This is a genomic window from Providencia sp. PROV119, from assembly GCF_028482435.1.
Lineage (GTDB): Bacteria > Pseudomonadota > Gammaproteobacteria > Enterobacterales > Enterobacteriaceae > Providencia > Providencia stuartii.
This window is the reverse complement of sequence record NZ_JAMPQL010000001.1, coordinates 115,344-173,014: the sequence shown is the minus strand read 5'-3', so window position 1 is coordinate 173,014 and position 57,671 is coordinate 115,344. Positions and strand designations below refer to the sequence as shown.

Annotated in this window: 55 protein-coding genes, 3 tRNA genes and 1 riboswitch (2 of these 59 cut by a window edge); of the genes, 16 read left to right on the top strand and 42 right to left on the bottom strand. The window is 43.0% G+C overall.

All coding sequences use genetic code 11. The annotated features are described in order from the left end of the window. Window positions 1–1,385: the 5' portion of an ATP-dependent DNA helicase DinG gene (dinG, locus tag PSF11_RS00820; RefSeq protein WP_014657781.1), read on the bottom strand. It extends 724 nt beyond the left edge of the window; only the first 1,385 of its 2,109 coding nucleotides appear in the window; it begins with the start codon at window positions 1,383–1,385; the stop codon falls past the left edge of the window. A 241-nt stretch (window positions 1,386–1,626) separates the two neighbouring features. Between dinG and PSF11_RS00815 the strand changes: the two genes are divergently transcribed. Together PSF11_RS00815 and sseA are read left to right on the top strand one after the other, a co-directional pair. Further along, window positions 1,627–1,788, top strand: coding sequence for a hypothetical protein (locus PSF11_RS00815; RefSeq protein ID WP_014657780.1), 162 nt, complete (start codon window positions 1,627–1,629; stop codon window positions 1,786–1,788). 27 nt (window positions 1,789–1,815) lie between these two features. After that, the gene (gene sseA / locus PSF11_RS00810) at window positions 1,816–2,655 is read left to right on the top strand and encodes a 3-mercaptopyruvate sulfurtransferase (protein WP_072502929.1); all 840 of its coding nucleotides are present in this window, start codon (window positions 1,816–1,818) and stop codon (window positions 2,653–2,655) included. Between the two features lie 137 nt (window positions 2,656–2,792). On the opposite strand, the gene PSF11_RS00805 is transcribed toward sseA, so the two are convergent. From PSF11_RS00805 to rhlE, 3 genes are all read right to left on the bottom strand, one after another. After that, window positions 2,793–3,041 carry a GlsB/YeaQ/YmgE family stress response membrane protein gene (locus tag PSF11_RS00805; RefSeq protein WP_014657779.1) on the bottom strand — a complete coding sequence of 83 codons (249 nt, stop codon included), beginning with the start codon at window positions 3,039–3,041 and terminating at the stop codon, window positions 2,793–2,795. Window positions 3,042–3,206: 165 nt separating this feature from the next. Next, window positions 3,207–4,169, bottom strand: coding sequence for a tRNA dihydrouridine(16) synthase DusC (gene dusC / locus PSF11_RS00800; RefSeq protein WP_072502928.1), 963 nt, complete (start codon window positions 4,167–4,169; stop codon window positions 3,207–3,209). Further along, window positions 4,169–5,506, bottom strand: coding sequence for an ATP-dependent RNA helicase RhlE (gene rhlE, locus PSF11_RS00795; RefSeq protein WP_036943538.1), 1,338 nt, complete (start codon window positions 5,504–5,506; stop codon window positions 4,169–4,171). Before rhlE ends, dusC begins: the two co-directional genes overlap by 1 nt. 291 nt (window positions 5,507–5,797) lie before the next feature. On the opposite strand from rhlE, the gene cecR reads away from it, so the two are divergent. The 5 genes from cecR (at window position 5,798) to PSF11_RS00770 (ending at window position 11,571) form a co-directional block, all read left to right on the top strand. Continuing rightward, window positions 5,798–6,484, top strand: a complete 687-nt coding sequence (gene cecR / locus PSF11_RS00790; protein WP_272682726.1) for a transcriptional regulator CecR — start codon at window positions 5,798–5,800, stop codon at window positions 6,482–6,484. A gap of 84 nt (window positions 6,485–6,568) precedes the next feature. After that, the gene (hlyD, locus tag PSF11_RS00785) at window positions 6,569–7,561 is read left to right on the top strand and encodes a secretion protein HlyD (RefSeq protein WP_014657775.1); all 993 of its coding nucleotides are present in this window, start codon (window positions 6,569–6,571) and stop codon (window positions 7,559–7,561) included. Window positions 7,562–7,573: 12 nt separating this feature from the next. After that, complete coding sequence (locus tag PSF11_RS00780; RefSeq protein WP_072502927.1) at window positions 7,574–9,316, top strand: ATP-binding cassette domain-containing protein; 1,743 nt, start codon at window positions 7,574–7,576, stop codon at window positions 9,314–9,316. Beyond that, the gene (locus PSF11_RS00775; RefSeq protein ID WP_004917851.1) at window positions 9,313–10,452 is read left to right on the top strand and encodes an ABC transporter permease; all 1,140 of its coding nucleotides are present in this window, start codon (window positions 9,313–9,315) and stop codon (window positions 10,450–10,452) included. Before PSF11_RS00780 ends, PSF11_RS00775 begins: the two co-directional genes overlap by 4 nt. 12 nt (window positions 10,453–10,464) lie before the next feature. Further along, the gene (locus tag PSF11_RS00770) at window positions 10,465–11,571 is read left to right on the top strand and encodes an ABC transporter permease (RefSeq protein ID WP_072502926.1); all 1,107 of its coding nucleotides are present in this window, start codon (window positions 10,465–10,467) and stop codon (window positions 11,569–11,571) included. A 126-nt stretch (window positions 11,572–11,697) separates the two neighbouring features. Here the strand turns inward: PSF11_RS00770 and PSF11_RS00765 are convergent, their stop codons facing one another. From PSF11_RS00765 to moaA, 5 genes are all read right to left on the bottom strand, one after another. Continuing rightward, the gene (locus PSF11_RS00765; RefSeq protein ID WP_004917846.1) at window positions 11,698–12,405 is read right to left on the bottom strand and encodes a Bax inhibitor-1/YccA family protein; all 708 of its coding nucleotides are present in this window, start codon (window positions 12,403–12,405) and stop codon (window positions 11,698–11,700) included. Window positions 12,406–12,605: 200 nt separating this feature from the next. Next, window positions 12,606–13,058 carry a molybdopterin synthase catalytic subunit MoaE gene (gene moaE / locus PSF11_RS00760; RefSeq protein WP_004917845.1) on the bottom strand — a complete coding sequence of 151 codons (453 nt, stop codon included), beginning with the start codon at window positions 13,056–13,058 and terminating at the stop codon, window positions 12,606–12,608. A 1-nt stretch (window position 13,059) separates the two neighbouring features. Next, window positions 13,060–13,305, bottom strand: coding sequence for a molybdopterin synthase sulfur carrier subunit (moaD, locus tag PSF11_RS00755; protein WP_004917843.1), 246 nt, complete (start codon window positions 13,303–13,305; stop codon window positions 13,060–13,062). Beyond that, window positions 13,302–13,781, bottom strand: coding sequence for a cyclic pyranopterin monophosphate synthase MoaC (moaC, locus tag PSF11_RS00750; protein ID WP_004917841.1), 480 nt, complete (start codon window positions 13,779–13,781; stop codon window positions 13,302–13,304). Before moaC ends, moaD begins: the two co-directional genes overlap by 4 nt. 27 nt (window positions 13,782–13,808) lie before the next feature. Then, window positions 13,809–14,789, bottom strand: coding sequence for a GTP 3',8-cyclase MoaA (gene moaA, locus PSF11_RS00745; RefSeq protein WP_014657771.1), 981 nt, complete (start codon window positions 14,787–14,789; stop codon window positions 13,809–13,811). Continuing rightward, window positions 14,779–14,919, bottom strand: a riboswitch (molybdenum cofactor riboswitch). (Overlaps the previous gene by 11 nt.) A gap of 529 nt (window positions 14,920–15,448) precedes the next feature. On the opposite strand from moaA, the gene yvcK reads away from it, so the two are divergent. Beyond that, window positions 15,449–16,357, top strand: coding sequence for a uridine diphosphate-N-acetylglucosamine-binding protein YvcK (gene yvcK, locus PSF11_RS00740; RefSeq protein WP_272682725.1), 909 nt, complete (start codon window positions 15,449–15,451; stop codon window positions 16,355–16,357). Window positions 16,358–16,433: 76 nt separating this feature from the next. On the opposite strand, the gene uvrB is transcribed toward yvcK, so the two are convergent. After that, complete coding sequence (uvrB, locus tag PSF11_RS00735) at window positions 16,434–18,452, bottom strand: excinuclease ABC subunit UvrB (protein WP_004917833.1); 2,019 nt, start codon at window positions 18,450–18,452, stop codon at window positions 16,434–16,436. Between the two features lie 860 nt (window positions 18,453–19,312). Between uvrB and PSF11_RS21215 the strand changes: the two genes are divergently transcribed. Next, window positions 19,313–19,432: a contact-dependent growth inhibition system immunity protein gene (locus tag PSF11_RS21215; protein ID WP_115113655.1), complete on the top strand. Its 120-nt coding sequence runs from the start codon at window positions 19,313–19,315 to the stop codon at window positions 19,430–19,432. Between the two features lie 100 nt (window positions 19,433–19,532). On the opposite strand, the gene bioD is transcribed toward PSF11_RS21215, so the two are convergent. The 4 genes from bioD to bioB are packed head-to-tail and all read right to left on the bottom strand — an operon-like array spanning window position 19,533 to window position 23,148. Beyond that, a complete protein-coding gene (bioD, locus tag PSF11_RS00730; RefSeq protein WP_004917829.1) occupies window positions 19,533–20,207 on the bottom strand; it encodes a dethiobiotin synthase in 675 nt (224 codons plus the stop codon). Next, window positions 20,200–20,976: a malonyl-ACP O-methyltransferase BioC gene (gene bioC, locus PSF11_RS00725; RefSeq protein WP_072021678.1), complete on the bottom strand. Its 777-nt coding sequence runs from the start codon at window positions 20,974–20,976 to the stop codon at window positions 20,200–20,202. Before bioC ends, bioD begins: the two co-directional genes overlap by 8 nt. After that, window positions 20,957–22,111: an 8-amino-7-oxononanoate synthase gene (bioF, locus tag PSF11_RS00720; RefSeq protein ID WP_040132925.1), complete on the bottom strand. Its 1,155-nt coding sequence runs from the start codon at window positions 22,109–22,111 to the stop codon at window positions 20,957–20,959. The genes bioC and bioF overlap by 20 nt, the downstream gene beginning before the upstream one ends. Continuing rightward, complete coding sequence (bioB, locus tag PSF11_RS00715) at window positions 22,111–23,148, bottom strand: biotin synthase BioB (RefSeq protein ID WP_004917825.1); 1,038 nt, start codon at window positions 23,146–23,148, stop codon at window positions 22,111–22,113. Before bioB ends, bioF begins: the two co-directional genes overlap by 1 nt. Window positions 23,149–23,241: 93 nt before the next feature. Here bioB and bioA point away from each other — a divergent pair, with 93 nt between their 5' ends. Beyond that, on the top strand, window positions 23,242–24,513 hold the full coding sequence (gene bioA, locus PSF11_RS00710) for an adenosylmethionine--8-amino-7-oxononanoate transaminase (RefSeq protein ID WP_040132924.1): 1,272 nt from the start codon (window positions 23,242–23,244) through the stop codon (window positions 24,511–24,513). Between the two features lie 39 nt (window positions 24,514–24,552). Here bioA and pgl read toward each other — a convergent pair whose 3' ends face one another. Continuing rightward, a complete protein-coding gene (gene pgl / locus PSF11_RS00705) occupies window positions 24,553–25,539 on the bottom strand; it encodes a 6-phosphogluconolactonase (RefSeq protein WP_072502924.1) in 987 nt (328 codons plus the stop codon). Between the two features lie 335 nt (window positions 25,540–25,874). Here pgl and PSF11_RS00700 point away from each other — a divergent pair, with 335 nt between their 5' ends. Further along, entirely contained in the window at window positions 25,875–26,693 is an 819-nt protein-coding gene (locus PSF11_RS00700) for a pyridoxal phosphatase (protein WP_004917819.1), read from the top strand. Window positions 26,694–26,797: 104 nt separating this feature from the next. Here the strand turns inward: PSF11_RS00700 and modC are convergent, their stop codons facing one another. From modC to PSF11_RS00680, 4 genes are all read right to left on the bottom strand, one after another. Further along, a complete protein-coding gene (modC, locus tag PSF11_RS00695; protein ID WP_072502923.1) occupies window positions 26,798–27,871 on the bottom strand; it encodes a molybdenum ABC transporter ATP-binding protein ModC in 1,074 nt (357 codons plus the stop codon). A gap of 1 nt (window position 27,872) precedes the next feature. Continuing rightward, window positions 27,873–28,562 (bottom strand): molybdate ABC transporter permease subunit, encoded by a 690-nt coding sequence (gene modB, locus PSF11_RS00690; protein WP_004917815.1) that lies wholly within the window; start codon window positions 28,560–28,562, stop codon window positions 27,873–27,875. A gap of 18 nt (window positions 28,563–28,580) precedes the next feature. Next, window positions 28,581–29,351: a molybdate ABC transporter substrate-binding protein gene (modA, locus tag PSF11_RS00685; protein WP_072502922.1), complete on the bottom strand. Its 771-nt coding sequence runs from the start codon at window positions 29,349–29,351 to the stop codon at window positions 28,581–28,583. Window positions 29,352–29,587: 236 nt separating this feature from the next. Next, window positions 29,588–29,737 carry an AcrZ family multidrug efflux pump-associated protein gene (locus PSF11_RS00680; RefSeq protein WP_014657766.1) on the bottom strand — a complete coding sequence of 50 codons (150 nt, stop codon included), beginning with the start codon at window positions 29,735–29,737 and terminating at the stop codon, window positions 29,588–29,590. 246 nt (window positions 29,738–29,983) lie between these two features. Here PSF11_RS00680 and modE point away from each other — a divergent pair, with 246 nt between their 5' ends. The 4 genes from modE to gpmA all read left to right on the top strand — a co-directional run bounded on the left by modE (window position 29,984) and on the right by gpmA (window position 34,394). After that, window positions 29,984–30,775 carry a molybdenum-dependent transcriptional regulator gene (gene modE / locus PSF11_RS00675; protein WP_042116407.1) on the top strand — a complete coding sequence of 264 codons (792 nt, stop codon included), beginning with the start codon at window positions 29,984–29,986 and terminating at the stop codon, window positions 30,773–30,775. Between the two features lie 167 nt (window positions 30,776–30,942). Beyond that, window positions 30,943–32,427: a molybdate ABC transporter ATP-binding protein ModF gene (gene modF / locus PSF11_RS00670; RefSeq protein ID WP_004917805.1), complete on the top strand. Its 1,485-nt coding sequence runs from the start codon at window positions 30,943–30,945 to the stop codon at window positions 32,425–32,427. 212 nt (window positions 32,428–32,639) lie between these two features. Continuing rightward, entirely contained in the window at window positions 32,640–33,470 is an 831-nt protein-coding gene (locus PSF11_RS00665; protein ID WP_072502921.1) for a CPBP family intramembrane glutamic endopeptidase, read from the top strand. Between the two features lie 171 nt (window positions 33,471–33,641). Next, complete coding sequence (gene gpmA / locus PSF11_RS00660) at window positions 33,642–34,394, top strand: 2,3-diphosphoglycerate-dependent phosphoglycerate mutase (protein WP_004917803.1); 753 nt, start codon at window positions 33,642–33,644, stop codon at window positions 34,392–34,394. Window positions 34,395–34,477: 83 nt separating this feature from the next. Here the strand turns inward: gpmA and PSF11_RS00655 are convergent, their stop codons facing one another. The 4 genes from PSF11_RS00655 to nadA form a co-directional block, all read right to left on the bottom strand. Next, window positions 34,478–35,164 (bottom strand): outer membrane protein, encoded by a 687-nt coding sequence (locus PSF11_RS00655; protein WP_004917800.1) that lies wholly within the window; start codon window positions 35,162–35,164, stop codon window positions 34,478–34,480. Window positions 35,165–35,714: 550 nt separating this feature from the next. Further along, complete coding sequence (gene aroG, locus PSF11_RS00650) at window positions 35,715–36,770, bottom strand: 3-deoxy-7-phosphoheptulonate synthase AroG (protein ID WP_014657762.1); 1,056 nt, start codon at window positions 36,768–36,770, stop codon at window positions 35,715–35,717. Between the two features lie 367 nt (window positions 36,771–37,137). Beyond that, window positions 37,138–37,854 (bottom strand): nicotinamide riboside transporter PnuC, encoded by a 717-nt coding sequence (gene pnuC / locus PSF11_RS00645; protein WP_053110329.1) that lies wholly within the window; start codon window positions 37,852–37,854, stop codon window positions 37,138–37,140. 77 nt (window positions 37,855–37,931) lie between these two features. Continuing rightward, entirely contained in the window at window positions 37,932–38,972 is a 1,041-nt protein-coding gene (gene nadA, locus PSF11_RS00640; RefSeq protein ID WP_004917794.1) for a quinolinate synthase NadA, read from the bottom strand. A gap of 249 nt (window positions 38,973–39,221) precedes the next feature. Here nadA and PSF11_RS00635 point away from each other — a divergent pair, with 249 nt between their 5' ends. Next, window positions 39,222–40,097: an aminoglycoside 6-adenylyltransferase gene (locus tag PSF11_RS00635; RefSeq protein ID WP_072502920.1), complete on the top strand. Its 876-nt coding sequence runs from the start codon at window positions 39,222–39,224 to the stop codon at window positions 40,095–40,097. 79 nt (window positions 40,098–40,176) lie between these two features. Here PSF11_RS00635 and phoC read toward each other — a convergent pair whose 3' ends face one another. From phoC to sucA, 19 genes are all read right to left on the bottom strand, one after another. Then, window positions 40,177–40,923: an acid phosphatase PhoC gene (phoC, locus tag PSF11_RS00630; RefSeq protein ID WP_004917790.1), complete on the bottom strand. Its 747-nt coding sequence runs from the start codon at window positions 40,921–40,923 to the stop codon at window positions 40,177–40,179. A 465-nt stretch (window positions 40,924–41,388) separates the two neighbouring features. Continuing rightward, window positions 41,389–41,464, bottom strand: a tRNA-Lys gene (locus tag PSF11_RS00625). 32 nt (window positions 41,465–41,496) lie between these two features. Further along, window positions 41,497–41,572: transfer RNA gene (locus tag PSF11_RS00620), tRNA-Lys, on the bottom strand. A 158-nt stretch (window positions 41,573–41,730) separates the two neighbouring features. Continuing rightward, window positions 41,731–41,806, bottom strand: a tRNA-Lys gene (locus tag PSF11_RS00615). Window positions 41,807–41,960: 154 nt separating this feature from the next. Then, the gene (gene cpoB / locus PSF11_RS00610; protein ID WP_004917784.1) at window positions 41,961–42,728 is read right to left on the bottom strand and encodes a cell division protein CpoB; all 768 of its coding nucleotides are present in this window, start codon (window positions 42,726–42,728) and stop codon (window positions 41,961–41,963) included. Between the two features lie 22 nt (window positions 42,729–42,750). Continuing rightward, window positions 42,751–43,248, bottom strand: a complete 498-nt coding sequence (gene pal, locus PSF11_RS00605) for a peptidoglycan-associated lipoprotein Pal (protein ID WP_014657760.1) — start codon at window positions 43,246–43,248, stop codon at window positions 42,751–42,753. A gap of 42 nt (window positions 43,249–43,290) precedes the next feature. Further along, a complete protein-coding gene (tolB, locus tag PSF11_RS00600) occupies window positions 43,291–44,583 on the bottom strand; it encodes a Tol-Pal system beta propeller repeat protein TolB (protein WP_004917780.1) in 1,293 nt (430 codons plus the stop codon). Window positions 44,584–44,722: 139 nt separating this feature from the next. Then, window positions 44,723–45,871, bottom strand: a complete 1,149-nt coding sequence (gene tolA, locus PSF11_RS00595) for a cell envelope integrity protein TolA (protein ID WP_272682724.1) — start codon at window positions 45,869–45,871, stop codon at window positions 44,723–44,725. 36 nt (window positions 45,872–45,907) lie between these two features. Then, window positions 45,908–46,330, bottom strand: coding sequence for a colicin uptake protein TolR (gene tolR, locus PSF11_RS00590; protein WP_004917775.1), 423 nt, complete (start codon window positions 46,328–46,330; stop codon window positions 45,908–45,910). A gap of 17 nt (window positions 46,331–46,347) precedes the next feature. Then, window positions 46,348–47,031: a Tol-Pal system protein TolQ gene (gene tolQ, locus PSF11_RS00585; protein ID WP_004917773.1), complete on the bottom strand. Its 684-nt coding sequence runs from the start codon at window positions 47,029–47,031 to the stop codon at window positions 46,348–46,350. Continuing rightward, window positions 47,028–47,423 carry a tol-pal system-associated acyl-CoA thioesterase gene (gene ybgC / locus PSF11_RS00580; RefSeq protein WP_004917771.1) on the bottom strand — a complete coding sequence of 132 codons (396 nt, stop codon included), beginning with the start codon at window positions 47,421–47,423 and terminating at the stop codon, window positions 47,028–47,030. The genes tolQ and ybgC overlap by 4 nt, the downstream gene beginning before the upstream one ends. Before the next feature lie 133 nt (window positions 47,424–47,556). Further along, a complete protein-coding gene (ybgE, locus tag PSF11_RS00575; protein WP_004917770.1) occupies window positions 47,557–47,844 on the bottom strand; it encodes a cyd operon protein YbgE in 288 nt (95 codons plus the stop codon). 6 nt (window positions 47,845–47,850) lie between these two features. After that, entirely contained in the window at window positions 47,851–47,964 is a 114-nt protein-coding gene (cydX, locus tag PSF11_RS00570) for a cytochrome bd-I oxidase subunit CydX (protein ID WP_008912071.1), read from the bottom strand. 12 nt (window positions 47,965–47,976) lie between these two features. Continuing rightward, window positions 47,977–49,116 (bottom strand): cytochrome d ubiquinol oxidase subunit II, encoded by a 1,140-nt coding sequence (gene cydB / locus PSF11_RS00565; RefSeq protein WP_004917768.1) that lies wholly within the window; start codon window positions 49,114–49,116, stop codon window positions 47,977–47,979. 14 nt (window positions 49,117–49,130) lie between these two features. Then, entirely contained in the window at window positions 49,131–50,699 is a 1,569-nt protein-coding gene (gene cydA, locus PSF11_RS00560; RefSeq protein ID WP_004917765.1) for a cytochrome ubiquinol oxidase subunit I, read from the bottom strand. 925 nt (window positions 50,700–51,624) lie between these two features. Further along, window positions 51,625–52,497, bottom strand: coding sequence for a succinate--CoA ligase subunit alpha (gene sucD, locus PSF11_RS00555; RefSeq protein ID WP_004917763.1), 873 nt, complete (start codon window positions 52,495–52,497; stop codon window positions 51,625–51,627). Then, the gene (gene sucC / locus PSF11_RS00550; protein ID WP_004917759.1) at window positions 52,497–53,663 is read right to left on the bottom strand and encodes an ADP-forming succinate--CoA ligase subunit beta; all 1,167 of its coding nucleotides are present in this window, start codon (window positions 53,661–53,663) and stop codon (window positions 52,497–52,499) included. Before sucC ends, sucD begins: the two co-directional genes overlap by 1 nt. A gap of 134 nt (window positions 53,664–53,797) precedes the next feature. Then, complete coding sequence (odhB, locus tag PSF11_RS00545) at window positions 53,798–55,012, bottom strand: 2-oxoglutarate dehydrogenase complex dihydrolipoyllysine-residue succinyltransferase (protein ID WP_004917758.1); 1,215 nt, start codon at window positions 55,010–55,012, stop codon at window positions 53,798–53,800. 14 nt (window positions 55,013–55,026) lie between these two features. Next, window positions 55,027–57,671: the 3' portion of a 2-oxoglutarate dehydrogenase E1 component gene (gene sucA, locus PSF11_RS00540; RefSeq protein WP_004917756.1), read on the bottom strand. The gene runs 163 nt beyond the window's last position; only the last 2,645 of its 2,808 coding nucleotides appear in the window; the start codon falls outside the window, past its right edge; it ends in the stop codon at window positions 55,027–55,029.

The following is a 57,671-nucleotide window of genomic DNA, read 5'->3' as shown; positions in this document are numbered from 1 at the left end:
GTCGCTGATGTGATCACGATGTGTGGCACATTGCGCCATAATAGCTGCTGTAATTGCTCACTAACCCGTATCCCAGCACAGTGCAGAAATAAACGAGACTGGTTTTTCTCATAACGACGGCTAAGCCATTTCGAAATTGGCGCTCCTGATGTTTGGTCAATTGACGCTAACCGCCATAATTTCGCCATATTTTCAAAATATCCCATTGCTCGGCTAGTTAATAGAATAGAGCGATGTAAGCGAACAATATCCTGTTTAGCCGTTTGCTCGGTTAAATCATTGAGAATTGATTCCGCTAACCCTCTTAGCCCGTCGGTCAGTTTGAAAAGTTCTTGGCAACATAGCTGCATTGCCTCAGGCAACAGCCCCATCGGAAATAAGTACTCATTATCCTTTGAGGTTTCTGGTAATAATGCGTTGGTTAGTAGCGAAAAATCACGAAATGCTTCTCTTAACTTTTCCGCGTGCTGCTGTAACCGCTCTGGGTTCGCTAATTTTGGCGGCTTGGCTGGCCTAAACTGAGCGAGATATTGCCCCACATGATGAAGAAAATTATCCACCTGTGCTGTTAATTGAACGAGTGTGATCTCGCCTTCCACTTCCAACGCATCCCTTGCTACGTCAGGCACATGATGCCCCTCATCCAGTACTAAAAGGAGTTTTTTAGGATCTGGTAATACCGATTCACTTTCCATTGCCGCCATCACCAGCGCATGGTTTGCAACCACCACATCCGCATCTTCAATTTCCCGCCGAGCAATAAAAAAGGGACAACGCTGATAAAATTGGCAATTACGGCCTAAGCAGTTCATTTTGTCAGTGCTGACCTTACGCCATAAGCTATCGCTAAAAGCACGCTTATGGTGATCCCGTAAGCCATCCCATGCAAAACTATGAAAATCATTACGTAGCTGCTGGCAAATCGCTCTCTCTTCACTGTTTGCGATTTCGGTTTTATCTTCCACCAGCAACATTAAGTCAATTTGTTCGCCTTCTGCGGCACAGATTGCTTCCAGATTGCGTGGACACACATAGCGTGCTCGCCCAAAAGCCCCTGTATATTTAAGATCAGGAATAATTTTACTGAGTAAGGGCAGATCCTTACTGAATATTTGATCTTGTAATGCAACATTCGCAGTACTGACAACCAATGTTTTGCCTTCTTCTCGGCCAACAGCAATACCCGGTATCAAATAAGATAATGTTTTACCAACCCCTGTAGGAGCCTCAATAACCAAATGCCGCCCTTCTTCGTCCGCCAAATTTTTAGCAACTTCAGCAATCATTTGGCGCTGAGGCGCGCGGGATACGAACCCGTCAATGTGCTGTGATAACCCTTTGTACCATTGGGTTATATGTTCTTTCATTTTATTTGACAGGGACATAGGCTCACTGCTGTTCACATTAGAAGATATAGGATAACCAAGTAGGTCAATAACATCGAATTAAACAATATATGCTTACGAAGGCGCTCGCAAAAACTACTGTTTAAAAAACCATTATGCCATAAAATTGGGAACAGGTTGGCAAATTCCGGATCCATCCGCACAAAAAAGAGTATTTAACTTGTCTGCAACAAACATCGGGTTATACTTTGGGTTTATTTCTTCAATTCAGGCTATAAAAATGAAAAAGGTTGTTATCGCGCTTTGCGCACTCTGCGCATTCGGCTCCATCGGTGGAATTGTCTTAGCTGGCATGAATATTTATACACGCTCAACGACACCTATTGAGCAGAGTCAGGCACAGCAACCCTCAATTATACCTTCAGCGGGTCAGGTTCAATAATATTTACATTCAGGATGAAGATAATTTATGTATGACGCTTATTTTGTAACACCCGAATGGTTACATGACCATTTGTCTGACTCTAACCTTATCGTACTAGATGCTTCATCTCCGCCCCCAACAGCACCCTATGATTGCCGACAACGTTGGTTAGAAGAGCATATTCCAAGCGCACAGTTTTTTGATCAAGATAAGGTTGCTGATACTCGAACCCCCCTGCCTCATATGCTGCCTGATGCTGAAACTTTTAGCCGTGCGGTCGGTGAAATGGGAATTAACAATAACACTCAGGTTATTATTTACGCCCAGAATAATTTATTCTCAGCACCACGTGCGTGGTGGACATTCACCACAATGGGCCATAAAAATGTCAAAATTCTCGCGGGTGGCATTGAAGCATGGAAAGCACTCGGTTTCCAAACTGAATCCGGTGAGGTCACGCCGCCAGCCCCACAGCACTACACCGCTCAGCGCCACGGTGACAACGCATTAAATCAAACACAAATGCTTAACCTCGTAGAACAGGGAAAAGTACAAATTATTGATGCTCGTGCCGCGGCACGTTTCTTAGCGCAAGCACCTGAGCCTCGCCCAGGGCTACGTATGGGCCATATCCCCGGTAGTAAAAACATGCCTTGGGATCAATTAGTTGAAAATGGTGAATTTAAATCACCAGCCCAACTTAAAGCCCTATTTGCAGAGCAAAGTATTGATATTCATGCCCCTTCCGTCACAACGTGTGGCTCTGGTATGACGGCGGCTGTGGTGCTCATGGCTCTGACTCTATTAGGCAACACAAATGTTAAGCTATATGATGGCTCTTGGGCAGAATGGGGCCAAGACAATGGGTTACCTATAGAGTCTTAATTATTCATCTAATCAAAAGATTAATTGAACTAAAAATCGGATTAATACTTAATCAACATTAAATAGCATTCAAAAAAATAACCCTCTATTCACGGAGAGGGTTATTTCTTTCAAATCGAGATAAGTTTAGTCAATCGCTATTTGGCAAATATCCCAGCTAAAAATAGCACGACGATCGCACCGATAACCGCAACAACAAAACTACCGAAATTGAAGCCGTCTACTTTACCTTTACCGAAGAAGGTACTGATGTAGCCACCCACAACAGACCCAACAATTCCGAGTACAATAGTCATGATAAAACCAATATGGTAAGTGCCTGGCATAATCCATTTAGCCAATACCCCTGCAATCAGACCAAAAATGACCCAAGAAATGACTCCCATCATCGACCTCCAAACGAATTAATACGGTAAAAATAGATTTTAACCATGTTAGTTTGCCATCTTATGACATACGATTTAAGTCAATTTAGCATGATTAAAAAAGCCATTAGCCCTTTAAGTTAAGAACTAATACTCTATTTTAGCAAATCATAAACAACCGAATGATTAAAATTCCATCATTTTTGCTGGCTTTTTTACTTCAGATTCGATCACTTCGGCGATCTGGCGAGCACTCTTTAGCGCTCGGATCAGAGAAAATAGTCTGTCTGCTTGCTGATATTCTTTACGTAAATAGCCTAACCATTGCTTGATACGTGCGGCATGGTAATTCCCCGTATCTCCTTGTTTTTCAAGCTCTGTATATTTTAATAGCAAGCTGCCGACGTGCTCCCAAGCCATTTTGGGCTGATTGCTTTTTATGACATGACTTAAATTAGGCGTATGCAGAGCGCCCCGCCCAATCATAATCGCATCACATCCCGTTATTGCTAGGCAGTGCTGAGCACTTTCATAATCCCACACCTCACCATTGGCAATTACAGGGATGGATAAGCGGCGACGAATATCGCCAATAGCTTGCCAATTAATCTTTTCAGCTCGATAGCCATCTTCTTTGGTACGGCCATGCACCGTCAATTCCGTCGCTCCAGCCTGCTCCACGGCATCTGCGATTTCATGACAAAATTGGCTATTATCCCACCCTAACCTGACTTTAACAGAAACAGGTAATTCCTCTGGAACAGCCTCTCGCATCGCCTTTGCGGCACGATAAATAAGCTCTGGTTGCTTTAGTAAAGTTGCACCACCCCCATGGCCATTCACGGTTTTAGAGGGGCATCCACAATTCAGATCTACCCCCCATGAACCCAGCGAAACTGCCCTATAGGCGTTTTCAGCTAACCACTGAGGGTGCTGCCCCAATAACTGAACGCGTACTAACGTACCTGATGGTGTCCGACTGCCATGACGCAATTCCGGACATAACCGATAAAACGTTTTTGCCGGTAAAAAGGTATCGACAACTCGTACAAACTCAGTAATACAGAGATCGTAATCATTGACCTCACTGAGTAAGGAGCGCACAAGCGAGTCAAGTACCCCCTCCATCGGGGCAAGTAACACACGCATTAGCCTTCACCGCGTCCCTGACGCACTTTTTTTTGTGCGCTTTTCCATGGTGAGGCTGATGCCGATTTATCTTTTGAGCTATCAGCACCAGTACGTTCGCGGCGCGGCTTCACAGACGTATTATGGCGTTTATTTGCACTACGCCTTTCATTATTACGCTGCGGCGCTTTTTGGATAGGTTCAGGTTTAATGGAAGGATCAGGCTCATAACCTTCTATCGCCATAACAGGAACCGGTTTTTTTAGTAGCTTTTCAATATCTTTTAGCAGCTTTAACTCATCAACACATACCAGTGAAACAGCCATTCCTGTTGCGTCTGCTCGCCCTGTACGACCAATACGGTGAACATAATCTTCCGCTACATTAGGCAGTTCAAAGTTAACAACATACGGCAATTGTTCGATATCTAAACCACGTGCCGCAATATCTGTCGCCACCAGTACTCGAACATCACCTGATTTAAAATCTGCTAATGCACGTGTACGCGCGCCTTGGCTCTTATTACCATGAATTGCCGCCGCTTTTACGCCATCTTTATTTAGATGTTCAGCAAGGCGGTTCGCACCATGTTTTGTGCGTGTAAAAACAAGAACTTGCTGCCAGTTTTCACGGCCTATCATGTAAGATAACAGCTCTGCTTTACGTTTCTTATCGACATGATGGACAAACTGGGTGACTTGCTCAGAAGCCGAGTTACGAGGAGCGACTTCGATCGTCACAGGGTTATCCAGTAATTTATTCGCTAATTGTTTAATTTCATTAGAGAATGTAGCTGAAAACAGCAGGTTTTGACGTTTTTTAGGTAACTTACTGATCACACGGCGAATATCATGAATAAACCCCATATCAAGCATACGATCGGCTTCGTCCAAAACAAGGATCTCAACTTGAGATAAATTGACCGCATTTTGATGCTCTAGGTCGAGTAATCGCCCCGGCGTCGCAATCAAAATATCAACACCACCACGTAACTTCATCATTTGTGGGTTGATGCTGACACCACCAAACACGACAAATGAGCGGATCCTTAAATGACGGCTATATTCCTTAACATTCTCAGCGACTTGCGCAGCCAATTCACGTGTCGGCGTTAAGATCAATGCCCTAATCGGTTTGCGATCTTTTCCAATTCTAGGAGTCGAAATTAATTTTTGTAAAATGGGTAAGGTAAAACCCGCCGTTTTCCCTGTTCCTGTTTGAGCACTCGCTAAGAGGTCGTGACCATCAAGGACTGCTGGGATAGCTTGCTGTTGGATAGGCGTAGGGGCTTCGTAGCCTAACTCATTAATGGCGAGCAGAATTTCCTCGTTTAATGCGAGGTCTGAAAAACTAGTCAAATTAAATTACTCCGGACTTCACCACTCTGAATGATCAGAGGCAGTTCGAGGGGAAGGATTGTAGATGAAGAAAAGATGCAAACTGCCGTGCAATTGCGGGAAGTCTAACATTATTTGGCTCTAATAAGTATATTAATTTAGTTTAGAAAATAAATTAATACAAAATTACTCAAATATAGTATATATAACTATTACAAACTAGAATATGTCGTTTTCCGTCACTGAATTATGCAAAAAGCCGTGTAGAGCTTGTTAGGTTGATATTTAGTTTTGAATGTTTAAGGAAATTTCATGATTACAAACACACCGTCAACACATCGAGGAGAAAACGCCAGAGTGCAGTTGCTATGCTCAGCTGCAGATGTCTATGGTGAATTAGGTCTCGACGGAGCAACAACCCGCAAAATTGCTCAAGTTTCGGGGCAAAATATTACCGCCATTTCCTATTATTTTGGTTCGAAAGAGGGGCTGTATCTCGCTGTAGCCCAATTGATTGCGAACACAATAAAAGAAAACTTTAGCGAGACAACCGCGGAAATTGATACATATCTTCGTCAAACCAATCCCCCTCCTGATGAGGCCATCAAACTCTTGCAAAAAGCATTAGTCGGTTATAATTACTTTCAGCTAGAAAAAAAGAACCTGAGTTTTTCTCGAATACTCGCTAGAGAGCAACTCAACCCAACCGAAGCCTATACCATTATTCATGAGCAGGCTCTCGGACCTATTTACACCAAATTAAACCGTCTTATTGCCATTTATATAGGCTCCGATCCCAACAGCCTAACCACCTTAATCCAAACCCATGCCATCTTAGGGGAAACGCTCTCGTTTCGTATCGCAAGAGAGACGTTACTTCGGCAAACTGGCTGGAAACATATCAATGAAGAGGAATATAAAATCATTAACCAAGTACTGATAGAGCACACCAATATCTTGTTGGAAGGATTGCGTCATTGCAAAGAGGCACAAAAGTGATATCATTAATCCATAAAAAACGGTTATAGATTATCGAACTATCTATTTTTAGACATGTAATCTACACGAAGAATAAGGTTAATTATGAACAATAAACGTCGTTCAATCTTTTTAATTCTTATTGTCATAGTAATCGGTCTCGCTGCGGGTGGTTATTATTGGTATCAATCACAGCAAGATAAAACATTAATCTTATATGGTAATGTTGATGTACGAACCGTCAACCTTGGTTTTCGTGTTGGTGGGAAGCTCGCGTCTTTGAATGTTGATGAAGGCGCGCGCGTTACCCCCAGTCAAGCTTTAGGCCAGCTTGACCAAGCGCCTTATATCAACGCATTAAACAAAGCAAAGGGCGTTAGAGACAGTGCAAAAGCTCAGCTAGCTATGAAAGAAAAAGGCTATCGCACTCAAGAAATTGCACAAGTTGAAGCAGAGGTTGCCCAAAAACAAGCGGCATGGAAATACGCTGAAAGTTTTTACCAGCGCCAAAAAGGACTCGCAGCCTCCCATGTGATTTCTGCCAATGAGCTCGACAATGCAAAGACAAATCGAAATCAAGCACTTGCCGCATTAAAAGCCGCACAAGATAAACTAAACCAGTATCAAAGCGGTTTCCGTCAAGAAGAGATAGCGGCTGCACGAGGCGAATGGCTACAAGCTGAAGCGGCTGTTGCACAGGCAGAATTAGACTTAAAAGATACCGTATTAACAGCCCCCTCAGATGGAACCATCCTAACGCGAGCCATTGAGCCTGGCAGCATTGTCGGTGCTGGTAATACTGTATTTAGTGTCACTCTCACGACGCCTGTTTGGGTAAGGGCTTATGTCGATGAGCCTAATTTAGGGATGGCCGTTCCTGGTCGAGAAGTTTTGCTCTACACCGATAGCCGTCCAGATACCCCTTATCACGGTACCATTGGTTTTGTATCACCAACCGCTGAATTCACGCCAAAAAGCGTACAAACTCCGCAATTACGTACTGATCTTGTATATCGGCTACGCATCGTTGTCAGCGATCCTGATGAGGCACTACGCCAAGGCATGCCAGTTACCATCCGCTTTGCTGAAATTCAGTGATAAGAGTGCATGATGAGTAAGCACGATGACTGCATTCGTCTTCAAGGGGTTGAAAAAACATTTCAGGGTTTAGACTCCCCCGCAGTAGAGAGCTTAACGGCCGAGATCTATGGTGGCTCGGTAACGGGTTTAGTCGGCCCAGACGGTGCAGGCAAAACGACGTTAATGATAATGCTTGCCGGTTTATTAAAACCTGATTCAGGCACAATCAGTCTAATGGGATTAGATCCGATTAAAGACAGCGTACAAGTGCATGCTAATTTAGGATATATGCCACAAAAATTTGGCTTATATGAAGATCTGACCGTCCAAGAAAATCTTGATTTATATGCTGATTTACGTGGCGTCCTCGGTGAAGAGAGAGAGAAAAGTTATCGTCAGTTGCTCACCTTTACTGATTTAACAAATTTTACAGGTCGACTTGCCGGTAAATTATCCGGCGGTATGAAACAAAAGCTAGGGTTAGCTTGCACACTGATTGGCAGACCAAAGGTGCTACTTTTAGACGAGCCTGGGGTTGGGGTTGATCCCATCGCACGACGCGAATTATGGCGAATGGTACACACTTTAGCCGATGAGGGGATGCTGATCCTTTGGAGTACCTCCTATCTTGATGAGGCCCAACAGTGCAAAAATGTTTTGCTCCTTAACCAAGGCCAATTGCTTTTTTCAGGGAAACCTCAAGATCTGACCCAAACTATGGTTGGTCGCTCCTATTTATTAGATGTTCCGGCCGCCAATAAACGTACAATATTGCAAAATGCCCTCGTTCTTCCGGAAACCAGCGATGGCGTGATCCAAGGGCGTTATATCCGCTTAATATTAAAGCCTGATGCGTCTAAAACGTCGCTACTTCACCGTTTGCATATGCCTGATGGGAAGCTGATTGAGGCAGAGCCACGTTTTGAAGATGCTTTTATTGATCTCTTAGGTGGGGGGCCTTCCCATCGCTCAGAATTGGCGGCTATCATGCCGCAAATCCCTGCTAATCCAAGTGAAACCGTTATTGAAGCGCGTGATCTAACGAAAAAATTTGGTGATTTTGCCGCGACGGATAGCGTCAATTTTCAAGTAAAACGCGGTGAAATTTTTGGCTTACTCGGCCCCAATGGTGCGGGGAAGTCAACCACCTTTAAAATGATGTGTGGATTGATGAGACCAACCGAAGGTCACGCCTTAGTGTTAGGAATGGATTTAAAGACCAGCTCAGATAAAGCACGGCAACACCTCGGCTATATGGCGCAAAAATTCTCGCTCTATAGCAATTTAAAGGTTGGGCAGAATCTCAAATTCTTTTCTGGTGTTTATGGTCTGCATGGTAAGCATCAAACACATAAAATAGCTGAAATGGTTGAGGCCTTTAATTTTAAGCCAATTATTAATCAAATAACTGATTCACTCCCTCTTGGCTTTAAACAACGCCTTGCCCTTGCCTGCTCCCTTATGCATGAGCCAGATATTTTATTTCTTGATGAACCGACATCGGGGGTCGACCCTCTCACTCGACGTGAGTTTTGGCTACATATCAACGGCATGGTCGATAGAGGCGTAACCGTCATGGTGACAACTCACTTTATGGATGAAGCAGAGTATTGTGATCGCATAGGATTAGTGTATCACGGCAAGATCATTGCCGCAGGTACACCAGATGAACTAAAACAGCAAGTCGCTAGTGAAAGTCATCCAAATCCATCAATGGAAGATGCTTTTATTGGGTTGATACTTGATTATGATAAACAGCGGGAGGAACAATGACCGCCAACGCGTCTCATTTTTCTTGGCGTAGACTCCGTGCATTATGCATTAAAGAAAGCAAACAAATCGTACGCGATCCCAGTAGTGCATTGATTGCCGTTGTGATCCCCCTAATGCTGTTATTTATTTTTGGTTATGGGATCAATTTGGATTCCAGTCAATTACGTGTTGGCATCTTGATGGATCAACAAAGCCATGAAGCACGCCAACTCGTCGATACATTTACAGGCTCCCCTTTTATTGACGCTACGGTTAGCGATAATCGGCAACAATTAATTGCAAAAATGCAAGCGGGCAAAATTCGCGGCATTATCGTTATCCCCGTGAACTTCTCAGCCCAATTGCTACGTCCTGAAGGGCATGCCGCCATACAAGTGATTACCGACGGCAGTGAGCCTAATACTGCGAACTTTGTACAAGCCTACACCAAAGGGATCTGGTATACGTGGTTGATACAACAAGGTGAAAATCGAGGCTATCCCACAGATCCCCTCATTGAGTTAAATATGCGTTATTGGTTCAATGAAGCTGCAATTAGTCAGCATTTCATTATACCCGGTGCCATTAGTATCATAATGACGGTAGTTGGAGCTATTTTGACATCACTGGTTGTTGCTCGTGAATGGGAGCGCGGCACAATGGAAGCCCTTCTCTCGACACAGATTACACGCACCGAATTGCTTTTATCCAAATTATTACCCTATCAAGTCTTAGGCTCCTTTGTGATGATCTTGTGTATGATTGTCACGACATCACTATTAAATATACCTTATCGAGGCTCACTCTTAGTGCTGTTTTTGATCACTAGCCTCTATTTAGCGACCGCTCTCGGAATGGGGCTATTGATTTCCACCATCACTCGCAATCAATTTAATGCCGCAATGGTCGCATTAAATGCGGCATTTTTGCCAGCAATTATGCTATCAGGCTTTATTTTTGAAATCTCAAGCATGCCAATATTTGTCCAAATCGTGACTTATTTCATTCCGGCGCGCTATTTTGTCAGCAGCTTACAAACGCTATTTCTGGCAGGCGATATCTATATTGTTTTGTTCACCAATCTGCTGTTACTTATCGCCTCCGCTATTTTATTTATTGGCTTAACGGCATGGAAAACACGCCGTCGTCTTGATTGATAAGGATGAAATATGTTTTACCGCCTATATACCTTGATCATGAAAGAACTACAGACGTTATTGCAGGAAAAGCAAACGCGGATCATTTTGCTCATGCCTGTTATTTTCCAAATGATCTTGTTTCCTTTGGCTGCAACCCTTGAGGTTACCAACACCACGATCGCCATTTTCGATCAAGATGGCGGGAAGCACTCTATCGAATTAACTCAACGATTAGCAAAAGCGGAAGCCTTTTCTCAAGTACGATTACTCAAAAATGAGCACGAGATCCGAGAAACACTGGATAACCGAGAAAGCTTATTAGTCGTACGCTTCGGGCAAAATTTTAGCGCTGACATCGATAGCCAGCACACTGCGAAGATGATGTTATTACTTGATGGACGTAACTCTAACAGCGCGCAAATTGCCGCTAACTATATTGAACAAATCGTATTACAATATCAAAGCGAGCTAACGGCAGGCCGCCCTTTAGCCAATAATAGCGAGTTAGTGGTTCGTAACTGGTATAACCCTAATCTGGAATATAAATGGTTTATCGTGCCATCACTGGTGGCATTAATCACGACCATTGGCGTACTGATTGTCACTTCCCTGTCGATTGCCCGAGAGGCCGAACAGGGAACCCTTGACCAATTACTTGTATCGCCGCTCACGACTTGGCAAATTTTTATCGGTAAAGCCGTACCCGCATTGATTATTGCCACCGCGCAAGCGACTTTAGTCTTAGTCATTGGTATCTTCTGTTACCAAATCCCCTTTGCAGGCTCCCTCACGCTATTTTATGCAACTATGATGGTTTATGGCCTTTCACTAGTGGGTTTTGGATTATTAATATCGGCTTTGTGTTCAACCCAACAACAAGCATTTATCGGTGTATTTGTTTTTGTGATGCCCGCTATTTTGCTCTCAGGCTATATTTCTCCCGTTGAGAATATGCCCATTTGGTTGCAAGAAATTACCTTGATCAATCCAATCCGCCATTTCACTGAAATCACCAAACAGATTTACTTAAAAGATGCTGATTTTAGTGTTATTTGGCCGAGCCTATGGCCACTGCTCGTGATATCAGTCATTACCAGTACCTTTGCTTACTACCTCTTTCGGCAGAAAACAGCGTAGCAATTACCTATTAGTCACGACTATATTTTTTACTAAACAATAAAAAACCCTTGTCTGTTTGACCATGACAAGGGTTGATATTCTTTAAAAGCTATTGTGTATCTTAAATACACAATTTATACATGATTAACGGCGGTCGCCGAAAATACGTAGCAGCATTAAGAACAGGTTGATAAAGTCCAGATACAGGTTTAATGCACCTAGGATAGCGAGTTTACGCATGCTTTCTTTATCTTCCACGTCAATTTGTGCACCCATCTCTTTCAGTTTCTGAGTATCATATGCGGTCAGGCCTGCAAAAATCAGAACACCTGCATAGGTGATCACCCAGTATAATGCTGAGCTTTTCATGAAAATATTGACAATAGAAGCGATAATTAGGCCAATAAGCGCCATAAACAGGAAGTTACCGATACCACTTAGGCTACGCTTTGTGGTGTAACCATAAACACTTAGTGCACCAAACATTGCCGCCGTGATAAAAAATGTTCCTGCTACCGATTCCATTGTATAAGCAGCTAAAACCACAGAAATTGTTAGCCCAGTAAGTACTGAGTAGAGCATAAACATGCCCGTTGCCATCATACCACTCATTCTTGGCAGTAAAAATGACAAACCAAGTACAAGTCCAAACTCAACAATGATTAAACCAAAAAACAGAACATTATTAGTCGCTATGGTATAAAATAAGCCACTATTCAGTGTGGACCAAGCAACAAAAGCAGTCAGTAACAGACCAACAGTCATCCAGCCATAAACCTGTGACATAAATGTCTGAATGCCGGCACTGCTGCGCTGGACAAGAGAATCATTACGTTGATCGAATCGATCCATGATGGTTACCCTTCGTACATTAGTAAGAAACGACCACAGCAACGTGCCGTAGCCAGACAAATTCCTACAAAGTTTATCATAAATTATTGACAATACCATTCAACAAACTTAAAACCATTGATTAGAATTTATGCCATGCCGCTGCTGACGGGCGTCTAAATACGCTAAAAATTATTTTAAATATAAATGAAATTTACTGATCACCAACGGTTTGCAGAAGCTTCATCGCTCTCTTTTGCCTCGACCCAACGTTCATTATCAGGCAATGTCTCTTTCTTCCAAAATGGTGCTTTGGTTTTTAAATAGTCCATAATAAATTCAGCCGCTTGAAAAGCAGCGCCACGATGAGCACTGGTCACACCCACAAAAACAATCTCTTCGCCCGGCTGTAAAGTACCTACTCGGTGGATCACACTAACTCGCTGTAGTGCCCAGCGTTGACGCGCTTCGACCACAATAGCGGCCAGCGCTTTCTCCGTCATTCCGGGATAATGTTCTAACGTTAATGCTGCAACGCTATCGCCTAAATTATGATTTCGGACTTTGCCTGTAAACGTTACGACCGCGCCATCGCTATCACATTCAGCAAGCCATTGATACTGCTCGCCTACACTAAAATTTTCTGTTTGTACCGCAATATGCGTATTTTCCATCTTAGCCCCCGGTCACCGGTGGGAAAAAGGCCACTTCGTCGCCATCTTCCAATGGATGATCTGTTGCTACAAAAGATTGGTTAACTGCCGCTAACAACTTGCCATCTTCTAAAGCTAAAGCCCACCGGTCACCACGTTGTGCCAATGCTTGACGCAATGCTTCAACATTTGAGTAATGTTCTGATAATTCGAGACGAGCTGTTCCCACCAATTCACGTACTTGAGCAAAAAAAAGTACCGTAATCATGCGTCCACCTTAAAATGACCAGATTTGCCACCTGTTTTTTCTAATAAGCGAACAGGCCCAATTACCATATCTTTTTGCACCGCTTTACACATATCATAAATGGTTAAAGCAGCTACTGAAGCGGCAGTTAATGCTTCCATTTCAACCCCTGTTTTTCCTGTCAATCGACAGCAGGACTCAATACGGACTTGGTTTTGCTCCGGCAATGCTTGCAACGTCACTTCAACTTTTGTTAGCAGCAACGGATGACATAACGGGATCAGCTCCCATGTTTTTTTCGCTGCTTGAATACCAGCAATACGTGCGGTCGCAAATACATCGCCTTTATGATGGCTCCCCTCAACAATCATCGCTAAGGTCTCTTTATTCATCGTGACAAATGCTTCGGCTCTCGCTTCACGGACTGTTTCAGCTTTTGCAGAAACATCCACCATATGCGCTTCACCCGACGCATTAATATGAGTCAGTTGGGACATATTTTCTCCTGAAAAATCAAAAATTCATTAACCGCCAATAACGGATAAATTCGGGGTGATGCCACTGTCGCCCATATGTAAAAAGTGCGTCTCTCGCTTAAATTGTAGACCACTTTGAATACGTGCTTTTAATGCTTCGTTTTGATTATCGTCACTTAACAAGTCACGTAGTGGGATACCATTTTCACCGAATAGGCACAGATGAAGATTCCCCAAAGAAGAAACGCGTAGTCGGTTACAACTTTGGCAGAAATCTTTTTCATAAGGCATGATAAGACCAATTTCCCCTTGGTAATCAGGGTGGCTAAAGACTTGGGCGGGGCCATCGCTACGAGAGCGTGGCACACTGTACCACCCCTCTTCAATAAGACGGTCGCGGATCGTTTCTCCCGAAATATGGAAACGATTAAAAAGGTCACTCCCTTCCCCCGTTTCCATTAATTCGATAAAGCGGAGTTGGATTGGACGATGTTTGATCCAATTTAAAAAGGATTTTAAAGCAATATCATTGACGTTTTTCATCAATACTGCGTTGACTTTGACCTTGTCGAATCCCGCTTCAAAGGCAGCATCAATACCTTGCATCACTTGATAAAACTTGTCTTGCCCAGTAATTGCCGCAAATTGACGCGGGTCTAGGCTATCAACACTGACATTAATCGCTCCGAGTCCCGCCTCTTTCCATTTTTGTACATCACGAGCCATACGATAACCATTTGTCGTCACCGCAATTTTTTTGATCGCTTGATTTTCATGGATAGCGGCAATGATATCGGTAAAATCTTTACGCATGGTCGGCTCGCCGCCTGTGATGCGTACCTTTTCTGTGCCCAATTCTGCGAAAGCACGGCTAATGCGCTGAATTTCACTCAGTGAAAGGAATTCGTGACGACCACTTGGTTTATAACCATCGGGAAGGCAGTATGTGCAACGAAAGTTGCAAACATCTGTAATAGATAAACGGAGATAATAAAATTTCCGAGCAAATTGATCGACAAGCTGCTGCATAATGACACCTTTCCAAATACGGGAGATGCAGACATTTCTATCTTGCACCCTGGTGGCTCAGAGGCCACGGCCAAAGCATCATATTCGTTATCGCGAACTTAGACACAAAGGCTAGGAGTGATATTTATCAACAAGCCCACAAAGCCAGCATAGGTTAACAATCAAATTGCTCACTTTGTTCACTTAGTTTATGTGGGGATTTTAGCGTAAAAGAAAGGAAAAAGCGAATTTGAATTTCGATATATAATATATTATACAACGACTTAGGGTTTAGTTATGCGTTTGTTAATTCAGTATAAATTTAATGTTCTAATTTGTATTATGTCACCTATTAAACCCAATATTAAGCGCATGTACAAAAAACATCCAGCCCCTATTTTTAATCGTTAATTAAGAGCAATCTTAGATTAGGTTTGCCCCAAATTTTGATCTTTTTTGGATAGTAAAAAACAGCCCTATGAGATAATTGCTGTTTAAACTGCCATCATTTTCAATTTTTATCTGTCAATGATGACGGTAAATGACCCCCAAACGGTGTTTTATGATAAATTAGCGCCGTTTTGTGATAGACGTGATAATCGCGTTTTAAATTGCATTTAACTGGCAATAACACTGTATAATAGCCTTGGCGCTGAAAAAATAACTGATATAGGAACACTATGTCGAATAGTAGTTTGACTGATTTTAGGCATGTTGTCGCCCTTGGCGGCGGACATGGGCTTGGTCGCGTAATGTCTTCGCTTTCCTCTTTAGGCTCTCGATTAACTGGAATTGTCACCACGACGGATAATGGTGGTTCTACTGGTCGTATTCGTCGAGCGGAAGGTGGGATTGCTTGGGGAGATATGCGCAACTGCCTCAATCAATTAATTACTGAGCCATCAATCGCATCGGCGATGTTTGAATACCGTTTTAGTGGCAACGGCGAACTTTCAGGCCATAATTTAGGTAATCTGATGCTAAAGTCATTAGATCACCTCAGTGTACGCCCTCTTGATGCCATTAATTTGATCCGCAATATGCTCAAAGTGGATGCCAAACTCATTCCTATGTCAGAATCTCCCGTCGACTTAATGGCGATTGATGAGATGGGTAATGAAGTGTATGGCGAGGTCAATGTTGATGCTCTGATTGAATTACCGAAAGAGTTACGACTCTACCCAACCGTAAAAGTCACAGCAGAAGCGATTGAAGCAATTCATCAAGCGGATTTAATTTTAATTGGCCCGGGTAGTTTCTTCACCAGCCTGATGCCACTGCTACTGTTGGAAGATATCACGGATGCTTTGCGCGAATGTAAAGCCCCGATGATCTATATCGGTAACCTAGGTAAAGAGCTAAGTACATCCGCAGCTAGCCTCACGTTACAAGAAAAGTTAACCATGATGGAGCAGCATATCGGCTGCAAAAAAATTGATGCCGTGATTGTTGGCCCTAGAACGAATATCGCGCCTATTCGCCATGAGCGGTTAGTCACTCAACGGGTGTTAGAGGCCGATGATATTCCTTATCGTCATGACCGTAAGCTACTCTTGCAAGCTATCGAAGAAACCGTGCGTTTGTTTTAAACCACCACGGGATATCACCACCAATCACGCCAAAGGTTAACAGCAAAAACTCACAGAGCCGTTAACCTTTGTCGCATCATGAATTAGCAATAAAACGCTCCCTTAGCTCTTGCAATTGATCCCTTACATTTGCCGCCGCTTCAAACTCTAAATCCTGAGCATGTTTATACATCTGCGCTTCAAGTTGCGAAATACGTTGCTCCAACTCTTTTGTTGATAATAATTGGATATCTTCACGTTTATCGATTTTGGCACTCTCTTTATTGCGACCTTTCGATTTGCCACCCACTTTGTGACCAATTTGCAAGATATCGCCAATTTTTTTGTTCAGGCCTTGCGGCACAATACCGTGTTGCTCATTAAAGGCTATCTGCTTAGCACGGCGGCGTTCCGTTTCTTTGATGGCCTTTTCCATTGAATTGGTGATTCTATCGCCATATAAAATTGCTTTACCATTAAGGTTACGCGCCGCACGACCAATTGTCTGAATGAGTGAACGTTCAGAGCGTAAAAAGCCTTCTTTATCGGCATCGAGAATAGCCACCAATGACACTTCTGGCATATCGAGACCCTCTCTCAGCAAGTTGATCCCCACCAGCACATCAAACTCACCTAAACGTAGGTCACGAATGATTTCAACCCGTTCTACCGTATCAATATCAGAGTGTAAATAACGAACCCGTTCACCATGCTCTTCAAGGTATTCCGTTAAATCTTCTGCCATTCGTTTTGTTAACGTTGTCACCAACACACGCTCGTTTTTCTGCGAACGAATACGAATTTCAGAAAGCAAATCATCAACTTGAGTGGCAACAGGCCGCACTTCAATCACAGGATCTAGCAAGCCTGTTGGTCGCACAACCTGCTCTATCACCTCTGAACCTGATTTTTCTATTTCATAATTACCCGGCGTCGCGGAAACATAGATAGTTTGTGGCGCGAGCGCCTCAAACTCTTCAAAACGTAATGGTCGATTATCAAGCGCAGACGGTAAACGGAATCCATACTCTACCAGTGTTTCTTTACGAGAGCGGTCACCTTTATACATCGCTCCGATCTGCGGGATAGTAACGTGCGACTCATCCACCACCAATAAACCATCAGCAGGTAGGTAATCAAACAGCGTCGGTGGCGGCTCTCCTGGCGCGCGACCAGACAAATAACGTGAATAGTTCTCAATACCTGAGCAATAACCCAGCTCATTCATCATTTCGAGATCAAATTGAGTACGTTGGGTGATACGTTGTTCTTCTAGCAATTTATTATTTTCGAGGAGCACCTTACGCCTATCCGCCAGTTCAACCTTAATTTGTTCCATCGCTTCTAAGATCCGCTCTCTCGGCGTCACATAGTGGGTTTTCGGATAAACTGTAAAGCGAGGAACACGATGCTGAATTTGCCCCGTTAATGGGTCGAACAAAGACAACCGTTCCACTTCTTCATCAAATAATTCGACACGTAACGCATATTCATCTGATTCTGCGGGGAAAATATCAATCACCTCGCCCCGTACGCGGAACGTACCTCGGGTAAAAGCTTGGTCGTTACGTGTATATTGCAGATCGGCTAAGCGCCGCAAAATAGCCCGCTGATCGATAATCATCCCATCGGTCAAATGCAGCATCATTTTTAAATAGCTATCAGGATCACCAAGACCATAAATAGCCGAAACAGAAGCCACAACTATCACATCACGCCGTTCAAGTAGTGCTTTTGTCGCTGACAGACGCATTTGCTCAATATGCTCGTTAACAGACGCATCTTTTTCGATAAAGGTATCTGAACTAGGCACATAGGCTTCTGGCTGATAATAATCATAATAAGAGACAAAGTATTCAACGGCATTGTCAGGGAAGAAGGCTTTCATCTCACTGTACAATTGTGCTGCCAACGTCTTATTGTGTGCCATTAACATGGTTGGGCGATTTTCTTTGGCGATGACATTGGCAATCGTAAAGGTTTTACCTGAGCCTGTTACCCCGAGTAAGGTTTGATGAGCAAGTCCATCTTCTAACCCTTCAGAAAGCTGACGAATTGCCTCGGGTTGATCCCCACCAGGCTGAAAATCAGAATACAATTTAAATACTTTACTCATTACCCACGCCTCTTAACCGATCTCCCCCCTATGATACTGGATAAAAAACCAGCTTCAAGTGCTGAGTTTAAAAATTCTCCAGCAATTTTTTATTGTGGTTAAAACAAGGTTATCCCCAAAAATTTTTCTTGACCTAAAGTGATTTATATATTTTATGCTGATGCGACTTCTAGTCTTATCTCAAATAACAACCCATGTCTTGATTTTATTTAACTTATTGTATTTTAAAGTTATTATTTATAAGTCTGAAATCACATCAAATAAAGGCAAAGCCGCTTGTCACCTTGGATTCGGTTGTTTTTTTAGATCTAATTCACAAGGTTATCCACAGAAATAGTGGATAACTCTGCAATCCCTTTCAGATAGTGCGTTTCCGTTCCACTCTAAAAACCACATAGCGCATATACATGACAAAAAAATGGCAATTCAGTGAAAATATTTTTACTCAGAATTTATCATAAAAACAGTATTTACTCTTTTTTAACGGATCCGAGTTGACAAAAATGACGGATTAACGATCCAAAATAGCCTTTTACACAGAATAAACAGGAACATAAAAAATTATCTAGTAAGATCCACTAGATAGGCACACTTATCCGATCATAAATAACCAAACATTACACTCAATGTACCATGACTACGCCATCGTCCTTATCATTCGGTGTTAAAGGATATTTTTGCTGTTTAACAACGCTCAAGTTATAGCATCTACTTCAGGATATAAGATTATTGAATGCGCTCAGCCAGACGAGTCTGATAGTTATCGATACTCCCTACCTATCTCCGTTTATTACCTACCTGAATATTGAATTATTTAGAATATAAAAATTTAATATAGGGGCTTTACACACAAGCCCCTAATTAAGCCAAGTCACCCTGAAAAATGGGAAGGATGGCGTGAACTTGATGAATCAAGACATGTCATTTTATCGCTTGATAATTCAACGGAAGAGATAGGCGCAGGGTTACGTTTAGACTGAGCCGTTGCACAACAAAAGAGTTTTCGTTCAATACACCAGAGAGCGTGTTTATATTGAAAAACAAGCTCTCTGATAAAATAGACAATTAACCACTAAAAAATTAAATCGCTGTCACATCAACATACTGCCCTACATCGGCAAATTGTTCGGCATCTTGATGAGGAATGATACCAAGGCAAGGCGCATTGATCGAACGGTGCAATGTCTCTAAATATTCGGCCTGATAGGTTCCTGCTGGCTCGACTTCATTCGCCACCCACCCCACCAATTTTAGCCCTGATTGGTTAATCGCTTGTGCGGTTAATAAGGCATGATTAATACAACCCAGTTTGATGCCAACCACCATAATCACTGGCAATTGTTGCTCAACCACCCAATCTGCATAACTTTGTTGTGCTGATAATGGCGTATACCAGCCGCCAGCACCTTCAACCAACACCCACTGCGCTTTTGACTGCAAATGTTTTAATCCGTTTGTCATCACTGAAAAATCAATTGGCAGCCCAACTTTTTCACTAATAATATGTGGAGATGTTGGCGCTTCGAATACAATTGGATTCACTTCTTGGTAAGTTAACGGCAATGTGCTGTTTGTTTGTAAAAAAAGTGCATCACTGTTACGTAGCCCTTGTGCTGTTTGTTCGCTGCCTGAAGCAACCGGTTTATACCCCGCGGTTTGATAACCCAATTGTTTAGCCGCTTGCAGTAATGCGCAACTGACTACTGTTTTACCGACCTCAGTATCAGTGCCGGTCACAAAATAAGTTTTAGTCACGATAAATTATTCCAAATACAGTTTGATAAGTGAGCTCAAGACCGTTTGCTGACGTGGGATAAGCGCTCTCAAGTAGATGTAATCGCTGCCTTGTCATCAATCCACCACGTCGCCCTGCGGTGAGATGGGTCGCGCCAATGCCTTTCAATGAATTCAATAATCGAGCTAAATCCGAAAAATGTAGTGTATCGGTCTGAAGCAGCAATTGATGCTGCCATGGTTGGCAACTCGCGCTTATCTGTTCAAAACTTAAAAATTCATTCACATGCGAATAGCCATCTAACCTAGCCCAAGCTTGCGATAGCTCCGATAGAGAGCCTTTAGCAAGCGTGGTAAATACAATCACCCCACCATTTTTAGTCACTCGATGTAGTTCAGTTAGGGCCAGTGATAAGTCAGAGCACCATTGGATAGCCAAATTAGAAAAAACCACATTAAAAGTTTGATCGGCAAAAGGCAGTGCTTCCATATCCGCACAGATATACTGTTCAGCCGCATTTTTTTGACGTGCAACCTCCAACATGCCGGACGATAAATCTAATGCGGTCACTTCAGCCCCTTGTGCTTTAATTATTTGGCTGAAAAAACCAGTGCCACAGCCAACATCAATCACTTTTTTAGCCGGTAAATTGACCCGTGCTGAAGCTAATAAATCCAGCAGTTGATGACCACTATTTTGTTGATAATAAGCTATCGAATCATAGCGTTTTGCTGCTTTACCAAAAGCCGAAGCGATTTTTTGTTTTTCATCACTTAATGGTAAAACCATTTAACGCCTCCAACAGTTGATCGATATCTTGTTGGTGATGAGCTGCACTCAAGGTAATGCGTAGCCGTGCACTGCCTGGTGGGACAGTCGGTGGACGTATCGCTTGTACCCATAGCCCTTTTTGTCGTAAATAATCAGAAAGCTGTAAGCTCACCTCATTATCACCCACAATGACGGGTTGAATTGCCATCTGTGAATCAGCTAATTGCAGATCACTAAATTGACTATTTTTTCTGAAATATTCAATATGTTGATTAAGCCGTTCCCTTGCATCATCGGCTGTACGGATCTGCTGTAATGTTGCTGATAGCGCAACTGCCTGAGCTGGTGGCATTGAGGTACTATAAATAAGGTGGCGAGCCGCTTGAATAAAGTAATCTGCGGTTGCTTCATCACACAGAACGGCAGCGCCACTCAAACCAAATGCTTTACCGAAGGTGACAATCAGTAATTCAGGTTTAATACCATGCACATCACAACTACCACGCCCTTCTCGCCCTCTTACGCCAATACCATGGGCATCATCGACCATTAACCAAGCGTGATGTTGTTCCGCGAGCTGTTTTAATTCCGCTAAAGGCGCACTGTCACCATCCATGCTAAACACCCCTTCACTAATCACGAGTGTCTTTACATCTAAAGTGCTGGTGAGCAATTTTTGTAATGATGCAGGGCTATTGTGAGCAAATCGCCGTAAATTAGCTTTTGAAAGCATTGATGCCTCTAAAATCGAAGCATGACTAAGTTTATCGGCTAAAATGCGATCCCCTTGCCCCATTAAAGCGGTGATCACCGCTTGATTCGCCGCAAAACCAGAAATAAATAATAGTGCCCTTGGATATCCCAACCATGCAGATAGCGCGTTTTCCAAATCATAATGGGCGCGAGTAAAACCAGTAATGTGCCCTGAACCGCCACTGCCGGTGCCATATAATGTGGCGCCTTGCTGCCAAGCCTCGACGACCTTGGGGTGATGGCTTAACCCTAAGTAATCATTTCCTGAAAAATTCAGGTAATTTTCCCCGTTAATTCGCAACTCACGACCTGTGCTGTAATCAATACAGGTTCTTTTACGCCAAGCCGCATTTTGTTTACGCTGCTCGAGTTGCGCTTGAATAAATGTTTGCCAACTCATTAGACAGCCGCGTTATAGAACTGTGAATTATCGGCTGTCAAAATAGACTCCGCTAATTGTGCCGCTTGTTGATTATCCCCTTCGCTCACTTCAATACGCTCTGGGTTAATATTCAATTTTTTAAACAAGGAGATATCTTTATTTTCATTCGGATTAGGAGCGGTTAACAGCTTACAACCATAAAATACGGAATTAGCGCCTGCCATAAAACAGAGTGCTTGGGTTTGCTCGTTCATATATTCGCGACCCGCCGATAAACGGACGTAAGAGGTCGGCATCATAATACGTGCTACTGCAATAGTTCGAATGAAATCAAAAGGATCGACATCTTCATTATCCGCCATCGGGGTGCCTTCCATTTTCATCAGCATATTGATCGGTACACTTTCTGGCGGTTTAGGTAAATTCGCAAGTTGAACCAACAGCGCTGCTCGATCGCTGATTTTTTCCCCTAAACCAAGAATCCCTCCAGAGCACACTTTGATACCCGCATTACGTACATTATCCAATGTGTCTAAGCGGTCTTGATAAGTTCTGGTGGTAATGATGTTGCCATAGTATTCAGGGGAGGTATCAAGATTATGGTTGTAGTAATCAAGCCCCGCTTCGGCAAGGCGCTGAGCTTGGCTATCGTCAATCATTCCCAGTGTCATGCAGGTTTCCATGCCTAGCGATTTCACCTCTCGCACCATCATTTCGAGATAAGGCATATCGCGCTCACGAGGATTACGCCAAGCGGCTCCCATACAAAAACGCGTTGAGCCTGCTTGCTTCGCTTTTTTTGCAGATTCAAGAACTTGCTGAACTTCCATTAAACGTTCGGTTTCTAATCCGGTTTTATAACGAGCACTTTGTGCACAATATTTGCAATCTTCTGGGCATGCCCCTGTTTTGATTGAAAGCAAGGTGCTGACCTGTACTTGCTGTGGGTCAAAATGCTGTCGATGAACTTGCTGAGCTTGGAACAAAAGCTCAAAGAAAGGCATAGAGAACAATTCATTAGCCTGTTTAGTTGTCCACTTTTTTAATTCGCTCACGGCAGATCTCCATCATAAAAAGTCGTTGCCAGTTTAAATATTGTGGTTATCATGTCAACCAAATTCATTTAAATAAGTTGACGACAAAGTAAAATGGACAGTTCTGATATTGCATTCGATGCCAAGCATATCTGGCATCCCTACACCTCGATGAGCCACCCGATCCCCGCCTATCCCATCGTTGAGGCTAAAGGCGCAGAGTTGATTATGGCTGATGGAAAAACACTTGTTGATGGAATGTCTTCTTGGTGGGCGGCGATCCACGGCTACAATCATCCCGTTCTCAATCAAGCTGCTACTGAGCAGCTACAAAAAATGTCTCATGTCATGTTTGGTGGCATCACTCACCCTTCCGCAGTGAATTTGTGCCGTCAACTCGTTGAGATCACTCCAGCGCCTTTAGAGTGTATTTTTCTTGCCGATTCAGGATCGGTGGCTGTGGAAGTGTCACTAAAGATGGCACTCCAGTATTGGCAGGCCAGAGGGGAAAAGCGCCAACGTATTTTAACTTTACGCCATGGTTATCATGGGGATACTTTTGGTGCGATGGCAGTATGTGATCCTGATAATTCAATGCATGGCCTATACAAAGGTTATCTACCTCCTCATATTTTTGTTGAGGCTCCACAATGTGGTTTTCATGATGAATGGAACAGTGATGATTTATTACCAATTAAGCAGGAACTTGCAGCAAAACATCGCGAAATTGCAGCAATTATACTCGAACCTATCGTACAAGGTGCGGGTGGAATGCGTATTTATCACCCCGAGTACCTAAAAGGCGTTCGTGAGCTTTGTGATCACTATGGCATATTACTGATAGCCGATGAAATCGCGACAGGATTTGGCCGCACAGGCCAATTATTTGCTTGTGACCATGCGGCTATTTCACCGGATATTATGTGCTTAGGCAAAGCCCTCACGGGGGGATATATGACACTATCAGCCACCTTAACAACGCGTCATGTTGCCGAAACGATTAGTAATGGCGAAGCGGGCTGTTTCATGCATGGGCCAACCTTTATGGGGAACCCATTAGCGTGCGCCGTCGCCAACGCAAGCCTAAAATTATTGCTTGAAAGCCCATGGCAGCATACTGTCGCCAAGATTGAGCAGCAGCTCTTAGCTGAATTAGCACCTTTGTCCTCCCATGCAAGCGTCAAGCAGGTGCGCGTTTTAGGGGCGATTGGCGTGATTGAGATGCAGCAGCCAGTCAATACCGCTGAATTACAAAAAAAGTTTGTTGAACAAGGGGTTTGGGTAAGGCCATTTGGTCGGCTGATTTATGTTATGCCACCTTACATTATTTCACCGGAACAACTGAGTAAAGTGACAAGTGCAATGAGAAACGTGATTGAGGGGTAAAGATCCCCTCAGTGCTTTGAGGAGATCTTAGTTTAGCAATTAACGCGCTAATACCGTCACCCACATTGGGCCTTTGCCCACTGGGTAGCGACCAATCTGGGTGAGTTTACCTGTAATCGGGTCAATTTCTGAAACAGAAATACTGTCAGATTTTTGCCCGCTAGAAATCAAGAAGCGCCCTGTTGCATCAAGGTTAAAGCCCCTAGGCTGAGCTTCTGTTGGATAAATCCCTTCTAGGGTCAACTCGCGGCCATCATCAGATACTCGGAAATGGCTAATATAGCTATCTGAACGCTCACTCGCATACAGATGACGTCCATCAGGCGTGATATGAATATCTGCCGCCCAACGTTGGCTTTCACGACCTTCCGGGTATACGTTAATATGCTGAACTTGGCGATAGCGAGTAAATTTATGGTAAACGTTAATGGTTGAATCCAACTCATTAACACAATAAATAACTTTGTGCTGTGGATGGAATGCAAGGTGGCGAGGGCCTGCGCCTTTTGCTGAACTGATTTGATCAGCAGAAGCTTCGGTTAAATGACCATCGTCATGCAGATCAAATAAGCGAATATGATCTTCCCCCAAACACGGCACCCATAATTGTTGATTGTCAGCATCAACATGTGAAGAGTGTGGGTTTCGTAGCCCTTCGATCACTTGGCTCGCGGTTTGTGGTACACCTTCTTGGTTGATAGGTAAGACAGCCAAATTATGTTGATGGTATGACGGCACAAACAAATACTTACCAGTGTTATCTAATGATAAATGTACCGGTGTACTTGGAATTGCCGTCTCAGCTTTTAGTCTGAGAGTGCCCTTATCTTCAATTTGATAAGTGATTACTCGAAAATTGGGTCGGACACCAATATAAAGGTGCTTTTTATCATGGCTTAATACCATTGGCTGTACTTGGCCTGGTGTTGTCACCGTCTGTAATAACGTCAGTTCACCGGCTTCGTTCATAGACCAAACGTGGATCTGATGGCTTTCGGGGCTAGCAATATAGACAACCTGATTCATCCTGTCTCCTTATGATTCATGATAAAAATATCTTCTTCCATTATGACGGTTAATCTCAGGATAGACTAGCGAATAACAAGCAATCCCCCTCTTTTCAATACATCGCGCCACTAAATTATCTCAAAATGATTAAAACAACAGATTACCAATAACCTGACTCGATTCATTCTGCGCCACTTTAGTTAATCTGCAATATCCGCTAAGATGATAAAATTATTTTAGCACTGGATTATTATCAGGCTAACAGATCCCTTTCTGTTTAGCTGACAACGACAAAAACCATCATATGGCCACTCATTAAGGCATATGTAACCTCAAATCACGTGGAGCCGTTTATGTCATACCGCGTTATTGCGCTCGATCTTGATGGAACACTGCTTGATCCTCAAAAGAAAATTTTGCCCGAATCACTTGCTGCATTAAATGAAGCACGTCGCCAAGGCGTTAAAGTGTTGATTGTGACAGGGCGCCATCATGTTGCCATTCATCCTTTCTACCAAGAGCTTAACCTTGATACCCCTGCAATTTGCTGCAATGGTACTTATCTTTATGATTATTTAGGTAAAAAAGTTCTTTCTTCAGACCCTATGACACTCGAATCAGCAACACAAATGATTGAAAGGCTGCGTGGCACCGATATTCAACATTTAATGTATGTTGATGATGCCATGCTATACAACGCACCGACAGAAGGGATCAAAAGGACGCTAAGTTGGGCAGAAACCCTGCCAGTGGCTCAACGTCCTAATATTCAGTTTGTCGAAAACTATGCTGATGTCTTACATGATTATCAATCTATTTGGAAATTTGCCGTCAGTTCAGAAAATATCGATCAGCTCAAAGAGGTTGTTCGCGGTATTGAAGATGATTTTGGCTTGGAATGTGAATGGTCATGGGCTGATCAAGTCGACGTCGGCCGCAAAGGAAACAGCAAAGGCCAACGACTAAAACAGTGGGTTGAATCACAGGGTATGACCATGAATGATGTGGTTGCTTTTGGTGATAACTTTAACGATTTAAGCATGTTAACAACGGCTGGACTAGGTGTTGCTATGGGCCAAGCGGTCGATGAAATCAAACAACAAGCAAAACTGGTTACACGTGATAACACCCAACCGGGTATCGCTGAAGTGATCCATAAATACGTATTGTAATTTTATCTATTAGGGGGCCAATAATAAGCCCCCTAATTAACTCATTTTGCCACTTTATGCTGTTCACTCAAGCGGCATGACTTTAGATATCAGCTAACGTACTGTTATGATGTGTAATGGCGGCTTAATGAAACACTTTTAACCTGTGCATAAACTCGACGACCTTTGCGAATAGACAATTCGTCACGCGCCCAACGTGTGATACGCGCCCATAAATAATGCTGTTCGCCTAAATCAAGCTTCACATCCACCTGCTCGCCATCTTCAATCCATTCAACCACTTCCGCTGATAAAATATTACGGATACTGCTGACCTGTGGCTTTTCTAATACTAAAGACACATCAGAGGCATCAATGCGTAAACGCAACTGCCCGCCTCTTTCTGTATCAATACGCGGGATCCATAATTTTTGACTGCCCACAATCACCGCAGTCATCTCATAGTCAGGGTGGTGACCATGACATATCACATTTAACACGCTACTTAATGTCTCTTGTTGGAGCCAAGGACGCAATGCACTGCTTGCCCACACCTCCTCTAATGCTCCAAAAGCTTTAACTTTACCTTGTGCCATCACAATCACTTTATCGGCAAGGCGTAAAATCTCATCTAAGCTATGGCTGACATATAAAATAGGGATTTTGACATCTTGAGACAGTTTTTCTAAATACGGTAGTAGCTCACGTTTACGCGGTAAATCAAGAGAAGCTAATGGCTCATCCATCAATAAAATTTCAGGTGCGGTTAACAGTGCGCGGCCAATAGCAACACGCTGTTTTTCCCCACCTGATAATGTAATAGGAAAACGATTTAGAAGTTTTTCAATGCCTAACAACGCCACAATTTCATCGAAGCGCCCTTTCATTTCGGGAGCCATACCATAACGTAAATTATTCTTGACTCGATAATGGGGAAATAGCCGTGCATCTTGGAAGACATAGCCAATATGGCGCTTTTCGGGCGGCAAGCAGATGCCTTTTTCGATATCGACCAGCGTCCGTCCATTGAGCACAATGCGCCCTCGATTAGGCTTGGTTAGCCCCCCTATCACATTAATTAATGAGGTCTTCCCTGCTCCAGATAACCCAAATATGGCAGTAATGCTCTCTGTCGGTAGCGAGGTATTCACTTCAAGCGCTAACTCACCAAGCTGCTGTGAAAAATCCAGCTCTAACATATCAGGCTACCCCCAATCGCTTTTTGCCCCAACGGGTCAGCCATTCTGAAACTAATAGTGAAATTAATGCCAAGATAATAGCAATCACACACAAGCGGGCTGCATCCACTTCCGCCCCCGGTGTTTCAATTAAGGTATACATCGCAAGTGGGATGGTTTGTGTTTCTCCGGGAATATTCGATACAAAGGTGATAGTCGCCCCAAACTCCCCTAATGAGCGTGCAAATGCTAATACCGTTCCCACAATAATACCGGGCAGTGATAATGGGATAGTTATCGTAAAAAAGACACGTAATGGCGTCGCGCCTAATGTTCGAGCCGCTTGCTCAAGTTTACGGTCAACGGCTTCGAGCGCTAAACGGATCGCCCGCACCATCAATGGAAAAGCCACCACGGCGGAGGCCAATGCGGCACCGCGCCAGCTAAACGTAAAGCTAAACCCAAACCAGCTATACAGCCATTCCCCAATAAAACCGCGGCGTCCCATACTGATCAATAATAAATACCCCACTACCACTGGCGGTAACACCAATGGTAGATGGATAATACTATCAAGCAGTGTTTTGCCGGGGAAATGACAACGCACCAATACCCATGCAACCAAAATACCTAGTGGCAAACTAAACATGACTGCCACACTTGAAACTTTTAAGCTCAGGTAGATGGCTTCCCATTCATAAGCACTTAACATCTGCAATACTAAAATCCCTTAACGTGGGGTGAAACCGTAACGTTTGAATACTTCTGAAGCGGCTGGCGTTTTCAAATATTCATAAAAGTCACGAGTTGCTTGATTATCTTGGTCTTTCACAATAGCCATTGGATATTCAACGGGTTTGTGCGAGTCTGCTGGAAAAATACCAACGACTTTGACTTTTTGGCTAGCAACGGCATCGGAGCCATACACTATCCCTAAAGGCGCTTCATCGCGTTCAACCAAGGCCATACCACTACGCACATTATTGGTACGTGCTAATAACGGATTGACCGTATCCCATGCCCCTAAATAGCTCAATGCTTCTTTCGCATAAATCCCAACAGGAACATGCTCCGGATCGCCTACCGCCAGACGGCCGCCATCAAGCAGCTTTTTCCAATCCGTTTGTTTATTGATCTCCACCTTTTCAATTTTGGAATCTTTGGGTGCGATCAATACCAACTCATTACCTAATAAAGTGTAGCGCGTGTTTTCAACCATCAAATGCTTATCAATAGCATAATTCATCCATTGCTGATCGGCAGAAATAAATAGATTTGCAGGCGCTCCTTGCTCAATTTGACGAGCAAGTGTCGATGATGATGCATATGATGAGACAACTTCTACTTTGTTTTCTTTCTGATATTGTTCAGAAATTTCATTCATCGCATTTGTCAAAGAGGCGGCAGCAAAAACAGTTATTTTCTCTGCTGCAACCGTATGGCTTGCTATAGAAAGTGTCATCGTGACACCCGCCAACAACGTGATCAAATTTTTTTTCATTTCAGTCCACCCTAATATTAGTTATCACGCTATATATAACAGGATATAACGATAACTTAAAGTCATCGCGTGCAGAAAAGTGTGCTAGCGCAATGAATTGCATCAAAACTTATACCAGAAGCAGAAAAGTGAGGGGAGACTTGCTTTAAAAGCGTATCAACCAAAGACAAATAGATAGAGTTGCCTGTTTCTCAGTGTACCACTAAAAAACAGGCGAACTTAAATAGGGAGGAGGGTTATTCCTTCTCTGTATGATGGTGCGGAACGTGAGCTTTAGATAGCAGATTAAAGAAAGCCCCGAGGCCGTAAATTAGCCCCATAATCAAAAACATCACAACGGGAACCATCAACAGGGCAAAGCCCATGCTTTTTAAAATTTCTAACATTAAAGCCTCTTCAGTGATACTGTGCCCACCAGCCAACTGATGCGCTGACGAGGGAAAATAAAGCTGAATTTAAATAATAACGTATATAATAGCGGGATAGCTGTCACTATTGTAGACAAATTCTATTTCTAACGACACACTAAACGTGCTTTTTTATTAAGCGTCGCGATGACAGTTTATTTATATACTCTCACTAATACAAAGTACAACTTGAGTATATTCAATCTGATAGGAAGGGTTATATTTATGCAAGCAGAAATCTTACTGACACTAAAGCTACAAGGGAGTTTATTTGCAGACCCTCGCCGAATTTCATTGCTCAAGCAAATCAAAGCAACAGGCTCTATTAGCCAAGGTGCTAAATTGGCTGGGATCAGCTATAAAAGCGCCTGGGATGCTATCAATGAAATGAACCAGCTTGCTGACGATATTTTAGTGGATAGAGCCACTGGCGGTAAAGGTGGTGGTGGCACAACATTGACCCACTATGGGGAAAGGCTGCTACAGCTATACGACTTACTGGCACAAATTCAGCAAAAAGCATTTGATGTTCTCAAAGAAGACACATTACCTCTTGATAGTCTTCTAGCCGCGATTTCCCGTTTTTCATTGCAAACCAGCGCGCGTAATCAGTTTTTTGGTACTCTGATTGCTCGTGACCATAACCAAGTTCAACAACATGTCCAAGTGTTATTGGCCGACAATAAAACCATCATTAATGCCGCTCTTACAGAACAGAGTGCCAACCGTCTACGCCTTACTGAAGGTAAGGAAGTACTCGCTCTGATTAAAGCACCTTGGATAAAATTGACGAAGCAACCAATAAAAAATAGTGAATTTGACAATCAACTCGCTGGGAAGATAACCGCACTTGAACGTGGTCAAGAAAACAGCGAAGTGATCGTGACCCTATTAGGTGGTGAGAGCCTATGCTCTACCCTCAGTAACCAAGAAGTCGATAGCCAACAATTGCAGCTCAACGATAATGTCACAGCGCTATTTAATGCCGATCAAGTGATTATTGCCACACTATGCTAACCACGTGCACTTATCTAAATACGCCATTTCCTCACCAATAGATAAGTGCAAGCTTGTTTTTTGTGCGCCTTTCTCCAGTGAATGATTGACTTTATCTGTAATCATGATTATTTGTTGAGGTGACAGGTAAATAACGACAAAAATAATGACAAAAATAAGGAAGTGGCATGAAAGCAATCACCCTTCGTCACAGCAGCTTTAAGCTCAGTGACACACAAACACTGGATATTCCTGAATTAGCCATTAATCAGCATGAAAGTTGGGCGTTTATTGGGGCCAATGGTAGTGGTAAGTCATCACTTGCAAAAGCGTTATCAGGGGAACTAAAACCACTCTCAGGTATTGTGGAAAATAGCTTTGTATCTCCCGTACGCCTCTCTTTCGAACAACTGCAAAACATGATTAATGAAGAGTGGCAGCGTAATAACACGGATCTGCTTAGTGAAGATGAAGACGATACCGGATATACCGCCGCTGAAATTATCCAACTCCACCACCGAGACAATGAATACTGTCTTGAACTGGCCACAAAATTTGGCATTCACGATCTGCTTTCTAGACGCTTTAAATATCTGTCAACAGGGGAAACACGCAAAGTTTTACTCTGCCAAACCCTTATGGGGGAACCTGATTTATTAGTGCTTGATGAGCCTTTTGATGGCCTTGATGTCTATTCACGAAATAATCTGAGCGAGTTACTTAGCAGCTTATCTGAAAAAGGGTTAACAATTGTATTGATCCTGAACCGATTTGATGAGTTACCCGACTTTATTGACAATATGGGCGTATTAGCCGACTGCAAACTGACTTTATCAGGCAGCCGTGAGTCAGTACTTGCTAACACGTTAATCACCCAGCTTCAACATAGCGAAAGCTTAAAACATCTCACTATCCCTGAAATGGAAGATCCAACGGCTGAAGCCCCACTTCCTAGCGATATTCCACGGGTTATTTTGAAAAACGGCGTGGTCAGCTATAACGACAAACCGATTTTGCATGGTTTGAACTGGCAGGTTAATCCCAATGAGCATTGGCAAATTATCGGCGAAAACGGTGCAGGGAAATCCACGCTATTAAGCCTAATTACCGGAGATCATCCTCAAGGCTATAGTAATGATTTAACGCTATTTGGTCGTCGCAGAGGCACAGGTGAGACGATTTGGGATATCAAACGCCATATTGGTTATGTTAGTAACAGCATTCATCAAGAGTACCGCGTCGCGACTAGCGTGATTAATGTGATCATCTCTGGGTTCCACGACTCAATTGGTTTATATCAGACACCTTCTGATCGCCAAATTCAACTGGCTTATGAGTGGCTAGCCCTACTCGGTTTTCCCTCACAAACAGCACAACAACCTTTCCATAGCTTATCATGGGGTCAGCAACGACTTGTGCTTATCGCACGCGCCTTAGTCAAACATCCGGCTGTTTTGATTTTAGATGAGCCACTTCAAGGGCTAGATGGTTTAAACCGTTTATTAGTCCTACGTTTTATTGATGTAATGCTCAGCCAAGGCACGACTCAGCTTCTTTTTGTTACTCACCATCAAGAAGATGCGCCAACTTGCATTACCCATCGATTGAAGTTTGTTCCTGATAACGGCAAATATCGTTATGACATAGAAACTGTCGAGCAACAAACGGTCTAACCGCGCCATCATTGGGGTCGATAATGTTCGATTATCGACCTAAATTAATCTAATGATTAGTTCGCACACTTAATACTCAGCTATATAACCTGTTTATTTATATTAATTTTTTATCATTCCAGACCAATAGCTGTGCTTTTTCCTCGGAAAATAACTGAAAACAATTACACTGTGCCGCTTTAAATAATTCGAATAGATTTTAGGAACAACGTATGGCCAGTTGGTTTATTTTGGCGGCTTCACTCACAATACTTGCAACGCATCGATTTATTGCCACATTTTTACTCTTACTTGCGACAACAATAGCACTATTTACGGGTGTACTAAGTTGGCAAGCAATTCTCTTATTTGTCGCTATTACTGTCATTGGCGTGATAGGTTGGCGCTTTCAATATCATGTCTGGGTCAAAGTTATTAGCGAGGTCACGCTTGTTATCTGCGCTGTAGGCCTATTGATTCATTTTTTCCCAGGATTTCATAACCTCAAATACTTCGATAGCGTGATTGTTGGCGAGCAAAGCAGACCATTTACCATGTACTTTAACTTTGATAAGGCCTTGGTTCCTTTTGTTTTGTTATTTTGTCTCCCCAGCCTATTTTCAGCTCAAGCCCCCAAAACAGCAAAACCTTGGCAATGGTGGTTACTGATCATTGCCGTTCCTATGTTATTGGTTGTTGCTGCCATTGCGGGAGGACTAGGTTTTGAGTGGCATTTGCCGACTTGGTTACCTGCATTCATTATTTGCAATTTATTATTTGTCTCATTAGCCGAAGAAGCATTATTTCGTGGCTATCTCCAGCAGCGCCTCACTCAATGGTTTGGCTCCCCTTATCTTGCATTAATCGTGTGTGCCTTAGTGTTTGGGGCTGTGCATTTCGCGGGAGGCCCGTTGCTGATCCTTTTTGCGACCCTTGCAGGGATTATTTATGGACTAGCATGGATGTGGAGTGGCAAATTATGGCTTGCTGTATCGTTTCACTTCGGGTTAAATCTATTGCATCTGTTATTTTTTACTTACCCAGTCAAAATGGTTGCTGGATAAAAAACAAGCTGATTAAGGTACGATTTTTATCCAAATAACCGACTGACTATCACTTTTTTGATTTGGTTTGGGTAAAACATCAGTTGTGACTAGCGTTCGGATTGACTATCCCTATAATGTAAGTCAGCAATGATTCATTTTAATTTGAATGTACTGATAGGAGTTTAAGCTATGGCTGTAACTAAACTGGTTTTGGTAAGACACGGTGAGAGCGAGTGGAACAAAGAGAACCGTTTCACTGGCTGGACTGATGTTGAGCTGTCAGACAAAGGCCGTGAAGAAGCAAAAAATGCAGGCCAACTGCTGAAAGATGAAGGCTTTGTCTTTGATTTCGCCTATACCTCAGTTCTGAAACGTGCTATCCATACCTTATGGAACATCCTTGATCAGGTTGATCAGCAATGGCTGCCTGTTGAAAAGAGCTGGAAACTAAATGAGCGTCACTATGGTGCACTGCAAGGTCTAGATAAATCAGAAACTGCGGCTAAATATGGTGATGAGCAAGTTAAACTCTGGCGCCGTGGTTTTGCCATCACGCCACCTGAGCTAACAAAAGATGACGAACGTTTCCCAGGCCACGATCCACGCTATGCAAAACTGTCTAGCGAGGAACTGCCAGTAACAGAAAGCTTAGCAACAACCATTGAGCGTGTTGTGCCTTACTGGGAACAAGAGATCAAACCACGTGTTGCGGCGGGTGAAAAAGTGATTATTGCAGCTCACGGTAACTCACTGCGTGCGCTGGTAAAATACTTGGATAACATGGGCGAAGAAGAAATTCTTAACCTCAATATCCCAACAGCAGTGCCACTGGTTTATGAGTTTGATGAAAACATGAAACCAATCAAACATTACTATCTTGGCAACCAAGATGAAATCGCTGCAAAACAAGCAGCGGTTGCCAACCAAGGCAAAGCAAAATAATTAAAGTTAAATAAAGTAAAGGGTTGGCTAATCGCCAACCCTTTTTGTATGACATATTCCAATGAATAATAATACGTTAAAAATTAAAATAGATATCTAACGCCTAACACAAGCTCTTGTGACTTAAGGTGCGCTTTCATCTGCTCATCCTGTATGCCACGCGCATTGGCAAAACGATTCATACCGCTTTCGATTTTCCCTAAATCAATATAACGATATCCCAAGTCAAAATTTAATTTATCAATAGGCTCGTAACTTACACCAGCGCCAATCGAGTACGCTAAGTTAGTGTCAGTATTGCTACCATATTGACGTGCGGCATTACCTTGCCATCCCGATGATTTCACTTTTGCAACACCCAATCCCACGGTGCCATACACTGAAATCCCTTGGTAGATATCATAATCACGATAAACATTCAGCATTAAACGCTGCGATTCCGTTTTGTGATGATTAAAGCTGGTTGAAAAAGCGGTTGAGCCACTGGTGTACTCCGCTTTTTTATTAAAACTATACTCCCCTTCGGTACGCCAGCCATTACCATACTGATAACCCGCTGCAAGAGAAGCATTGTAGAAATCATCTTTATCATCACCAGAAACAAACTGGCCAATCCCTGGGCGGAGACTCGTATCCATACTATCCGCTTTTTGCCACACTTTAGAAAGTCGTGCGGAACCGTAATATCCCTCTTGGTTAGTTGACGCAAAAGCACTTCCCATCGTGCTGATTAATGCAAATGTTAACGATGCAAGTTGTAACTTCCTCATTAATATTTCCCTTTAGTTATAATATCGAAAAGGGATTATTTACTTTAGCGACTATTAAAGAAAGAGAAGTTTTTTGAATGATTTGTTCATTTTTACTGAAAACAAAAAATATAAAACTAAGATAATAAAAATAAACAAACTATAATAACGAGTAAATACAGTGAATAGCTCGACAAGAAAAATCTTAAATATTGATTTTTCCTTGCATTATTTATTCATGAGCAGAAAGGCCACAAAAACCCCTTTTACAGGTATTTTTAGCGGATCGTGATTTAAGGTATTTTGGCGTTTTATTTTTGGTAGTGCGATTATGTTCATCATGAACTCATCCGAAAATAGCTCAACACAACCAAAAAGTAAGTTTAGATTGCTCTATCGCTATCTACACCATATCGGTCAATAGCTTTAGAGATTCTAATCTCATAATAAGTAATAGGAGAGTGGTATGCTGCCTGTCGGTTTACCAATCTAAAGAGTACGACTCTCCTATCTAATAACGTAAAAAAGCCAGAGCAACAAGACTCTGGCTTCCTATATGAAATACTATCGATTACTTCTGGCGACGAGCAATCACCGCATCAGACAATTGGCGCAATACTTTTTCTGTATCATCCCATCCGATACATGCGTCAGTGACGCTTTTCCCATAAACCAGAGGCTCACCTGACTCTAGGCTTTGATTGCCTTCAACAAGGTGGCTTTCGATCATGACACCTGTAATAGAGCGATCACCTTGGCGTAATTGCTCGCTGACGTCATCAGCAACTATCATTTGTCTTTCAAATTTCTTGTTACTGTTTGCGTGGCTAAAGTCAATCATAATGCTGGGGGTTAGACCTGCATTCACTAGCCCTTCGCGCACCGCCTTAACGTGTTCCGCACTGTAGTTTGGCTCTTTACCACCACGTAAAATAATGTGGCAATCTGGGTTCCCGCTAGTATTGACGATTGCAGAATGCCCCCATTTGGTGACCGATAAGAAACAATGCGGTGAACGTGCTGAATTAATCGCATCAATAGCGATCTTAATCGTGCCATCTGTTCCATTTTTAAAGCCAACTGGGCAAGAGAGACCAGAAGCCAATTCACGATGTACTTGCGATTCTGTTGTTCGTGCACCAATCGCCCCCCAGCTCATTAGGTCAGCGACATATTGAGGGCTGATCATATCGAGAAATTCACCTGCGGTCGGCAGGCCTTGGTCATTAATTTTCACCAATAGTTCACGGGCAATACGTAGCCCTTCATTGATATTAAAGCTATTGTCCATATTAGGGTCATTAATTAGCCCTTTCCAACCTACTGTGGTACGCGGTTTTTCAAAATACACACGCATCACAATTTCTAGCGAATCTTTGAGTTCTTCTCGTAACTTATTAAGGCGCTCGGCATATTCCAGAGCAGCTTTAGTATCATGAATAGAGCAAGGACCAATCACAACCACAAGGCGATCATCTTCGCCTGACAGTATATTATGGATGGCGAGACGTGCTTCATGAACGGTAAACGCCGCTTTGTCCGTCGCTGGAAACTTCTCCAACAACGCAATTGGTGGCAATAATTCTTTTATTTGTTTAATTCTGACGTCATCGTTCTGATAATTCATACCCGTTAATCCAATGTTTATTTTTTTATATAGATGATTTACATACCCTATGGATTCCAATAGCAGGCCGATGGTAAACACTTACTTTTAAGCGAAGAGAGATTCTCTTACCACTCACAATGCTGCAACTTGAAAGACGACAGGTATCGAAATTTTAATCTAACCGTTCAGCCGCCTTCTGTAAACAGGCAAGCTTAGTATGAAATAGTTAGTTTTAAGCTTTCAGATTATAAAATGAGGCTAAAGGCGATTAAACAGCACAATAGCCCCATATTTAGGGGGAATTTTAGAGTAAAAAACAATAAAAACGGCAAAACATCGATAATGTTACTTTAGCCGTTTTATTGTTAATTTTCGTCACCGTGGTTTATGAGAGGGGCACAGAGCCGTTTTGTTTTGCCGATTTCACCCAAAGCCTTGAACCATTCAGCGCGATACCTAGCAAAATGAGGTACTCTAATGACATCGCATATACCCCTTGCTTATAGAATACGATAATACTAATTACGTTGATGATCACCCATAAAAGCCAATTTTCAACGTACTTACGCGTCATCAGGATCATTGCAACCACAGATAATACTGTCATGGTCGAATCCCAGAATGGAAATGCATCGGGTTCTAACACAGGCATTGTTAGGTTAGCGCCAAACAGATTCAAAATGTTAATTGCCCATTCCGCCAATACCCCAAAGACCCAATCAATATTGTATGTTAGGTAAATGATCACAAATAAAGAGATGATCACTGTTATCGTCGCCTTAGGCATGCTTAACCAACGAATTTTCAGTTCCGTTTGTTGCTGGTTATCCACTCGGCTCCACGCATACCAACCATAAATATTGGCGATAAAGAAAAATACCTGTAAAAGTAAATTAGCATACAGTTGGATTTGAAAAAAAATCACCCCAAACAGCGTCACATTGATTAAACCAAACAAGTAATTAATGGTTTTTTCAAGACTAGCTAGCAAAATACATAACAAACCAGCCACTGTTCCTACTGCTTCGATGTATGACAATTCATACACACTATCCCATAGAGGAATATTCACTAATACATTACTTGTGCTAAAGAAATCCATCCCAAAATCCTTCTCTCAACCCTATGTCATGCCACATTATGATTCCGCGTGGCCTCGATATAAACAATAGTGCTCTTTTATTTTAGACTCTCTGCAAAATCTAGCATTCTATTTAAAGGTAACATCGCTTTTTGACGTAGCGCTTCACTCACATAAATTTGATGTTGCTCCCCGTGACTCTCTAAGGCTTGTGCTATTGCTTTTAAACCATTCATCGCCATCCAAGGGCAATGGGCACAAGTACGGCATGTCGCACCTTCCCCCGCGGTCGGCGCGATATACAAAGACTTATCAGGGCACGCTTGCTGCATTTTATAAAAAATGCCTTTATCGGTCGCGACTATCATTGATGGATGAGGCAACGTTTGCGCCGCTTTGATTAATTGGCTTGTCGAGCCGACAGCATCAGCAAGCTCGACAACAGCTTGAGGAGACTCAGGGTGAACCAGCACCGCCGCTTCTGGATACAGCGCTTTCATTTTGCTCAGAGACTGGGTTTTAAATTCATCATGAACAATACAAGCGCCCTGCCAACACAAAATATCAGCCCCTGTTTGTTGTTGAACATAACGGCCAAGATGGCGGTCAGGCGCCCAAATAATTTTCTCGCCTAGGCTATCAAGATGCTCGATTAATTCTACCGCAATACTGGATGTCACCACCCAATCTGCTCGTGCTTTCACCGCCGCAGAGGTATTCGCATAAACCACCACTGTACGATCAGGGTGCTGATCGCAAAAACGCGCAAAATCCGCCTCTGGGCAGCCTAAATCAAGTGAACATTCGGCATCTAATGTTGGCATTAAAACGGTTTTTTCAGGGCTTAAGATTTTTGCGGTTTCCCCCATAAAACGTACCCCCGCGACTAGCAGGGTTGATGCACTATGACGGGCGCCAAAACGAGCCATTTCCAGAGAGTCAGCAACACATCCACCTGTTTCCTCAGCCAATGCTTGGATTTCAGGATCGGTATAATAATGTGCAACTATCACCGCATTTTTTTCCAGCAATAACGCTTTGATGCGCTCACGATAAAATGCTTTCTCTTCTGAGCTTAGCAATGCAGGTCTAGCAGGGAACGGATAAACCGACTGGTTAAAATCAATAAACTCGCTCATCTTGTGCCTCTGTTTAGCATAATGCAATTTTACATCTAAAATCGCCTATAAAATGGGTCGAAAACCACATTTTTGTTTTATATACTAAACAAGATACCCCAATTCATTGAGGAAGTCTTCTCGATTTTTGGTGATGATGGCGTGATTTCTCACTATTTCACTAAATAATCATGATAATTATCGAGTTTTTTAGCATTTTAGTCATTTTACAGGTATCTTAGCCACATCAATAAATTCGATGGGTTAGCTATGGAATCACCTGCATCTTTAATCAATAAGATTATTTCCGTTTCTTTGCTCGATCCTAGAATTGATGCCGTCATTTTGACTGGCTCAAGAGGTAGAGAACAACAAATTGATCATTATTCAGACATTGATATTGAATTAGTCGGTTCAGGTGTAACAGCACTTTTTCATGACCAACAATGGATACACCAATTTGGTCAGCCTCTAGTGGCTCTACATCTTACAAATGGTGGTGAAAATGAGCCTGAATGCCCGACTTGTTTAGCGATTTACGAGCAAGGAAGAAAAGTTGATTTTACCTTTGCTGAACCAAGTCGATTGCAAAAGATGAAGCAATATGGGCTTGATAATACTTATGCCCGTGGCTACACCATTTTACTCGATAAAAGCGGTATCACGGATAACCTTCCCGACAGTGATCAGGTACAACTTCCGCCTAAGCAACTCAGTCAAAACAAATTCACGTTTATTGTGAACGAATTTTGGTATGAATCACATCAAGTTGCGATTGCCCTTTCGCGTAATGAACTCTGGAGCGCTTGGTCAAGAGACGTTGATATGAAAAATGCCCTACTGACGATGTTAGAGTGCTATGTCTCAAACAAAAGTAAAGGGCAGCAAGATGTTTGGTATCACGGCAGAGCATATCAACAATGGATGCCAGAGCACATTATCCAAGCAATGGAAACCTTGTTTGATTACCGTAATGCGCAACAAGCTGCATACAACTTACATCTGTTGATGAAATGCTTTGATGAAATCACGGTGGAAGTCGCCCAGCAGCGCAATTATACCATCGACCACACTCTTGGCCAGCGCATGCAAACACTGGTAGTTGGCATGTTGCAAGATAACAGTTTATTGCCTGAAGGGATCTGACGCGATTTTACCATATAAAACACAATAAAAAACCGCCCCTCTCGTTGTCGCTGATGGGGCGGTATCGTTTTAAGTAAAGCTATTTTTTCAGTTTAGCAAATTCGTCTTTGGCTTTTTGTAACTGTTTTTGGAATTCAGGGTTGGAGTGTAAAGTTGCTACCGCACCCGATGCAACGATACGAGCAGCATCAACATCACTTTGCCAATGGTAACCACAGATGACTCGGCTTTGGCCAAGTTCATAACCACGTTTTAAAATTTTATCTTGGTTTTCTGGGTTAATTTCTGACAATACGAGTGCAGATGCCCAGCCAATTGCGGTGTGTCCGGAAGGATAAGAGCCATTCTTAGATAATTTGTCCTGATCTTTCGTGTTACAGGTAGCAACACCGTAGAACGCAAATGGACGAATGCGCATGTATTTCTCTTTGGCTGAGCGAGTTGCTAAATCCCCCGCATCTTCAATCATATTCGTCAGCAATTTATGAATTTCAGGCGCATCCTTTTCGGTAATGGGATAACCAAAAGCTTCAGAAAATGCGTTCGCAACACCGCCCGCAGCCAGATCAGCATCCTTAGCGGCTTGTTCTCCACGCTCAGTATTTCGCAATAAACGGCCTTTTTCATACATCGCTTGGTCGTTTAAAAATAAGATGCTGCCCACTTCAGGTGGTGGTGGCAATAACGCTAAACTATCAATAGCCTGTGAGTTTTTTAAATAATAAAGATCGGGTTTAGTTGTCACATCATTGCCGGGAGGGATCGCCGCAAATACACTGGTTGAAACAAAAGCCCCTGCGCAGAATACTGCTAATAGTTTTTTCATCCGCTAGTCCTTTCCTAGTCTTTGCCATAGATAAAATAATTTATATTTTACAAGGTGATCAGTTATTGATGTTTTATTTAGACTAGTCCAAGTAGGTCAGTAATACCTTGCGTAAGTTCTCAAAAAAAGAAGTCAATACCCACACAATAACTCAGGCTGAATGGTTTTTGCTCAAGAGTTAGGTGATGATAGCCACAAGATCGCGACTAAATATCGACTTACTCATACGAAGAGGTTTGAAAATCGGCGTCTACACGTGTCCATTCCCAATGCCGCCCCTTACCCTAATACCGGTATAATTAATCGATTAGGAGAGGATACAGGCGCATTTCTGGAAATCATCGACACATACGAGCCATTGTGACCAATATAGCGCTATTTTGCTTGATGGGCTTTTAGATTGAATAACACAATTTAACTACGCTAGAAAATGGAAGGATTTGAAGATAATGGCATTTCTATAGATGGTGGGTCGTGCAGGATTCGAACCTGCGACCAATTGATTAAAAGTCAACTGCTCTACCGACTGAGCTAACGACCCATCTAATATGACTGGATTTTGTTATCTTAAGATGGTGGGTCGTGCAGGATTCGAACCTGCGACCAATTGATTAAAAGTCAACTGCTCTACCGACTGAGCTAACGACCCATCTGATATAACTGATTTTTTTATTTTAAGATGGCGGTCGTGCAGGGTGACTCATTGTGTTTGAGGCCTAATACGAACAAGCGTTCAATGAGCTCTTGTTCTACCGACTAAATTAACTCACACATCTTAAAGCACATTAACGAAATAGAGGCTGTTAATGGTGGGTCGTGCAGGATTCGAACCTGCGACCAATTGATTAAAAGTCAACTGCTCTACCGACTGAGCTAACGACCCATTAAACTTAACAACTTATTCTTGCGTCAACGGCGGCTTATATTACTCATTTCTGACGATGGTGCAATGATTTTTTTGAAAAAAACGATTGAATGCACACTTATCATACGGTTAACCCCGAAATATTCGGTAATTACTTCTTCGGGGTTAATCATTAAAGTGAGCTAAGCTTTTTCTCTGCAAGTTTAGCACCAGCGCTATTCGGATACTGTTTCAGCACCTGTTGATAAACTGCTTTTGCTTTATCCTTCTGCCCTTTGTCTTGCATGATCAGGCCGACTTTATACAGGGCCTCACTGCTTTTTTGGGATTTAGGATATTCTTTCACAACAGTTGCAAAGTAGAATGCCGCATCATCTTTGCTACCTTTATTATAGTTAAGTTGCCCTAACCAATAGTTAGCATTAGATTGATAGCTAGATTTGGGATAGCTTTTAATAAAGCTTTGTAATGCACCGATGGCCTCATCGATTTGCGCTTTAGATTTGCTTTTCATCGCAAGCGCAACTGCAGCATTATAATCTTCCTTTTCGCCACCACCAGAAGCTTCTGGTGCAGGTGCTGAAGTGGAGGAGTCCGCTGCTGCCGATGAATTTGATGATTCTGTAGTACCGCCACTCACCTGACCTAATTGCATATACAAATCTTTTTGGCGCTCAACAATTTGATTCAGTTTATATTGATTTTCCTGAATCTGACCACGCAATGTATCGATATCGCGTTGGTTGTCAGCAATCTGTTGCTGGATTTGATATAAGATCTGGCCTTGAGAGTTAACTGCCGTCTCAAGCTGAGTAAGACGATCACCGGATGAACCGGATCCGACATTAATGATTGGCGCTTGGGCAATAGCGGCCCAAGGGGCCGCTACGCCAACCAATAACGACAGACCTACAAATAAATGTCTGAAGTTACTGTTCATAAGAGATAATTTCGCTTATCGATTAGTATGCAATAACTGCACGACGGTTTTTAGCGTAATCAGCTTCTGTGTGACCTAACACAGCTGGTTTTTCTTTACCGTAAGAAACCAGAGAAACTTGATCACCCGCTACGCCTTTGCTTTGCAGGTACATTTTAACTGCATTAGCACGACGTTCACCCAGTGCGATGTTGTACTCAGGAGTACCACGCTCATCCGCATGACCTTCAACAACAACTTTAACAGATGGGTTGTTACGTAGGAAAGCTGCATGAGCATCTAACATATCAGCGTATTCTGGAGATACGTTGTATTTATCGAAACCGAAGTAAACGATATTGTTATTTTGCAGTTCTTGCATTTGCTGACGTGCCAGCTCTTCCGCAGACAGACCACTGTTAGTTTGGTTCATTGAAGAATCCGCGCCATTTTGGTCATTGTTTTTGTTAGAGCTACAAGCTGCGACAGCCATGATTGGTAATGCGATCATCAGCCCTTTAAGCACTTTATTCAGTTGCATCGTTTTGATCCTTAATAGTTTGCCACACATTATTATTATGCATCACAGATACGGCGACCAAGCAGGAAATTTAACCTGTCCATCGGTTGCCGGAAGACGCGCTTTGAAACGCCCGTCGGTCGAAACTAGCTGCAATATAGTCCCCAAGCCTTGAGAGGAGCTATAAATAACCATAGTGCCGTTAGGTGCGATACTCGGCGTTTCATCTAGAAACGTTTTCGTTAAATATTCAACGTTACCCGTCGCCAGATCCTGTTTGGCGATATGCTGCTGACCACCGCCGGAGCTGACCATTACAATGAAAGATCCATCCGGGCTAACATCAGCGTCCTGATTTTGTGTACCTTCCCAGGTCACACGTTCAGGGCTACCGCCATTAATATTAATCTTGTAAATTTGCGGACGACCCGCTTGGTCAGATGTATAGACCAATGTTTGACTATCTGGCATCCAGCTTGGCTCTGTATTATTACTACGACCATCAGTCACTTGACGAATTTGGCCGCTCGCTAAATCCATAATATAAAGATTTAAGCTACCTGTTTTTGACAAAGCAAAAGCCAGTTTAGTCCCATCTGGAGAAAACGCTGGAGCACCATTATGACGAGGGAATGATGCAACCTGACGAACGGCGCCAGTCGATAGCGTCTGAATCACCAGTGCTGAACTGCCACTTTCAAACGTCACATACGCCAAACGCTCACCATCAGGTGACCAAGTTGGCGACATCAAAGGTTCCGGAGAACGATGAACCGTAAATTGGTTATAGCCATCATAATCAGAAACACGTAATTCATAAGGGTATTGACCCCCTTTATTAGTCACAACATAGGCGATACGTGTACGGAATGCACCACGAATACCAGTCAGCTTTTCAAAAACTTCATCGCTTGCGGTATGGGCGGCATAACGTAACCACTCTTTAGTGACCTTATACTGGTTTTGAGATAAGACCGTGCCTGGGCTACCAGCAACATCAACTAATTGGTAGCTAACCACATAGCTGCCATCAGCCGCGGGTTGGATTTGACCGACAACAACGGCATTAATCCCCAATGCTGTCCAAGCCTCAGGAACTACTTCAGAAGCGGTCGCAGGTTGTTGAGGCATACGACTAGGCTCAATAGGGTTAAATTTGCCACTATTGCGTAAATCAGCACCAACAATTTGCCCGATTTCTTGTGGAGGTGTACCTGAGCCAGACCATTTAAAAGGAACAACCCCTATTGGCTGAGCACTATTAACACCTTCCGTGATCTCAATACGGATTTCAGCCTGAGCAACTGTTGCCCATAACATGAGGAACCCGAGAACTACTTTAAAAGCCTGCTTCATCCTTATCTCCCTTACTGTGGTATTCACTGCCACAATAATTCGCTGAATTTTAACAAAGGTATACTAACAAAACTAGATATTGTAAGAACTATTTATGCTATAGCAGACATAAATTCAATACAGACAGCTCCGACTTATCTTATTTTGGGCTAAATACAACTGTACTTCCTTGTTTTTTAAATGCTTCATACACATCCGCCGGTGGGCGTGGTAACGTTGCAAGGTTTGCAGCTCTGATTGCTGCACTACACAATGCTGGGTCATTAGAAGCATTATTTTTAGGGGTAATACTTACTAATAAGCCATCAGGTGCAATTTGTAACTTAATTTCACACGTACGTCCACGGTAAGTATCTGAATCATAAAACTTACTCTGAATCGCGGCTTTTATTTTACTTGCATAATTTTCAACGTCTGCATTGGATGCCCCAGAACGTTTACCGCCACCTTGGCCTGCGGAAGCCGCTCCACCTTCACGACTTGGCCCTGTAGAGGTCAAATCACCGAGTAGATTATCAATCTCAGCGGAATTTTTTGCAGCCTCTGCTTTCTCTTTAGCTGCTTTGGCTTTTGCTTCCTTATCGGCTTTGGCCTTAGCTTCTTTAGCTGCTTTAGCTTTCGCTTCTTTCTCCGCTTTCTCTTTCTCCGCTTTCTCTTTCTCCGCTTTCTCTTTCGCCTCTTTTTCCGCTTTAGCTTTCGCTTCTTTCTCCGCTTTCGCCTTAGCATCAGCCGCTGCTTTCGCTTTTATCGCTTCAGCTTCTTTTTTCGCTTCGGCCTCTGCTTTTTCCTTCGCGGCAGCTTGTTCTTTAATCAAGCGTTCTTTTTCTGCTTTGGCTTTTGCCGCCGCTTCTTCCGCTATTTTTTGCTCTTCCTTCGCTTTTCTTGCCGCTTCAGCTGCTTGTTTTTGTTGCTGCTCAACTTGTTTTTGCCGCTCCTGCGCTTCTCGTTCACTTTGAATACGCTCTTGCTCAAGCTGTTGCAGACGTTTTTGTTCCTGCTCTTGCTTTTCCCTTAGCTCAGCTTCTTGTTTACGCTCTTTCTCTTTACGCTCTTTAGCTGCTTGTTTAGCGCTATTTTCTTGTTGTTGCATTTGGTTATATTGCTGAACAACCGCGCCGGGATCGACCATCACCGCATCGATGACAGTCCCCTCCTCCCCTCCGCCGCCAAGTTTGACAACGGAAACTAAGGAACCAATTATAATTAGGCCTATCAATAAAACGTGCAACGCAAGCGACGTTAGAAGAGAAAGCCTTAAATTATCTTTTTTCTCTTTTGTCTTTCCCACAATTGGTTTCCAAAAAAAGAATCATTACTCACTCAATTACATGGGTTGAGTCATTAAACCGACCGATTTGATCCCTGCTTGATGCAAAATATTCAATGCCTTAATCACTTCATCATAGGGCACTTCTTTTGCACCACCGATAAGGAAAATCGCCTTTGGATTTTTATCTAGCTGAGCTTTCGCTTCAGCCGCAATCTGTTCTGGTGGTAGTAGCTCTAAGCGCTCACCATCAATTAACATATTGTATTGACCAACTCCCGCAACCTCTAAAATAATCGGTGGATTATCGCTTGATGATACGGTCTGGCTTTCAGCGGCATCCGGCAGATCAACCTCCACGCTTTGTGAAATAATCGGTGCTGTCGCCATAAAAATTAGCAACAGTACCAACAAAACATCCAGCAATGGAACAATGTTGATTTCGGATTTTAGCTCACGTCTGCGACTATTGCGCGCCATTCGCTTATCTCCCCGTATTATTTCTTATCAGCAGAGAATGCTTGGCGATGTAAGATAGCCAGAAACTCTTCCATAAAGTTATCGTAGCTCTGTTCTAGCTTATTGACTCGCTGATTTAATCGGTTATATGCCATTACCGCTGGGATTGCTGCAAATAAACCAATTGCTGTTGCAATCAACGCTTCAGCGATACCCGGCGCTACCATTTGTAGTGTTGCTTGTTTAACCGCACCTAATGCAATAAAGGCATGCATAATTCCCCATACCGTACCAAAAAGACCAATATAAGGGCTAATAGAACCAACCGTCCCTAAAAATGGGATGTGCGCTTCTACGGATTCAAGCTCACGGTTCATCGAAATGCGCATAGCACGAGATGCCCCGGTGACAACAGCATCCGGTGCATGAATATTCGCTTGGTGTAAACGAACAAACTCTTTGAAACCTGCATGGAAAATTTGTTCTGCTCCACTTAGCGAGTCACGGCGAGCCTGACTTTCTTTGTATAAGCGAGATAACTCAATACCAGACCAAAACTTATCTTCAAACGCTTCCGCTTCTCGAGCTGCCGCATTTAAAATTTTTGTTCTCTGAATAATGATGGCCCAAGAAGCAATAGAGAAACCAATCAAAACGAACATAATGATCTGAACCAATAGGCTCGCTTTTAGGAATAAATCCACGATATTCATGTCAGTCACTGTTTAAACTCCGCGACAATAGACTTAGGAAGCGCTGTCGGCTTCATTTTTGATGTGTCCACACAAGCAATCAGGGCCGTAGCCCCGCAAAGCAGGTTACCTTGTGAATCAATTAACCTTTGTTGAAAGGTTAAAGAGGCACGCTTCATCTCAATGATTTGTGTCTCAATTTCCAATAAATCGTCCAGCCGAGCCGCTCTAACAAAGTCCGTTGTCATACTCCTGACAACAAACCCGATATTCTCAGCCAGTAAACTTTGTTGATTGATACCTTTATCCCGTAGCATCTCGGTCCTAGCCCGTTCAAAAAAAGCGAGATAACGTGCATGATAAACCACACCGCCCGCATCCGTATCTTCATAATAGACGCGAACAGGCCAACGAAATAACATAACAATCACTCCATCCTAGGTTAAATTAATTAACGGTGCCACTATACTCAAGACGGTGGCGCTTTGGAATGACCTAGGGGTAAAGTTATCAAAAAAAAATTATGGATCCGCAGACCCATAATTGACAATTAGATTAGCTGAAGACTTTAACCAAGCCCCAGATAAGGATAATGATGGCAGGTAAAGGATGGAAAAGTAGTCGCCAAATCAATTTATTAGGTCGAAATCCGACACCAAAAATCATGCCACTACAGGTTGCCCAAATAAGTAATAACCCTTGCCAGATAAGAAATGAGCTGGTTTTAGCCGCAAATTGGGTTGGATCCCACATGACACTCCCAGCAATCCCTAACGCTAATATAAGGATAAGGATCCGTACCGGACCCTTATCCAATAGCTGATAGCTTTTATCCACCAGCATTATTTATTACTCGCCATCTTTAGCAGCAGCTTTATCTTCCGCATGCTCTAAAGCTAGAGCTGCAATCACTGCAAAACTACAAGCTAACAGCGTGCCAAGAATCCAGGCAAAATACCACATATGTTATGCTCCTTAATACAGTGAATGCTTGTTGCCTTCGATGAAGTTTTTGTCCAAACGGCCAAACATTTTGTAGTAACACCACGCAGTGTAAGCCAATACAATTGGAACAAAAATAATCGCAACAACCGTCATAACTTGCAGAGTAAACAGGCTAGATGTTGCATCCCACATGGTCAAACTTGCATTTGGCATGATGTTTGATGGCATGATGAATGGGAACATTGCAACACCACAAGTTAAAATGATACAAGCGATAGTGAGAGATGAACTCACAAACGCTAACGCATTTTTGTCTGCTTTACTAAACAGCATAGTCAACAGTGGCAGTACCACACCTAGAGCAGGTAATGCCCACAGCACAGGATAGTTGTTGAAATTAGTCAACCACGCACCTGAAGCAACTTCGACAGTTTTGTTCAGTGGGTTAGATACGCTTAATGTATCGATAGTTGAAGTCACAACGTAGCCATCGATACCCATAACCAACCAAGCACCTGCACCTGCGAAAGCCAGCAGAGTTAATAATGCTGTTACATAAGTTGCTTTACGAACACGTAGGTGTAGTTCACCGGTCGTACGCATTTGTAAGTATGTTGCACCTTGAGTCACAATCATCATTAAGCTAACAACACCAGCTAACAGACCATATGGGTTCAGTAGGCCGAACAAGTTACCTGTATAAGTCAGATATTGTTGGCTATCGATTTGGAATGGAACACCTAAAAGCAGGTTACCAAACGCAACACCGATAACTAATGGTGGAACGAAACCACCGATAAATAGACCCCAGTCCCACATGTTGCGCCATTTTGGATTCTCCAACTTAGAACGGTAGTCAAAACCGACTGGGCGGAAGAACAGTGCTGCAAGCACTAAAATCATCGCGACATAGAAACCTGAGAATGCCGCAGCATACACTTGTGGCCATGCTGCAAACATCGCACCACCTGCGGTGATCAACCAAACTTGGTTACCATCCCAGTGCGGCGCAACTGAGTTAATCATGATACGGCGATCAGTATCTGTTTTACCTAGAATTGGTAATAAGAAGCCGACGCCCATGTCAAAGCCATCCGTGACAGCGAAGCCAATCAGCAGAACGCCGATTAGAATCCACCACACAAATCGAAGAACTTCATAATCAAACATAAGTGGACTCCTGTTTACTGAACGTCTTGTGCAGAGTTGTTTTTCTGTTCAAAGTGGTAGCGGCCAGTTTTCAGGCTGCTTGGCCCTTTACGAGCGAATTTGAACATCAGGAACAATTCAGCAATTAAGAACAGTGTATACAGACCACAGATCAGAGCTAGAGAGAAAATCAGATCATGGGTTGTCAAGTTTGAGTGTGCAACGGAAACAGGGAGAACCTCACCGATAGCCCACGGCTGACGACCATATTCTGCAACGAACCAGCCTGATTCAATCGCAATCCACGGTAATGGAATACCGAACAATGCAGTACGTAGTAACCATTTGTTTTGACCAATACGGTTGCGTACCACTGACAGGAAGGATAGACCGATGATAATCAGCAGCAGGAAGCCTACGCCAACCATGATACGGAATGCCCAGAACAATGGACCTACATTCGGGATACTATCTTTAACCGCTTTTTGGATCTGTGCTTCTGTTGCATCAACAATATTTGGTGCGTATTGTTTCAGCAGAAGACCATAACCTAAATCTTTCTTGTTCGCTTCGAAAGATTTACGCAACTCAGGGTCTTTATTACCCGCAAGAAGTTGTTGTAACTCACCGTATGCAATCATACCGTTACGAATACGAACTTCGTGTTGCTTCATCAGATCTTTCAGACCTAGAACTGGTGTATCCAGTGAACGCGTTGTGATAAGACCCATCACCCATGGAATTTCAATTGCAAATTTGTTTTCCATTTTTTCGGTGTCAGGCCAAGCGATCAGGTTAAACGCTGCAGGTGGAGCATGCGTTTCCCACTCAGCTTCTACCGCGGCTAACTTGGTCTTCTGCACGTCACCCATTTCGTAGCCTGATTCATCACCAAGAACGATAACAGATAGTACAGCGGCAATACCGAAGCTTGCAGCGATTGCAAATGAACGTTTAGCAAACGCAAGGTCACGGCCCTTAAGCATATAGTAAGAGCTGATACCCAGAACAAACATCGCACCAGTACAATAACCAGCAGCAACTGTGTGAACGAATTTAACTTGTGCAACAGGGTTCAGGACCAGCTCAGAGAAGCTGACCATTTCCATACGCATTGTTTCGAAGTTAAAGTCTGCAGCGATAGGGTTTTGCATCCAACCGTTCGCAACGAGGATCCACAGCGCAGAGAAGTTAGAACCTAAAGCAACTAACCAAGTCACCGCAAGGTGTTGAGTTTTGCTTAAGCGATCCCAACCAAAGAAGAACAAACCAACAAACGTTGATTCAAGGAAGAATGCCATCAAACCTTCGATTGCCAGTGGTGCACCGAAGATATCTCCAACATAGTGGGCATAGTAAGACCAGTTAGTCCCGAATTGGAACTCCATAGTCAAACCAGTGGCAACACCTAGAGCAAAGTTAATACCAAATAACTTGCCCCAGAATTTAGTCATATCTTTATAAATTTGCTTACCAGACAGCACATATACCGTTTCCATGATCGCAAGCAAAAACGCCATACCAAGCGTTAGTGGTACGAACAGGAAGTGATACATCGCAGTTAAGGCAAACTGTAATCTTGACAGTTCGACAATATCAAACATCTTGACTCCTTGCTCCTAGCAGGAAGACACCGACTTGCGGCAACCCAGCTTCCAATACAATTAAAGAAAGCCTCTTAACTACCAGCAAAAAATGCCTCAAAACAACAAATAATTAACAAAATCAAAAACTCTAACGACACTATAATAATAGTACGCTTATCTTCACATACAATAAACTTCTTTTGCGTGATTCAGATTTGAATTCTGAATATATATCAATAATTATACCCTATAATAGAAAAATGAGTATTTGATCGCACACCAATTTAAGCAAATTATAAAAATAATGCTAGTACTAATGAATTGATTTGCGTCAACTTTTTTGATTGTTGTTAAGCGATTATCTTTATCATCAATTAATGGTTATTTAAATGTTAATTGTCTGTTATTGATAATAGTACAAATATTCTTAATTTTCTAAAAGAGAGCCTAAAAAATTAACTTTTTATTTAAAACTTCATAAAAAGATAATTTAATTTATAATATTAGCCTATTTGGTTTTTATTATGAATTTTATTAATTACTAAATAATCTCTGCTTATTTGACTATTTTAGATTTATTAATTAAGACTAAGCATCCGTTATTAAAAATGGCACTTTAGTAGTATATTTAATCACATTGAGTGAAAAACACCCAATTTAAGACTGAAGTACAACATTTAAGCAGTATAAATAACCGTCAAACGGCGATAATTGGAACCCGTTAAAGGGTAGTTGCATAGTACAATTAAATCTAAAAAAACTAGGCCGCCAAAAAGAGTACGACACTCCATCTCACGTATCCACACTGCGATAATCCGCTAATTTATCGATAACAGCACCTGTGTTATCCCTCTGTGTCTAGCGCGCCACGCACAACAAAAAAGGCCCGTATTCTTTTGGAATACGAGCCTCACTGTTTTAAATGTTTATGCTAAGCGAGAGCTTATTTTGCCAACATTGATTTCACAGCATCGCCAATGTCTGCCAAGCTACGTACTGTTTTCACGCCCGCAGCTTCTAATGCAGCAAATTTCTCGTCAGCTGTACCTTTACCGCCAGCGATAATCGCACCAGCGTGGCCCATACGCTTACCTTTAGGCGCTGTTACACCTGCAATGTAACCAACAACTGGCTTAGTTACGTGCTCTTTGATGTAAGCAGCCGCTTCTTCTTCTGCGTTACCACCGATTTCACCGATCATGACGATTGCTTCGGTTTGTGGGTCTTCTTGGAACATCTTCAGGATGTCAATGAAGTTTGAACCTGGGATTGGGTCACCACCGATACCAACACAAGTTGATTGGCCAAGACCTGCATCTGTCGTTTGTTTTACCGCTTCATAAGTCAGCGTACCTGAACGTGAAACGATACCGACTTTACCTGGCATATGGATATGACCTGGTTGGATACCAATTTTACATTCACCCGGCGTGATAACACCTGGGCAGTTTGGACCGATCATGCGTACGCCAGCTTCATCTAATTTCACTTTCACAGTCAGCATATCCAGCGTTGGGATACCTTCAGTAATAGTGATAATCAGTTTAATGCCCGCATCAATTGCTTCTAAGATAGAATCTTTACAAAATGGTGCTGGAACATAGATAACAGAAGCGGTTGCGCCTGTCGCTTCTACAGCTTCACGAACAGTATTAAATACAGGTAGGCCTAAGTGAGTTGTACCACCTTTACCCGGGGTCACACCACCAACCATTTTAGTACCGTAAGCAATCGCTTGTTCGGAGTGGAAAGTTCCTTGACCGCCAGTGAAACCTTGGCAAATTACTTTGGTGTTTTTATCGATTAAAATAGACATTATTTGGCCTCCGCCGCTGCTACTGCTTTCTTAGCTGCATCCGTCAGGCTGTTTGCTGCGATAATATTCAGACCGCTATCAGCCAGTTTCTTCGCACCTAACTCTGCATTGTTACCTTCTAAACGAACCACTACTGGTACATTCACGCCAACTTCTTCTACTGCACCAATGATGCCGTCTGCAATCAGGTCACAGCGAACGATACCACCAAAAATGTTAACGAAAACAGCTTTAACGCTCTTATCTGAAAGGATAATTTTAAATGCTTCAGTTACGCGTTCTTTAGTTGCGCCACCACCAACGTCTAAGAAGTTAGCTGGTGCACCGCCGTGCAGTTTAACGATATCCATGGTTCCCATTGCAAGACCTGCACCGTTAACCATACAACCGATGTTGCCATCAAGTGCAACATAGTTCAGTTCCCACTGTGCAGCTTGTGCTTCGCGCGCATCTTCTTGAGATGGGTCATGCATTTCACGCATTTCTGCTTGGCGATATAGTGCGTTGCTATCAACACCTAATTTACCATCCAAACAAACTAGGTCGCCTTCAGTATTGATAACTAATGGGTTGACTTCGATTAGAGCAAGGTCACGCTCTAAGAACATAGTCGCTAGGCCCATGAAGATCTTAGCGAATTGGCTAACTTGTTTACCCGTTAAGCCTAATTTAAATGCTAATTCACGGCCTTGGAAAGGCATAGGACCTGTTAATGGGTCGATAACTGCTTTGTGGATCAGTTCTGGCGTTTCTTCAGCAACTTTCTCAATCTCAACACCACCTTCGGTAGAAGCCATAAACACAACACGACGTGTGCCACGGTCAACTACTGCACCCAAATACAGCTCTTTAGCAATATCTGTCGCATGTTCAACAAGAATTTGGTTAACAGGCTGACCATTTGCATCTGTTTGGTAAGTAACAAGGTTTTTACCTAACCATTTTTCAGCAAATTCTTTGATATCGTTGATATTGCTTGTGACTTTAACGCCGCCAGCTTTACCACGTCCACCTGCGTGAACTTGGCATTTAACAACCCATGGGCCGTTTCCGATTTTTTTAGCCGCTTCTACAGCTTCATCTGCTGATGAGCAGGCATAACCCGTTGGTGCTGGCAAACCGTAGCGTGTAAAAAGCTGTTTTGCCTGATACTCGTGTAAATTCATGATGTTCTATCCATAATTGAGTCTGAAGAGGCGTTTATTCGCCTCCTGCAATTGTTACTGATTTAGCAACTGGCGGGAGCCGGTTGCATCGGTTACTTCAGACCGGACAGGTATGCCCCTGCCCTGTTATGTTGCTATACGTCCAGCAGTAAACGAGTTGGATCTTCCAGCATATCTTTGATAGCCACTAAGAAGCCAACTGACTCTTTACCATCAATTAGGCGGTGGTCATAAGATAATGCAAGGTACATCATTGGAAGAATTTCGACCTTACCGTTAACCGCCATAGGGCGATCTTTAATAGCATGCATGCCTAAGATTGCACTTTGTGGTGGGTTAATGATAGGTGTGGACATGAGAGAACCAAATACGCCGCCATTAGTGATAGTGAAGTTACCACCAGTTAAGTCTTCAACCGTTAATTTACCGTCGCGACCTTTAACAGCCAGTTCTTTAATTGTCTTCTCGATATCAGCCATGCTCATCGCATCAACATCACGCAATACTGGTGTTACCAGACCACGAGGTGTCGATACCGCAATACTGATGTCGAAATAGTTGTGGTAAACCACATCTGTACCGTCAATAGAAGCATTCACTTCTGGATAACGTTTCAGTGCTTCGACCGCTGCTTTAATGTAGAAAGACATAAAGCCTAAACGCACACCGTGACGTTTTTCGAACGCTTCACCATATTGCTTACGCAGATCTTTGATTGGCTGCATGTTAACTTCGTTAAAGGTTGTTAACATCGCAGTGCTGTTTTTCGCTTCCAACAGACGCTCAGCAATACGTTTACGCAGACGTGTCATTGGTACACGTTTTTCGCTACGATGTGCCAGTGGCGCTTGTGGAGCAGCAGGTGCTTGTGCTTTAGCAGCAGGCGCTGATTTGTTCGCTGCTAAATGTTTTTCAACATCTTCGCGAGTCAGACGACCACCAACACCCGTGCCTTTAATATCTGCTGGGTTAAGATCATGCTCTGCAACTAAGCGACGGATCGCTGGAGACAGTGCATCATTGCTCTCTTCTTCCAAGCTCGCCGTTTGACGTTGTGCAGGTGCAGCTTCTTGAGCAGGTTTCACATCCGCTGGCATGCCAGTGCTATCACCCAAACGAATACGGCCTAACAGTTGTTTAGATAACACTGTTGCACCTTCGTCTTCAACGATAGCTTCTAGTACACCCGCTTCACTTGCAGGAACTTCTAGTACAACTTTATCCGTTTCGATTTCAACCAGCACTTCGTCACGTTCAACGCTATCACCTGGTTTTTTATGCCATGTGGCAACCGTAGCATCAGCAACGGATTCAGGAAGATCTGGAACAAGAATTTCTACACTACTCATTTTCTATCCTTTAATTATTCAATGTTCAACGCGTCATTAACCAGAGCTTGTTGCTGCTCTTGGTGAACGGACGTATAACCAACTGCTGGAGATGAAGAAGCAGCACGACCTGCATAACGTAAAGTCGCCCCTGCTGGGATAGCTTCACGGAAGTTGTGTTGGCTGCAATACCAAGCGCCTTGGTTCAATGGCTCTTCTTGACACCATACGAAATCCTTAACATGCGCATATTGCGCCAGCGCTTGCTGAATATCTTCGTGTGGGAACGGATATAGCTGCTCAATACGCACGATAGCAACATCTGTTTGTTCATTCTTACGACGCTGTTCTAACAGATCGTAATAAACTTTACCTGAACACAGAATGACGCGTTTCACGTTTTTCGGATTGATTTCATCTATTTCACCGATTACTGGCAGGAATTTACCATTCGCCAGCTCTTCCATGCTTGATACCGCTAATGGATGACGCAGCAGTGATTTAGGTGACATCACAATCAGAGGACGACGCATATCGCGTAGTGCCTGACGGCGTAACATGTGATAAACCTGAGCAGGCGTTGACGGCACACACACTTGCATGTTTTGGTCTGCGCACAGTTGCAGATAACGCTCTAAACGTGCAGAGGAGTGCTCTGGGCCTTGGCCTTCATAACCGTGTGGTAAAAGCATTACCAAGCCACACATACGACCCCATTTTTGCTCACCTGAGCTAATAAATTGGTCGATAACCACTTGCGCACAGTTTGCGAAGTCACCAAATTGAGCTTCCCAAATCGTCAGAGCGCGTGGTTCTGTCGTCGCGTAGCCATATTCGAATGCCAACACCGCGTTTTCTGTCAGAACTGAGTCCCAAACATTAAACACGCCTTGCCCGTTATGGATATTTTGCAGCGGTACATATACTGAACCGTTCGTTTGATTATGAACAACAGCATGACGGTGGAAGAACGTACCACGGCCAGCATCTTCACCAGATAGACGAACAGGAATACCTTCATCAACCAAGGTTGCATATGCCAATGTTTCTGCTGCACCCCAATCAAGAGGTTTTTCGCCTTTTGCCATTTCAGCACGGTCAGAGTAAATTTTCTCAACACGAGACTGAGTGACAACTTCAGCAGGGATAGTACTGGTTTTAACCGCAAGCTCTTGCAAGCGTTTTAAATCAAATGTGGATTTGTATTCTTCATTCCATTCATGGTTCAGGTACGGTTCCCATGTATAAGAATGTAGCCCCATTTCACGCCACTCTTCAACGACACAGTCGCCTCTATCTAGCGCGTCACGGTACAAATTAACCATCTCAGTGACTTCATCAGCAGTCACAACACCACTTTCAATTAGACGGTCAGCATAGATTTTACGTGGGGTCGGATGTTTTTTGATTTTTTGATACATAATTGGCTGAGTTGCATTTGGCTCATCAGCTTCGTTATGACCATGACGACGATAACAAACGAGGTCAATCATCACATCACGTTTAAAGGTATTACGGAAATCTAGTGCTAAGCGAGTGACAAATGCTACCGCTTCTGGATCATCAGCGTTCACGTGGAAGATAGGTGCTTGGACCATCTTCGCGATGTCAGTACAATACTCTGTTGAACGAGTATCTTTCGGGTTAGACGTTGTGAAACCGATTTGGTTGTTAATGACGATACGTACAGTACCACCAACTTCATAACCACGCGCTTGAGACATGTTCAGTGTTTCTTGAACAACGCCTTGGCCTGCTACCGCAGAGTCACCATGGATGGTGATTGGTAGCACCATATTGCTACGGCCTTCATCAAGACGGTCACGACGAGCACGGACAGAGCCAATAACAACTGGGCTAACTATCTCAAGGTGAGATGGGTTAAATGCCAATGCTAAGTGAACACGTGAGCCTTCGGTTTGGAAATCAGAAGAGAAGCCTTGGTGATATTTAACGTCACCAGCACTTGAGTGGTCTTTGTGTTTACCTGCGAACTCATCGAATAGTTCAGCCGGTTTTTTACCTAAAATGTTGATAAGAACGTTAAGGCGACCACGGTGAGCCATACCTAGTACAACTTCACGCGTATCTTGTTTACCCGCATGGTGAATCAAATCTTTCAGCATTGGGATCAGTGAATCACCACCTTCCAATGAGAAACGTTTTGCACCTGGGAATTTAGCGCCTAAATAACGCTCTAGCCCTTCTGCTGCTGTTAATTCAGCTAAGAAGCGACGTTTTTCTTCTTTCGTAAATTGCTCAGCGACATTCACAGACTCGAGGCGTTGCTGGATCCAGCGTTTTTCCTCAGTATTTGTGATATGCATGTATTCAGCACCAATAGAACCGCAATAAATACGTTTCAGTGCATCATACAGGTCGCTAAGTTTCATGGTCTCTTTGCCAATCGCAAAAGAACCCACATTGAATGTTTCGTCGAAATCTTCTTTCGTTAGATTATGGAATGCTGGATCTAAATCGGGAACAGATTCACGTTTCCATAAACCTAATGGGTCAAGATTTGCATTTTGATGCCCGCGGAAGCGGAATGCGTTAATCAACTGCAAAACTTTTACTTGTTTTGCGTCGATTGCAGGATCGCTAACAGAGGTATGATAACGAGTCGAGTCTTTTGCTAAGCGACGGAAATATTCGCGTGCTTGTGAGTGGAATTGCTCAG

Coding starts and splice junctions, on each gene's coding strand:
- PSF11_RS00765 (WP_004917846.1), bottom strand. CDS start 12,405: ATGGATCGATTCGATCAACGTAATGATTCTCTTGTCCAGCGCAGCAGT.
- PSF11_RS00700 (WP_004917819.1), top strand. CDS start 25,875: ATGTCATACCGCGTTATTGCGCTCGATCTTGATGGAACACTGCTTGAT.
- hlyD (WP_014657775.1), top strand. CDS start 6,569: ATGAACAATAAACGTCGTTCAATCTTTTTAATTCTTATTGTCATAGTA.
- modA (WP_072502922.1), bottom strand. CDS start 29,351: ATGAAAAAAAATTTGATCACGTTGTTGGCGGGTGTCACGATGACACTT.
- ybgE (WP_004917770.1), bottom strand. CDS start 47,844: ATGCTGGTGGATAAAAGCTATCAGCTATTGGATAAGGGTCCGGTACGG.
- nadA (WP_004917794.1), bottom strand. CDS start 38,972: ATGAGCGAGTTTATTGATTTTAACCAGTCGGTTTATCCGTTCCCTGCT.
- sucC (WP_004917759.1), bottom strand. CDS start 53,663: ATGAATTTACACGAGTATCAGGCAAAACAGCTTTTTACACGCTACGGT.
- modE (WP_042116407.1), top strand. CDS start 29,984: ATGCAAGCAGAAATCTTACTGACACTAAAGCTACAAGGGAGTTTATTT.
- phoC (WP_004917790.1), bottom strand. CDS start 40,923: ATGAAAAAACTATTAGCAGTATTCTGCGCAGGGGCTTTTGTTTCAACC.
- pal (WP_014657760.1), bottom strand. CDS start 43,248: ATGCAACTGAATAAAGTGCTTAAAGGGCTGATGATCGCATTACCAATC.
- aroG (WP_014657762.1), bottom strand. CDS start 36,770: ATGAATTATCAGAACGATGACGTCAGAATTAAACAAATAAAAGAATTA.
- sseA (WP_072502929.1), top strand. CDS start 1,816: ATGTATGACGCTTATTTTGTAACACCCGAATGGTTACATGACCATTTG.
- yvcK (WP_272682725.1), top strand. CDS start 15,449: ATGTCGAATAGTAGTTTGACTGATTTTAGGCATGTTGTCGCCCTTGGC.
- uvrB (WP_004917833.1), bottom strand. CDS start 18,452: ATGAGTAAAGTATTTAAATTGTATTCTGATTTTCAGCCTGGTGGGGAT.
- moaA (WP_014657771.1), bottom strand. CDS start 14,789: ATGCAGCAGCTTGTCGATCAATTTGCTCGGAAATTTTATTATCTCCGT.
- cydA (WP_004917765.1), bottom strand. CDS start 50,699: ATGTTTGATATTGTCGAACTGTCAAGATTACAGTTTGCCTTAACTGCG.
- PSF11_RS00665 (WP_072502921.1), top strand. CDS start 32,640: ATGGCCAGTTGGTTTATTTTGGCGGCTTCACTCACAATACTTGCAACG.
- PSF11_RS00780 (WP_072502927.1), top strand. CDS start 7,574: ATGAGTAAGCACGATGACTGCATTCGTCTTCAAGGGGTTGAAAAAACA.
- gpmA (WP_004917803.1), top strand. CDS start 33,642: ATGGCTGTAACTAAACTGGTTTTGGTAAGACACGGTGAGAGCGAGTGG.
- odhB (WP_004917758.1), bottom strand. CDS start 55,012: ATGAGTAGTGTAGAAATTCTTGTTCCAGATCTTCCTGAATCCGTTGCT.
- sucD (WP_004917763.1), bottom strand. CDS start 52,497: ATGTCTATTTTAATCGATAAAAACACCAAAGTAATTTGCCAAGGTTTC.
- bioA (WP_040132924.1), top strand. CDS start 23,242: ATGGACAGTTCTGATATTGCATTCGATGCCAAGCATATCTGGCATCCC.
- PSF11_RS00775 (WP_004917851.1), top strand. CDS start 9,313: ATGACCGCCAACGCGTCTCATTTTTCTTGGCGTAGACTCCGTGCATTA.
- bioF (WP_040132925.1), bottom strand. CDS start 22,111: ATGAGTTGGCAAACATTTATTCAAGCGCAACTCGAGCAGCGTAAACAA.
- cydB (WP_004917768.1), bottom strand. CDS start 49,116: ATGTTTGATTATGAAGTTCTTCGATTTGTGTGGTGGATTCTAATCGGC.
- cpoB (WP_004917784.1), bottom strand. CDS start 42,728: ATGAACAGTAACTTCAGACATTTATTTGTAGGTCTGTCGTTATTGGTT.
- PSF11_RS00635 (WP_072502920.1), top strand. CDS start 39,222: ATGGAATCACCTGCATCTTTAATCAATAAGATTATTTCCGTTTCTTTG.
- moaC (WP_004917841.1), bottom strand. CDS start 13,781: ATGTCCCAACTGACTCATATTAATGCGTCGGGTGAAGCGCATATGGTG.
- modC (WP_072502923.1), bottom strand. CDS start 27,871: ATGTTAGAGCTGGATTTTTCACAGCAGCTTGGTGAGTTAGCGCTTGAA.
- dusC (WP_072502928.1), bottom strand. CDS start 4,169: ATGCGTGTGTTACTTGCCCCGATGGAGGGGGTACTTGACTCGCTTGTG.
- pgl (WP_072502924.1), bottom strand. CDS start 25,539: ATGAATCAGGTTGTCTATATTGCTAGCCCCGAAAGCCATCAGATCCAC.
- moaD (WP_004917843.1), bottom strand. CDS start 13,305: ATGATTACGGTACTTTTTTTTGCTCAAGTACGTGAATTGGTGGGAACA.
- tolB (WP_004917780.1), bottom strand. CDS start 44,583: ATGAAGCAGGCTTTTAAAGTAGTTCTCGGGTTCCTCATGTTATGGGCA.
- cecR (WP_272682726.1), top strand. CDS start 5,798: ATGATTACAAACACACCGTCAACACATCGAGGAGAAAACGCCAGAGTG.
- modB (WP_004917815.1), bottom strand. CDS start 28,562: ATGTTAAGTGCTTATGAATGGGAAGCCATCTACCTGAGCTTAAAAGTT.
- cydX (WP_008912071.1), bottom strand. CDS start 47,964: ATGTGGTATTTTGCCTGGATTCTTGGCACGCTGTTAGCTTGTAGTTTT.
- tolR (WP_004917775.1), bottom strand. CDS start 46,330: ATGGCGCGCAATAGTCGCAGACGTGAGCTAAAATCCGAAATCAACATT.
- PSF11_RS00805 (WP_014657779.1), bottom strand. CDS start 3,041: ATGGGAGTCATTTCTTGGGTCATTTTTGGTCTGATTGCAGGGGTATTG.
- PSF11_RS00680 (WP_014657766.1), bottom strand. CDS start 29,737: ATGTTAGAAATTTTAAAAAGCATGGGCTTTGCCCTGTTGATGGTTCCC.
- moaE (WP_004917845.1), bottom strand. CDS start 13,058: ATGGAAAATACGCATATTGCGGTACAAACAGAAAATTTTAGTGTAGGC.
- ybgC (WP_004917771.1), bottom strand. CDS start 47,423: ATGTTATTTCGTTGGCCTGTTCGCGTCTATTATGAAGATACGGATGCG.
- modF (WP_004917805.1), top strand. CDS start 30,943: ATGAAAGCAATCACCCTTCGTCACAGCAGCTTTAAGCTCAGTGACACA.
- bioC (WP_072021678.1), bottom strand. CDS start 20,976: ATGGTTTTACCATTAAGTGATGAAAAACAAAAAATCGCTTCGGCTTTT.
- PSF11_RS00655 (WP_004917800.1), bottom strand. CDS start 35,164: ATGAGGAAGTTACAACTTGCATCGTTAACATTTGCATTAATCAGCACG.
- PSF11_RS00815 (WP_014657780.1), top strand. CDS start 1,627: ATGAAAAAGGTTGTTATCGCGCTTTGCGCACTCTGCGCATTCGGCTCC.
- pnuC (WP_053110329.1), bottom strand. CDS start 37,854: ATGGATTTCTTTAGCACAAGTAATGTATTAGTGAATATTCCTCTATGG.
- PSF11_RS00770 (WP_072502926.1), top strand. CDS start 10,465: ATGTTTTACCGCCTATATACCTTGATCATGAAAGAACTACAGACGTTA.